Genomic DNA, 55,191 nt, shown 5'->3' with positions numbered 1-55,191 from the left:
TTACGAATTGGAAATCGCGCTGGCCCAGATCCCCTCGCCCGACAAGGGTCAGCCGCCGTTCCCGTGGCTGACCGACCGGCTGCTGCGCAACATCCTGACCGACGTGACGGGCAATACGCATCGCGCGGAAATCTGCATCGACAAGCTGTATTCACCTGACGGCCCGACAGGTCGCCTTGGACTGGTCGAGTTTCGCGGGTTCGAGATGCCCCCGGATGCGCGGATGAGCCTGGCCCAGCAATTGCTGCTTCGGGCCTTGATCGCGCGGTTCTGGAAGACGCCACTTACGGGGGGGCTGACCCGTTGGGGCACGGCGCTGCATGACCGCTTCATGCTGCCGCATTTCGTGTGGCAAGATTTCTGCGACGTGCTGGACGACCTTACCGCCCATGGCTTTCCGATGCAGCAGGAATGGTTCAAGGCGCAGGCCGAGTTCCGTTTCCCCTTTTGTGGCGAGGCGGAATTCAACGGCGTCAATCTGGAACTGCGCCAGGCATTGGAGCCTTGGCACGTTCTGGGCGAAACCGGTGCGCTTGGTGGCACGGTGCGTTATACAGACAGCTCGACCGAGCGGCTGCAGATCAAACTCTCCGCCGCCGATCCGGGCCGCTATCAGGTTCTGTGCAACGGTCGCGCAGTCCCCCTGACCGATATCGGCGCGGGTGAGGCCGTGGCGGGGGTGCGCTTCAAAGCCTGGCAAGCCGCGTCGGCGATGCACCCTGTGACGCCGGTTGATGCGCCGCTGACCTTTGACATCTTTGATACGTGGTCGGGCCGCGCCCTTGGGGGATGTGTCTATCACGTCGCCCATCCCGGCGGGCGCAACTATGACACCTTCCCGATCAACGGCAACGAGGCAGAGGCCCGCAGACTGGCGCGCTTTACCCCGCACGGACATCGCCCCGGTCAGGATCGCGTTATCGCCGCCGAACGCGCACATCGCGAATTTCCCCTGACACTGGACTTGCGGCGACCTGCAGGTATGTGATGTGGGATGAGTGATGAAATAGCTGCAGCTAAGCTGGACGACATCATGCAGGGTTATCGCCCCCTGCCCGGCGTGCGTGACGAAATGGTCGATGCCGAGGGCAACATCCGTCCGCTTTGGGCCGGGCTGGCGCAGCATTTGACTTCGCTTTCTCAGGAAAAGCTGTCGGAAAATCTGGCCCGCGCCGACCGCTATCTTCTGGATAGCGGGGTCTTCTATCGTCAATACGGCACCGGTGAATCGAGGGAACGGGCATGGCCGCTCAGCCATATTCCCATGCTTCTGTCCGAAGCGGACTGGATCGATATCGGCAAGGCCTTGATGCAGCGTGCCGATCTGCTAGAGGCGCTGATGGCCGATCTTTACGGCGCGAACACGCTGGTCGCTTCTGGTCGTCTGCCACCCGAAATCGTGGCGGGCAACCCGGACTGGCAGCGGCCGTTGGTGGGCATCAAACCGCGCTCTGGTCACTTTCTGCACTTTCTTGCATTTGAACTGGGCCGTGGACCGGACGGCAAATGGTGGGTGCTGGCAGATCGCACACAGGCCCCATCGGGCGCGGGCTATGCGCTGGAAAATCGCGTTGCCACCACACGCGCATTTTCCGATTTCTATGCCAAGGCCAACGTCTACCGCCTTGCCGAATTCTTCCGCGACTTCCGCGACACGCTGATGAATATGCGCACGGACAAGGACAGCCGGGTGGCGATCCTGACGCCGGGCACCTTGAACGAAACCTATTTTGAACACGCCTATATCGCCCGCTATCTGGGCTTTACCCTGCTGGAGGGTGGCGATCTGGTTGTCTCGAACGGGCGGCTGATGATGCGCACGGTGCAGGGATTGTTACCGGCCGAGGTGATCTGGCGGCGACTGGATTCCAACTATGCCGATCCGCTGGAACTGAACCCGGTTTCACGCATCGGAACACCTGGGCTGGTGTCGGCCTTGCGCTCGGGCAATGTCAGCATGGTCAACGCCTTGGGCACGGGCATTCTGGAAACGCGCGCGCTGATGGCCTTTTTGCCGCAATTGTCGCTGGAACTGACAGGTCAACCGCTGGCAATGCCGAATATCGCAACATGGTGGTGCGGCGATGTTGCGACACAGGCTGCGGTGCTTGCCAACCCCAACAAACTGATTCTTGGCGATGCCTTGTCGACCGGCCTGTCATTTGGTCCGGAAGTGGACCCGACGCTGACCACCGATATGCCGCATGAAGAACTGGCCCACCTGATCGCGCGAAAGGGCAGCACATTGGTGGCGCAGGAAACCGTCACGCTTTCCACCGCACCTGCGCTGGAGAATGGAAGACTGATCCCGCGCCCCATGGCCCTGCGGGTGTTTCTAGCCCGGACGGCGACGGGTTGGCAGATCATGCCGGGCGGCTTTGCGCGGATCGGCGCAACAGACGATCCGTCCGCCATTGCCATGCAAAAAGGCGGCACGGCGGCGGATGTCTGGGTCGTGGGCGACCACGAGGTTACAGATTTCAGCATCATCCGCGCCCCCCATATCACCGATCAACGCAGCCTGACCGGAGGACTGCCCGCCCGCGCCGCCGATAACCTGTTCTGGCTGGGCCGCTATATCGAGCGAAGCGAAAGCATCATCCGGTTGATCCGGGCCTATCATAGCCGCCTTGCGGAAACCGGCAATGAAGGCGGGCAGTTGCTGGCGAGTCTGAAGCCCCTGATGCAGCAATTCGGCATCAAACTGGATCAGCCGATACCACAACAATTGCTGAACTGCCTTGGCTCGGCCCTGAACTCGGCCGGGGCGGTGCGCGATCGCTTTTCACCCGACGCCTGGTCGGCGCTGCAAGATATCGACCGCAGCGCCCGCAGAATGGCACAGCGTGTTTCGCCCGGCGATGACGCCGCCAGTGCGCTTAGCGCATTGCTGCGCAAACTGGCGGGAATTTCGGGTCTGGTGCATGAAAACATGTATCGCTTTACCGGCTGGCGCTTTCTGTCGATCGGCCGTCTTCATGAGCGTGCGATGAACATCTCCGGGGTGCTGGCGGTGCTGGCAGATCCCGACGCGCCCGAAGGCGGCTTGGACATTTCCATCGAGATCGGCGACAGCGTGCTGACGCATCGGCGCCGGTTCAACGTCTCGACCACGCGTGATACGGTTGTCGAATTGCTGGCGCTGGACCCGCTGAACCCGCGTGCGCTGCGCCACCAGATTGACCGTCTGCGCGAACAGATCGACAATCTGCCCGGAGCGAACAAGAACGGCGCGCTGTCGCCGCTGGCCCGGTCCGTGCTACGCCTGCATGCCGAGATTGCCACAGCCGATGCCGCCTCTCTGACGTCCGAGCTATTGTGGAATCTGCGGGGGCGGATCGCGATATTGTCTGATGAAATCACGACCACATATTTCCACTGATGCTGTATTCGCTGCGCCTGTCGGTCCATTACGAATTTGATCGTCCCATCGGGGCCGGGCGACAGCTTTTGCGGATTTGTCCCGCCGATCTTCCGGGGGTGCAGGAAGTGCAGCAATGCAATGTCAGCGTGACCCCCGCCGCAACCGAACGCAGCACATTCACGGATTTCTTTGGGACAGAGGTGATCCAGCTTGCCCTGCCCGCCGGACTGACGGAGTTGCGTTTTGATATGCAGGGTCAGGTCTTGCGGCACAGGATGGAATCCGTGCTGGACCTGTCCGCTCCGCTGGATCAAATACACCGTGAATTGCAGACTGTGACCGATCTTGGCCTGTCGTCGCCGCAACATTTCATCCACGCATCGCCCCGGATTCCGAACGATCCCCGGATCGCGGATTTCGCGCGTCATGTCTGCGCGGGTTCGGACACAGCGTGCGCGGCGGTAGAGGCACTTGGGCGGGCATTGAACACGCATATGAGTTTTGATGCCCAAGCGACCGAGGTCGACACCCCGATTGCCGAGGCGTTCATCGGCAGGCGCGGCGTCTGTCAGGATTTCTCGCAGATCATGATCTCTGGCTTGCGAAGCCTTGGTATTCCTGCCGCCTATGTCTCGGGCTTTTTACGCACGCTTCCTCCGCGCGGTCGTCCCCGCCTGGAAGGTGCAGATGCCATGCACGCCTGGGTTCGGGCGTGGACCGGGAACGAGGCAGGCTGGTGCGAATATGATCCGACGAATGCCTGCTTCGTATCGTCCGATCACGTGACCATCGGTTATGGCCGCGACTATTCCGATGCAGCACCGCTGACTGGCGCCTTGCGTATGTATGGCAAGCAGACCGGCGATCACAGCGTCGACATCATCGCATTGGAGTGATCCGACCGCTACGTCTTGCCCGATCATGTCAATCAGATTGTTGAACGATATTGTTGAACGATATCGAACAGTCTTGTGAAAAAATCGTGTCTACCCGGTTTCAGTGACCAAACTTATTTCCCTGTCATCACCAAGGAAGCCTGATCCAAGGCAACCACGACAGAAGGAAGAAAGTTATGAAACGCATTGCTATCGCCATGACCGCTTTGGCCCTGACCGCCGGTTCCGTTGCTGTTGCGCAAGCCAGTGACACTGCTGACCGCATGCCGCATCAGGTGACCGCCGAGCAGACTGTCACCGTCGACGCTGCCCGCGTAATGAGCGCCCGTGAACTGAGCCGCGCCGGTGTCGATGCTGCTGCCCAAGTCACCGTCACCGACTTCTCGAACGGCAAACCTGTTGACACCTATACCCGCTAAGTCGGGGACAAGACTACTTAATTTCAAACCAATCAAGGTTTTGAACGAAGTCAGGAGAATATAAGATGAAACGCTTTGCTATTGTTCTTACCGCTTTGACCTTGGCCGCCGGTTCGGTCGCTGCAGCCCCTTCGGGTCAGCAAAACGAAAACCCTGACGCAACCCAGGTCACTGTGTCTGCTGCCAAACCTGTCACCGTCGACGCGAACCGGGTTCTCAGCGCCCGTGAACTGAGCCGCGCTGGCATTGATGCCTCGACGCAAGTGACGGTCAGCGATTTTTCAAACGGTAAGCCGGTCGACACCTATACCCGCTGAACCGTCGGCGGTGTCTTACCTGTATCGAATGCTTGCTGGTATCTCACACGATGCCCCACAAACCGCCCGATCAGGGCGGTTTCTATATATCCAACTCTGGCGAAACGAGGTTTGATTTGCCAAGTTGGCTTTCAGAGTCAGCAGATCGGCCCCGGCATGGATATTATCGTCCTTCGTACATTCGTCAGCATTCTGGACGAAGGCAGCTTTGCCGCCGCCGCCCGCCGCATGGGCGTGTCGCGCAGTCTTGCCAGCAAATACATCTCGGATCTTGAACGGTCCCTTGGTGCCAGGTTGCTGACACGGACCACCCGCGCGGTCCGCCCTACCCCGATAGGCGAGGCTTATGGTGCCGAGATCCGTAACATTCTGAACCGCCTCGATGCCGCGAACGAGGCTGTCCGCAAAGCAGTCGGAAACGCCGCCGGCGTGCTGAAGATCGGGTCGCCGGTCGCCTATACGCTGCGGATATTGCAACCACATCTGCGACGCTTCATGGAAACCTATCCTGAAATTCAACTAGAGATGTTGCTGGATGACGGGACCAGCGACGTGATTGGCGATGGCTTCGACGCCGTCATCCGCGTGGGATATCTGAACGATTCTTCGCTTCACGCCAAGCGACTGCATCAGGGCAAGATCATTCTGGTCGCGGCGCCGGAATATCTTGAAAAGCACGGCACCCCGACCCAACCCGCCGATCTGCTGAAACATGACTGCCTGCATTATACGAACCTGCGGACAGGGGATTCATGGCCGTTTCAGCGTGATGGTGAAACGATTCAGCAAAAAGTCCACGCGATATTCGCGTCAAATAATACCGACCTGCTGTATATGATGGCGCGCGACGGCGTCGGGGTGGCACTGGTCCCTGAAATCATTGCGGCAAAAGATGTCGCAGAGGGCAGGCTGATTTCGCTTTTGACCGATTACACGGTGCCAAGGGTGCCGATAAATATCGTCTATCCGACGGGCAGGCTGATGACCGCCGCGATGCGTGCTTTTCTGGACTTCATGGGGAATTTGCGGCTGGGCTGATCCGCCCAGCCGCTTTTGGCTTTATCCGGCCAGCAGCGCCGCGTTGCCGCCCGCTGCGGTCGTATCAACGCATAGATGCCGTTCATGCGCGATATAGGCCAGATCGGGCACAGCACTGACCAGCGGCACGATCTCTCCCTGCCGCTGGGCAAGGGCCTGGGCATAGGCGCGGCCCGTTTCCGCATCCCCCCACCACAGCACGACCGACAGCCCGGCGATGCCAGCCAACGCCTCTGCGGTCAGTGAACCTTGCGCGGCAACGGCCTGTCCGCCCAACGCCTCGACCGCGGCCACTTGCGCCGCCACGGCCGCTGGCCCCGGACCAAGGCACAGAACAGGTGCGCGGGTCAGCATTGTCAGGCGGTTCAATTCGCCGGTCGGGCCGGGCATGATGGTTTCCGTGATGTCGCGGGGCTGCGCATCGCGAAGGGCTTTCGCGATCCTTGCGGGATCATCGGCTTGCGCCCAATCCGTCGCATCGGCATCTGCAGCTTTTGGCGCAAAGAAGCGGGTCAGATACAGCGGGCCACCCGCTTTTGGACCAGTTCCCGACAACCCTTCGCCGCCGAAGGGCTGGCTGCCCACGATGGCCCCGATCTGGTTGCGGTTCACATAGATGTTGCCCGCATGGATAGCGTCAGTGACCTCTTGCACGCGGGAATCGATCCGGGTGTGCAGGCCAAAGGTCAGCCCGAAGCCACGCGAATTGATCGCCGCGACGACCTTGTCCAGATCGCGGGCGCGATAGGTGGCGACGTGGAGGACCGGGCCAAAAATCTCACGCTCAAGATCCTCGATCCCGTTTACCCGCAACATGGTCGGTGCGATGAAATGCCCCTGTGACGGCACATTCAGGCGGTGCAACACGCGGTTGGTGTTGTCGCGCAGGTAATCGACAATGCCCTCCTGCGCCTCCGCATCAATGACCGGGCCGACATCGGTCGACAGCAGCCACGGATCCCCGACCGACAATTCATCCATCGCGCCTTTCAGCATCTGGGTCAGATGCGGGGCCACGTCTTCCTGCACATACAAACAGCGCAGGGCCGAACAACGCTGACCAGCCGACCGGAAGGATGACATCACGATATCACGCACCGCCTGTTCGGGCAGTGCGGTGGAATCCACGATCATCGCATTCAGGCCACCGGTTTCCGCAATCAGCGGTGTGCCGGGGGCCATGTGCTGGGCCATGCTGCGCGCAATGATCTTGGCCGTATCGGTTCCGCCGGTAAAGACCACGCCATTGATCCGCGCATCACCGGTCAGCGCCGCGCCAACCGTCGCACCGTCACCCGGCAATAGTTGCAGCGCATGGGCCGGAACCCCGGCCTGATGCAGCAACCGCACCGCGATGGCCGCGATCACCGGCGTCTGTTCGGCAGGTTTTGCCAGCACGGCATTGCCGGCCATCAGTGCAGCGGCAATCTGACCGCTAAAAATCGCCAAAGGGAAGTTCCAGGGGCTGATCGCAGTAAAGATGCCACGCGGCGCTTCGGCACTGTTTTCCCCCTGCTGAGCGTAGTAGCGCAGGAAGTCCACGGCTTCGCGCAATTCGCCAACTGCGTCGCCCAGCGATTTGCCAGCCTCGCGACCCAAGGCGGCAAAGATAAGCCCGTAGTTTTCTTCGTAAAGATCGGCAGCACGGCGCATAACAGCCGCGCGTTCTGCGGCCGGAGCATCCCAAACCCGTGCATCAGCGATGGCTTGTGTCACGGTTTCGGCAGATGCCTCGGTTACCTGAGCAATCTTTTCACCCGTCGCCGGGTTGATGACAGGGCGCACGGTGCCAACCGGCGCTGAAACCGTCAGCGGGCCAGCGTCAGGCAGATCAACGGAACGCGCAGCCTCGATCCGGGCCAGCGTTTCTTCATCCGCCAGATCGAAACCAAGCGAATTGTCACGCTCCGCCCCGAACAGGGCATGGGGCTGAACCAGCGTTGCAGGTGGACGTGCCGTTACCAGCGCCTCAAAGGGGTCGCGGGCCACAGCTTCCGGGCTGACGCTTTCATCAACGATCTGGTGGACGAAGGACGAATTTGCACCGTTTTCCAGCAGGCGACGAACCAGATAGGCCAGCAGATCGCGATGCGCGCCGACCGGCGCATAAATCCGGCAGCGGCCATTGGTTTCGCGGATCACGATGTCATGCAGGCGTTCGCCCATGCCATGGAGACGCTGAAATTCAAAGTTGATATCGCCAACCATTTCCAGAATCGCAGCAACGCTTTGGGCGTTATGCGTGGCGAATTGTGGATAGATGCGATCAGCATAGCGGATCAATTTCCGCGCATTGGCGATATAGCTGACATCGGTTGCGGTCTTGCTGGTAAACAGCGGGAAGCCCTGGAAACCTTCGACCTGCGCGCGTTTGATCTCGGTATCCCAATACGCGCCCTTGACCAGACGCACCATGATCTTGCGATCCAGCCGCTGTGCGGTCTGATACAGCCAGTCAATCGTCTGGCCAGCGCGTTTGCCATAGGCCTGCACGACCACGCCGAACCCGTCCCAGCCAGCCAGCGACGGATCAGCCAGCACCGCTTCGATCACCTTCAGCGAAATGACCAGCCGGTCCTGTTCTTCGGCATCGATGTTCATGCCCATGCCGCCTGCCTTGGCCTTGCGGGCAAGGTCCAGCACGACGGGCACCAGCTCGGCCAGAACGCGTTCTTCGTTGGCCACTTCATAGCGCGGATGCAGCGCAGACAGCTTGATCGAGATGCCGGGATTAGCCTCGACCGAGCCTTTGGTGCAGGCCTTGGCGATGGCGGTGATGGCGTTGGCATAGTCGCGGGCATAGCGCGCCGCATCCTCGGCGGTCATCGCGGCTTCGCCCAGCATGTCATAGCTGTAGGTATAGCCCTGATCTTCGCGGGTGCGGGCGCGATCCAGCGCGGCGTCGATGGTCTGGCCCAACACGAATTGCCGACCCATTTCGCGCATCGCACGCCCGACGGCCGTGCGGATCACCGGCTCGCCCAGACGGCGGATGGCGCCGCGCAGCGTGCCGGCAATGCCCGGTTGATCGTCGTCCAGAACCTTGCCCGTCAGCATCAGCGCCCAGGTCGAGGCATTGACCAGCGACGACGATGCCTCACCCAGATGCTTGCCCCAATCGGATGGCGCAATCTTGTCCTCGATCAGCGCATCGATGGTCATCTTGTCGGGAACGCGCAGCATCGCCTCGGCCAGACACATCAGGGCAACGCCTTCACGTGTCGAAAGACCGTATTCCGACAGGAAATGCTCCATCAGCGTGGGCTTGGCCTCTTTGCGGATACGGCGGACCAATTCGGCCGCGCGGGCAGTGATGGCGATGCGATCAGCCTCGGACAGATCGGTCTGCGCAACCAGTTCTTGCAACAGGTCGGCTTCGGGGCGGAACTTGGCATCAAGGGTAAAGGCAGAAAGCGATGTCGAGGACATGGCGGACTCCAGTAAAAGAATAGCCGTATACTATCGCATTCAACCTAGACCATGCGCCTAAAGAGTGGCATTTTGATAGACGATCAGGACAATATTGATTGGATTTTCAGCCGTGAATACTGATCTGGATACCATAAACCGCAAAATCCTGAACGAATTGGTCGCGAATGCCCGTATTCCGGTCAGCGAGCTTGCCCGCAAGGTGGGCCTGTCCAAAACCCCCGTCGCGCTGCGAATCAAGCAGATGGAGGATATGGGCCTGATCACAGGCTACCGTGCCAACCTGTCACCGCTGAAGCTGGGCCTGACCCATATCACCTATATGCAGATCCGGCTGGACGACACGCGACAGAAGGCATTGGAAAAATTCAATGCCGAAATCCGCAAGATCCCCGAGGTCGAAGAGTGTTACATGATCGCGGGCGGTTTCGACTATCTGGTCAAGATCCGTTCCCGCGATATGAGCGAATTTCGCCGCATCATGGCCGAAAAAATTTCCGCCCTGCCCCATATCGGCTCCACCTCCAGCTTTGTTGCGATGGAGGCGGTGATCGAACAGGATTTCAGCCCCTCGTGATCCGAACCGGGATTGCCTTTCCCGCCGCGCTGCGGTCAGCATGCCCGCAGGTCAACGCAGTTGGGAGGCAGCATGACACAGCGGAATGGCGGACAGCTTTTGGTGGAAAGTCTGATCGCATTGGGGGCGACGAAAAGCTTCGGCATCCCCGGTGAAAGCTATCTGGCCGTGCTGGACGCGCTGCACGATACGGAAGGAAAGCTGGATTTCATCCTGTGCCGCAACGAAGGCGGTGCGGCATTCATGGCCGCCGCATGGGGCAAGCTGACCGGATCGCCGGGCATCTGTCTGGTGACGCGCGGGCCGGGCGTCACCAACGCCTCGATCGGGATTCACACCGCGTTTCAGGACAGCGCGCCGATGCTGATCTTTGTCGGTCAGGTCGGCACCGACATGAAGGGCCGCGAGGCGTTTCAGGAAATCGACTATCGCGCGGTGTTCGGCACCATGGCGAAATGGGCGGTCGAGATCGACGATATCGACCGCATTCCCGAAATCACCGCGCGCGCGTGGAAAACCGCAACCACGGGCCGCCCCGGTCCGGTTGTCGTCGCCCTGCCCGAAGACATGCTGACCGACCTGACCGAGGTTGCACCCCTGACAGGTCCCGCCGAATATGCCGAACCCGCACCATCACCAACCGCCATGGCCAAGGCGCTGGACATGGTGGCCAGGGCCAAACGCCCCCTGATCCTGTTGGGCGGCTGCAACTGGTCCGACGCCGGTCGCGCCGCATTACAGGCATTTGCCGAAGCGTCTGATATCCCGACAGTCGCCGTCTTCCGCTTTCAGGACCAATTCGACAATGACTCGTCCGTGTTTTGCGGCGAGGCGGGCGTCGGCATGCCGCCCCATGTCCGCAAACTGGTGACAGATGCCGACCTGATCCTTGCCATCAACATCCGCTTTGGCGAAATGACGACTGACGCCTATACCCTGCTGTCGGTGCCGGTGCCCAAGCAAAAGCTGATCCATGTGCATGGCTCTGATCTGGAAATCGGAAAGATTTACCAACCCGATCTGGGCATCCAATCCGGCCCGAACGAATTTGCCGCTGCCCTGCGCCCGGTGAAAGGCGATTGGGCCGCATGGCGCAAAACGGGCCGCGAGGCCTATGAGCAATCGTTTACTGCGCCCGAACAGCCCTCGCCGGTCGATATGGTCAGGGTGATGGATTACCTGCGCGACCGGCTGCCCGACGATGTCGTGCTGACCAATGGGGCGGGCAATTTCACCGTCTGGCCGAACAAGTTCTTCAAATTCGGACCGGCGGCGCGGCTTTTGGCACCGCAATCGGGCGCGATGGGCTATGGCCTGCCCGCTGCCATCGCGGCCAAGGTCGAAAACCCCAACCGGGTCGTCATCTGCTTTGCGGGCGATGGCGATTTCCAGATGAACTGCACTGAACTTGCCACCGCGATGCAGCATGGCGCACAGCCCATCGTTCTGGTTCTGAATAACGGCATCTACGGAACGATCCGCGCACATCAGGAACGCAACTATCCTGCCCGCGTCTCGGGCACGACGATGATCAACCCGGATTTCTGCGCCCTTGCCCGTGCCTACGGCTTTCACGCCGAACGGGTTGACCGGACAGAAGATTTCGAAGCCGCCTTTGAACGCGCCATGGCCTCTGGCACCGGGGCGCTGCTGGACCTGACCATCTCGCCCGAGGCGCTGACACCGCGACAGACGCTTAGCCAGATGCGCGATGCCGCGCTGTCAAAACGAGGCTGACAGATGCAGCGGTTATCCAATCCCAGACAGGACGGCCGCGACATCGACAACAGCTATGATGTCGTGATTGTCGGTGGCGCCGTTATCGGCGCGGCTGTGGCCTATTACCTGACGGCCAACCCGGATTTTACCGGCAAGGTGCTGATTGTCGAACGTGATCCGACCTTTACCCACGCCTCGACATCATTGTCCGCATCGGGCATCCGCACGCAATTTTCCAATGCGATCAACGTGAAGATCAGCCAATACGGGTCAGAGGTGATCCGCAATTTCGCGGATCTGATGCAGGTGGGCGATGACAGGCCCGATCTGAATTTCCATCCAGGCGGCTATCTATTTCTGGCCCGCACGGCCGAGCAGGAACAAACGCTGCGCGAAAACCATGAGGTGCAGCGCGATTGCGGGGCCGATGTGGAACTGCTGTCGCCCGATGATCTGATCCGTGCCTTTCCGCATTTACGGGCCGATGATCTGGTGCTGGCCTCTTATGGGCGTTCCTGCGAGGGCTGGTTCAACAATTCCGGGCTGATGAACGGATTTCGCAACAAGGCCCGTGCCCAAGGTGCCCATTACATCACCGATGAGGTTGTGGCGATTCAGCGCAACGGCAGCCGTGTCACGGGCGTGACGCTGAAATCCGGGCAGCAGATCGCGACCGGCCATGTGGTCAATGCATCCGGGGCACGCGCATCGCTGACGGCAGGAATGGCCGGGCTGCATATCCCGGTTGAACCCCGCAAACGCAGCGTCTTCGTCTTTTCCTGTGCGCAAAGCCCCGAGGGCAGCGCCACCATCAATCAGGGTCGCCTGCCTCTGATGATCGACCCAACCGGCGTTTATTGCCGCCCCGAAGGCACCTGCTTTCTGGCTGGCTGCCCGCCCGCCGATGATCCGGCCGTCGATTGGGACGATTTCGAGCCGCGCTATGCCGAGTTCGAGGAGATCATCTGGCCCGCCCTGGCCGAACGGTCCCCCGCGTTCGAGGCGATCCGCCCGATCAATTTCTGGGCCGGTCATTACGCCTATAACACGCTGGATCACAATCTGATCGTCGGCGCCCACCCCGATCTGCCGAACTTCATCTTTGCGAACGGCTTTTCCGGCCACGGTCTTCAGCAAGGACCGGCAACGGGACGGGCCGTTTCCGAACTGATCATCTATGGCGGCTACAGGACGCTGGATTTCACCGAAGTCGGCGTTCAGAGAATCGTCGAAAACCGCCCCTTTGTGGAAAAGGCGGTCATCTGAAACGACTTGGCCGCCCCTCAGGCGGCCATGTCGTCACTTACCCTTGCGTGGCAGCTTGCCCGCTTTCGGGCCGCCAGAGGGCTTGCCGGCGCCAAATCTGGGTTTGCCACTTTTGTCGACGGACTTCCGGAACGGCTTATCATCGGCAGAAGCGGCCGGGCCGCGCGGCTTGCGCTTGGCGGCCTTGTCTTCGGTCGACCAGCGTGGCTTTTTGCGTGGCTTTTGACCGTCGGGATCGAACGAGGATTCCGAATGGGAGATTTCGACAAGCTGCGCGGTCTTTACAGGCTTGCCCGACTTGGCGGGTTTATCCCAGCTTTTTGCGGGCTTGTCCCACGATTTTGCGGACCTGTCATCGGCTTTGTCAGAACGCTCGGCCCGTTCGCGGCGTGGTGCCGCAGGGCGATCGCCTTTGCCACGATGGCCGGCACGCTCGGGTTTTCCAGCGGGCCGACCGCGTGCCGGGGCATCCAGATCGGGCACACCGGCAAGGCGCGTCATTTCCAAGCCCGGCTCAAGCTCGGTCATGGCACCAAAGCGATCCGCGACTTTCGCGTCGATCTGGACATAGCTTTCGTCAGTCTTGACCCGAATGGCGCCAATCGCATCGCGGTTGATGCCGCCTGCATCACAGATTTTGGGCAACAGCCAGCGCGGCTCGGCCCGGCCACTGTAACCGACCGACAGCTGGAACCAGACCGAGGCCCCAAATTCAGGGCGTTGGCGTGGTTCTGACGGGGTGGTGCGGTCTTGCAGAACGGTCAGTTCTTCCGGGGCAGGACGCCCTTCGCGCCAAAGCTGGATCAACGCTCCTGCCAGACGTTCGGGGCCAAAACGCTGCAGCAGATCAGCCGCCAGTTCCGCGTCATCGGTGACATCAGCCTCGAAAACCGGGTTTTCCATCATCCGCTGGTTGTCGCGCTCGCGCACTTCATCGGCCGACGGGGGCGGACCCCATTCTGCCTCCAGCTTGGCGCGGTACAACAGCGAATGGGCTTTTTTCCGTTCGGACGGCATGACGATCATCGCCGAAACGCCCTTGGATCCGGCACGACCGGTCCGGCCCGAACGATGCAACAGCGTTTCAGAGTTCGTCGGCAGATCGGCATGGATCACCAGATCCAGACCCGGCAGATCGATCCCGCGTGCGGCGACGTCCGTCGCGACGCAAATCTGCGACCGACCGTCACGCAACGATTGCAGCGCGTGGCTGCGCTCTTGCTGGCTCAGCTCTCCCGACAGGGCGACGGCGCGGAACCCACGGTTCGACATGCGCGCCAGCAGATGGGTCACATTGGCACGCGTCTTGCAGAAGATGATTGCGGTGCGGGCTTCATAGAAACGCAGGATATTGAAGATCGCCGGTTCGCGATCACGCGCGGCAACCGTCATGGCGCGATATTCGATATCACCATGCTGCTTCGATTCGCCCTGTGCGACGATCCGCTGGGCATCGCGCTGAAAATCCTTGGCCAGCGATTCAATCGCCGGCGGAACCGTGGCTGAAAACATCAGGGTCCGACGGTCTTTCGGCGCGGATTCCAGGATGAATTCCAGATCTTCGCGGAAACCCAGATCCAGCATTTCATCGGCTTCATCCAGCACGGCGACCTTCAGCCATGACAGATCCAGCGAACCGCGTTCGATATGGTCGCGCAGACGTCCGGGCGTGCCCACGACGATATGCGCCCCGCGGTCCAATGCGCGTTTTTCGGCGCGGAAATCCATCCCGCCAACACAGGTCACGACCTGCGCACCCGCCTTGCCGTAAAGCCACTCAAGCTCTCGGGCCACTTGCAGGGCCAGCTCGCGCGTTGGCGCAATGGCCAGCCCGACGGGTTCCTGTGCCAGAGAAAGGACGTCACCCTCGCCCAGCAGATCGGGCGCAATCGCCAGACCAAAGGCCACGGTCTTGCCCGAGCCGGTTTGCGCGGAAACCAGCAGGTCACGACCGGCGAGGTCGTCGGCCAGAACGGCTTCCTGCACGGCGGTCAGGCTTTCATAGCCTTTGTCCGCCAGCGCCGCAGCCAAAGGCGCGGCAATTTTTTCATGATTCATGTCTTCGCCAGAATAAGGGGTGCCAAACACCGGATGAGCGGCACCATCATTCCTGACAGCGGGTCTCCACCTACCCACATACGGAATATACAAGCGCCAAAGGCCGCGACCTATAGGGCCCAGCCATGAAAGTCAAAGAAAACACATCGCCCGAGGGCGAATTTTATTCGATGTGTCAGCTGTCAGAGATACGTGACACACGGTGCGAGGCATTGCCGTGCCCGCCGGGCAGCGCCGTCAGGCACTCCCCCCAACCGTCAAGCAAAGCTGACCCACTGTGCCGGAGCACGGCGTCTGCTTTGCGGGACGGAGCGGACGTTCACGGCAGGCTGTCGTGGCCTATTCCCTCTTCAAGCCTGACCCAATCATGCTTCGATCTCTCAAATACTGAAATGGTGGGAGCTGGGAAGGTCGGATCCGCAAATGATCCCACTCCAACTCCAAGCCAATTCGGCGAGGCTTCCGCTTTCCAGAAAACGGTCGATCCGCAGGTGGGGCAAAAATGCATGCTAACCTTGCGGCCACCATCCGCCGTACGGACGAACACCTTCGTTTCACCTTCAATGCTAACTGCGGCATTGTCGTAGAAGGCATTGGCGCTAAACGGTGAACCGGTCCTTCTTTGACAAGCAAAGCAGTGGCACAGGGCCGTCAGTTGCGGAGGCTCGCTGAAGTTTAACTTAATAGCGCCGCAGGCACATTGGGCACGGGACATAGAAACTCCTTCCGCTTGCGCGGCCACGTCAGGTTTGATGGGGAAAATCAGGTGCATAGCCATAACGTATTCGCGAACATGCCGTTGCGGTAGTATGCTCTGAACACTTGCCGGGCCTACTGGCACTGAGGATAGCTGCTGCTATGGGCGAATTCCAGCAAACGCGCTATCCGTCCGGTAATGGGTTCAAGGCGTCAATGACGTGACCCCGGCTGAAACACCGATCGGGTCAGGAATCTGACGGAAGGCCAGAAATATCTGACAGACGACAATTAGGAAAAATGGCGGACCCGGAGCGATTCGAACGCCCGACCCCTAGATTCGTAGTCTAGTGCTCTATCCAGCTGAGCTACGGGTCCGCTGTAGGGCGGTGATCTACCGACCTGTTCCAGGGGTTGCAAGAGGCAAATCGAAAAAATCGTCGAAGGTGGAACGAAAACTTATCGCGCGGCGGTCGTCTGGCGCTGTGCCACCGTGCTGACATCGCGCGGAATATGGATCATAAACTCGCTGCCGTCAGCATCGCTGCGGATCAGTTCGACCAGCCCGCCATGCCCGCGGACCAAATCAGCGGCGATGGTCAGGCCAAGCCCGGTCCCCCCTTTGCGCGCGCTGCCCGAAAACGGCTTGAACAGATGCTCTTTGGCCTTTTCCGGCAGACCCGGCCCAGTGTCACCGACGCGAATCCACCATTCGCTGTCGCTTTCACCCGCACCGATTTCGACGGTTCCGGTGTCGCCCGTGCCTTCAATTGCCTGCCGCGCATTGCGGATCAAATTCGTCAGCACCCGGTAAAGCTGATCGCGGTCGGCGCGAATCATCATGCTTGGCGGAATGTCGGTCAGGAAATCGACCTTGCCGATCGCCTCGCCAGCCAGCGTTTCAGCTTCGACCACATCGCTGCCAAGCTCGGCAAGGTTGAACCGTGACATGGTGGGCGGCGGCTCTTCGGCCTTACCGAAGGCCAGCGTCGTTTCACACAATGTCACCGCCCGGCTGATCGAATTGACCAGCTTGGGTGCCGCGCGGCGCACTTTCGGATCGGCACTGTCCTCCAGACGATCTGCGAAGATCTGCGCCGTCGTCAGAATATTGCGCAGATCGTGACTGATCTTGGCGACCGCCTGCCCCAAAAGCGCCATCCGTTCTTTCTGTTTCAACGAGGATGTCACGGTTTTCTGCATCGATTCCAGCGCCGTTTCCGCTTCTCGCACCTCGTCGATCCGCGCATTGGGCGTAATAATATGCCGTGGATCCTCGGGTTCATTCGCATAGGCGACCATATGACTGATCACGCGACGGATCGGCACAAGGACCAATCGTTGCACCGCGATATTCAACAGCAGCGCCGTCATGATCGAAAAGGCCGCCGATAACAGCAACAACCGCATACCGAATTCAATCATCCCGTCGCGCAGCGGGGCGGTATTCATCGTAATTTCAATCAGCTGCCCGGCCTGATTCACCGGCGAACCGATGACCCGGATCACCTGATTGCGGTTATCCAGCAACGCCCGCACTGCGTCGTCCATGGTCTGAAGGACGCCTTCTTCCCGCAAATCATAGGTCGCGGCAACCGGACCGGGAATGGGCGAGGACAGGACAAGCTGCCGGATGTCATTGCGGCGCAGAACCACGTTAAAGACGCCAGCATTCTGCAACAGCTCTGATTCCAAGTCGCTTGCCAGTGATTCGTCCGTCGCCAGCAATGCAAGGCTGGCGATCTGCGCACGCTCCAGCCGCGATTCCAGATAATCCAGTCGAAAGCTGGCCAGTGAGGGAAGCAGAATGCATATCTCGGCCAACACGACGAAAATGATCGTCAGTGCAGCGAATCGGCCAGAGATCGTGTTCAGTCGCATACGTATAGGGTCAGTCTTTCTGTCGCGCCTGCGCCTTTTCGACTGTAAGATAGTCGTTTTGCACATCAAACGAATGTGATTACTGCTTGGTTCCGTTCAATAGCCGCATGAAAATCTTTATGAGTGTTGACGTAGCCGACAGCCTGCACTATCCACCGGGCTTCGAACAACCGGCGCATCTGTGCGGGGCGTGCGGCGTTTTGCCGTTCCCGTCGCTGAAACGCCACCCGCAAGCTACGATCCGGAGATCTGAACCATGAAGCGCACTTTCCAACCATCGAACCTTGTTCGTGCGCGCCGTCACGGCTTTCGTGCTCGCATGGCGACCAAAGGTGGTCGTCGCGTGCTGAACGCCCGTCGCGCCAAAGGCCGTAAAAGCCTGTCGGCTTGATACGTTGCCGGTGGGTCTGCCCCACCAGATAAGGCTTTGAAAATGCCGCCCCTGCCCCATCCCACGGCTGACCCTCAGCGATCGGATGAAGGCGAGGCGGCATTTCGCATGTCTGCAGATCAGGCCAACAAACCCATCATTCTGGCCAAACGCGCCGATTTTCTGGCCGCAGCCAAGGCAAGACGACAGGGCACTGCAGGCTTTCTGCTACAAGCCCGCAATCGTGGCGATGATGGGGCGGTCCGTGTGGGCTTTACCTGCTCCAAGAAAATCGGAAACGCGGTGATGCGCAACCGCGCCAAGCGGCGTTTGCGTGAAATCGCACGGCTTGGATTGATGGCTGGCGCCAAGCCCGGTTGGGACTATGTTCTGGTCGGGCGACCAAGTGAAACCATCAACCGTGACTTTGCAGAACTGCAAAAGGATCTGGCCGCCGCCTTGCGCAAGGTGCACACGTGACACCGCTGGCCCGGATCGTCGCCCTGCCCGTCCGCGCCTACCGTCTGGTCGCGTCACCCTGGGTCGGGCATGGATGCCGCTTTCAGCCCACATGTTCGGCCTATGCACTGGAGGCCCTGGAAAAACACGGCGCAATCAAGGGCGGCTGGCTGGCCGCGCGGCGGATCGGGCGTTGTCATCCCTGGGGCGGCAGCGGTATCGACAACGTTCCTGACTAAGCGCGTCAGGCATAAAGCGCCTGCCCACCGGTATTTGTAGCCACCCGCGTCGGCATCTGGTCGGCGGCCGTTCCTGCCAGCGTCAGCGCAAGATCGCGGTAAAATCCGACATCCTCGAAATACCAGTTATGCGACCGGATCATCGTCGGCGCAGCCACCCGGGTCTTGTATTGCTCTGTGCAGTAGACATCGCGGTAGCTTTTCGGGATTTGGCCGGGCAGACCATCCAATCCGGCCCGCGCGGCACCGCGATTGAACATGTTCTTGGACAGGATAAGCACTTCATCCCGTGTGTTATGGAAATTGGTGAATTGTTTGCAGCGATGCTGCATCACCAACGATCCCCAAGCCCCGGATTTCATCCAATCGGAATCGACATCCGCCGCAGTAAAAATCACCTGTTCCACCGCCCAACGCCCACCGGCCGAAAGCGCCCGCAGCGTCAGATATGTTCCCATTGAATGGGCCAGAATGTGAACGCGGTGTTTCGGTGCCTGCGCCAGAAACATCAGAATACCATCTGTCAGCAGCGCATTCGCCACGGCTTTCGCCTCATTCCTGTCTGCCAGATAGCTTAGATTGCTGCCATCGCTTGGCCAGTCAAAGGACACGATTGTCCCTTTGAACCCATTCTGGGCCAGTTTTTGTTGCAGCATGGCATGCCGCAGCAACAGCGAGCTTTGCGACGTGTTATATCCGTGAACAAAAATCAGGATGTCCGGCGTTCGGGCACTGGCCAGCGCTTCTGACAGCCAGTTGTCGCGGTTAATGGCATGGCCACTATGGATACCGTCGCCAGATGCGGACAGCCGAAGATATCGTGTCAGGCCGGCCGGGCGATTGGTGAAATTACTTTTTGCGGCAAAATATGCCCGTCGTGTAAAAAGATAAAACATGGAATCATCCAAACTATTTGGTTCAGATTACCATCACTAGCCGGTTTCACCAAAACAAAGTTCGTTCCTCTTGCCGCAACAGGGCCGTTAGCCTAATGCGAATGACATGCTAGATGATTCCGACGATACCGAGATTCACTCACTATTCGCGGGCGCGCCGTCCTCGACCGAGTATCGCAAACTGCGCAAGCGGCTGGTGCGCGAAACGCGCGCGGCCCTCGACGACTATGGCATGGTCCGTCCGGGCGACCGATGGCTGGTCTGTCTGTCTGGCGGCAAGGACAGCTATACCCTGCTTGCGGTGCTGTATGAGCTGAAATGGCGCGGCTTGCTGCCCGTCGATCTGCTGGCCTGCAATCTGGATCAGGGTCAACCGGGCTTTCCCGCAACCGTTTTGCCAGAGTTTCTGTCGCAGCGGGGCGTAGAGCATCGTATCGAATATCAGGACACCTATTCCATCGTGAAGGAAAAGGTGCCGCAGGGCCGGACCTATTGCGCCCTGTGTTCGCGTTTGCGTCGTGGCAACCTGTATCGCATTGCACGCGAAGAAGGCTGTTCGGCGGTCGTTCTGGGCCATCATCGCGACGACATTCTGGAAACATTTTTCATGAACCTGTTCCACGGCGGGCGCCTGGCAACAATGCCGCCCAAGCTGTTGAATGAAGAGGGTGATTTGACCGTTTTGCGCCCACTGGCCTATGTGGCCGAGGGGGATTGCGAACGCTTTGCCCGTTCCATGAACTATCCGATCATTCCCTGCGATCTGTGCGGCAGTCAGGAAGGATTGCAGCGGGTTCAGGTCAAACGGATGCTGGACGAATGGGAATCACGCACACCGGGTCGCCGTCAGGTGATGTTCCGCGCGCTGATGAATGTGCGTCCATCGCACCTTCTGGACCCAAAACTATTCGATTTCGCGGCGCTGTTTCCGGGTGAAACGGGTGTTTCGGATATTCCCAACCTGCAGCGGGCCGAAGATTGACCGGGCAGCGCATGCCCAAGTCGGCCAAATCGCGCCCGCATCACCGCAAGACCACGTGAACGCCCTGTAGAATCCCGGCGAAACGCCAATTCCGCTTGACCTTTGACGCCCCCTTCTGTTGAACCGGCGCGACTGACGCGAAGACATTGGTGACGGAATGGAAGATAACAATCGCAATCTCATCCTGGCGACAGTCCTGTCGTTTGTGGTGATCCTGATCTGGTACACCCTCTTCGCACCAGAGCCTCCGGCCGAACAGCCGCAGGAACAACCCGTCGCGGAACAGACCGCCACGCCAGGTCTTGCGACTCCGGCCGCGCCAAATGCGACCGCGGGTTCGGCCGATCTTGCTGCCGATACCGCCACACCTGCAACGACGCAGGCTGGCCGCGTTCAGATCGACTCCCCCTCGGTCAAGGGTTCGATCTCTTTGGCGGGTGGGCGCGTCGATGACCTGCTGTTGGTGAAATACAAAGAAACGCTGGACGACAACTCGCCCGACGTGCGCCTGTTGTCGCCGTCTTCGGCCACCGCAGATGCGAATATTCAGACCGGCGCGTCGAAGCCCTATTACACCGTCTATGGCTGGACCCCCGGTCCCGGCGTTGATCCGTCGCTGGTGCCAAACCCCACGACGGTATGGTCCGTTGAATCGGGCGATGTTCTTGCCCCCGGTCAGCCCGTCACGCTGGTATGGGACAACGGCGCAGGCCAGATCTTCCGCCGCACCTATACGCTGGACGACAACTATCTGTTCACCGTCGATCAAAGCGTCCAGAACAACGGCGACACGGCATTTTCAGCCGCGCCTTATGGCATCATTGCGCGCCACGGCAAACCCGATACGCAAAACTACTTCGTGCTGCACGAGGGCGCGGTCGGCATGCATGACGGCGAACTGGTCGAGATGGACTATGACGATATCGCCGAATTGGAGCCTGTCGAACGCGAGGGTCGCGCCAATGTCGTCAACGTCAATGAAAACGGCTGGATCGGCTTTACCGACAAATACTGGATGACCACGCTGGCCCCCGCACCGGGTCAGGCGTTCGAAGCCGTTGTCAAATATGCCGACGGCGCCGACATCTATCAGGCCGAAGCCCGCTATCCGATGCAAACGGTTGAACCCGGCCAGCAGCTTTCGGCGCAATCCTATTTGTTTGCTGGCGCCAAGGTCTGGGAAGTCATCAAGGGTTATGAAGAAACCCCCGGCATTCAGCGCTTCGTCGACTCGATCGACTGGGGCTGGTTCTACTTCCTGACGAAGCCGATCTTCCAACTGCTGCACTGGCTGAACGGCCATATCGGCAACATGGGCTGGTCGATCATCGCGCTGACCTTCATCCTGAAACTGCTGGTCTTCCCGCTGGCGCGCAAATCCTATGTCTCGATGGCGAAAATGAAGGAATTGCAGCCCGAGATGGAGGCCATCCGGGCACGCACCGGCGACGACCGCATGAAGATGCAGAAAGAGGTGATGGAGCTTTACAAGCGGGAAAAGGTCAACCCTGCCGCTGGCTGCCTGCCCGTTCTGCTTCAGATCCCGATCTTCTTCTCGCTCTATAAGGTGATCTTCGTCACCATCGAACTGCGGCACGCCCCGTGGATCGGGTGGCTGCGCGACCTGTCTGCGCCGGACCCGTCCAGCCTGCTGAACCTGTTCGGGCTGCTGCCCTATGCCCCGCCCGCGCAAGGCACCCTGCTGCATTCGCTGTCACTTCCGGTGCTGGCCATCGTTCTGGGCATCAGCATGTGGGTGCAGCAGCGTCTGAACCCGGCTCCGGCTGATCCGGCGCAAAAGATGATCTTTGCATGGATGCCCTGGACTTCATGTTCATGCTGGGCGGCTTTGCCTCGGGTCTGGTGCTGTACTGGATCACCAACAACCTGATCACGGTCATTCAGCAATACACGATCATGACGATGCACGGGCATCGCCCGGACCTGTTTGGCAATATCAAATCCTCGGTCCCAGTCGGCCGGAAGAAGCCGGACAATAAATGACACCGCGCCTGGCCCATATCCGTCGCCATCCGATCAAGTCGATCGGGGGGGAAGGTCTGGGCCAGGTGACCCTTTCGGCGGCCAAACGGCTGCCCGGCGATCGCGAATGGGCGGTTCTGACCCAAGCAGGAGAGCGGAACGCCCAAGCCAGCCAGACTGCTGGCGAACCCGACCGCTGGTTACCCAAATCCCAATTTCTGCGCGGTGTGACCGGACACAGGCTGCAGGCTGTCAAAGGTGGTTGGGACGGTGACAGAATTACCCTGACCCATCCCGACCAACCAACGATTAGCTTTGAGCCGGAAGCCGATGGCGACCAGCTGATTCACTGGCTGCGCCCGCTATGGCCAGCAGACGCTTCGCCCATCTCCCGTCTGGTTCGCGGGGCTGCGATCTGGACCGACAGCAAATGGCCGTGGATTTCGATCCTGTCCCTGACCAGCCTTGCCGATCTGGAGGCACGTCTGGGCCAGCCCATCGGAATCGACCGTTGGCGTGGCAATCTGTGGGTCGATGGGCTGGCACCGGGTGCCGAACGCGATCTGATTGGTCAGGTCATCCGTATCGGCAGTATCGAACTGCGCGTAACCGATCATATAGGGCGCTGTGAGGCCACCAGCGCAAATACCGAAACCGGGCGGCGCGATGTCGATATGCTGGCCCGGTTGGCCCAACTTTATGGCCATACCGACTTTGGCATCTTTGCCGAGGTCGTGACTGGCGGCGCAATCGCGATTGGCGATGAGGTGACAGTGTGAAAGTAGCATTCCCCGTAGCCGACGAACCGGAAGCCGCCCAGGCCGAGGCAGCACGCCAGCTATTCGCGGGCCCCGTCGATTTCGTGAAGGGCGTCGTTGCGATGGACGGCCTCCCGCCGGCTGACCGGGCGGAAGTTTGCTTTGCCGGACGCAGTAATGTCGGCAAATCCAGCCTGATTAACGCGCTGACCGGGCGCAAAGGTATTGCCCGCGCATCAAACACGCCGGGCCGCACGCAAGAGATCAACTATTTCTCGCTGGGCGATCACAGCTATCTGGTGGATCTTCCCGGATACGGTTTTGCCAAGGCCCCCGTCGCCATCGTGGCGAAATGGCAGGCGCTGTTGAAAAACTATCTGGCAGGTCGCCCAACGCTGCGCCGGGCTTTCTGCCTGATCGATTCTCGTCACGGGGTCAAACCCGTCGACCATGAAATCATGACGCTGCTGGATAAATCAGCGGTCCCGTTTCAGGTGGTGCTGACCAAAGTCGACAAGTTGGGTCCGAATGCGATCAAGCCGGTGATCGAACAGGTCGAGGCCGAGCTGCAAAAGCATCCTGCCGCATTCCCTCAGCTTGTGCTGACCTCATCCGAAAAAGGTCAGGGCATCGCCACATTGCGCACCATCATCGCCGGTCTGGACTGATCCGCGCAAGCGTCCTAGGGTCCAGTCGTTGCACAGGGGCCACTGAATGAGAACGCAGAACATGAACCGTGACTGGATCGCCACCGCTCGCACCTTGTCGGAAGCGCTGCCCTATCTGCAGCGCTATTCGGGGTCGGTTGTTGTTGTCAAATTTGGTGGCAATGCCATGGGCGACGATGAAGCCATGGCAGAATTTGCCAGCGACATCGTTCTGATGAAGCAGGTTGGCGTCAACCCGGTCGTCGTGCATGGCGGCGGGCCGATGATTAACGAACTGTTGGCGAAGCTGGGCATCGAAAGTCGGTTCGTGCGCGGCAAGCGTGTGACCACCAAGGAAACCGTGCAGGTCGTTGAAATGGTCCTGTCCGGTTTGGTCAACAAGCGCATCGTTCAGGCCATCAACGACGCCGGCGGCCGCGCCGTCGGCATCAGTGGCAAGGATGACGATATGATGGTCTGCGAGGCGGACGACCCGGAACTTGGCTTCGTGGGCCGCCCCGTCGAAATGAACGTCCAGATTATCCGCGATCTTTATACAGCCGGGATGATCCCCGTCATCGCCCCCGTGGCGACCGGGATGGCGGATAACGAAACCTTCAACGTCAATGGCGACACCGCCGCCGGTGCCATCGCCGGCGCATTGCGGGCCGACCGGCTTTTGCTGCTGACAGACGTGGCTGGCGTCAAGAATGCAGAGGGTGAGGTTGTGACCCAGCTGCACCCCGACGACGTGCGTGCAATGATCGCTGACGGCCAGATCGCGGGCGGGATGATCCCCAAAACCGAAACCGCGCTGAAGGCTCTGCAAGACGGCGTTCGCGCTGTCGTTATTCTGGACGGCCGGGTTCCAAACGCATCGCTGTTAGAGCTGTTTACCGAACATGGTGCGGGCTCGATCATCCGCTCAACCAAGTCCAGCACCAGACCTCATGGGCTGCGTCAAGGCGGAACGGAACAATAGGATAATGGTTTGTTGATACGCCCCTTGCCGAAGCCCGAAATGCTGTGGCAGGCTGTGATTTGACTGATACAGGATAAGGCATTCCCATGACTCCGTTTGGATATCGCCGGCTGATTTTGACGCGTCACGCCAAATCGGCTTGGGATGACCCTGCCCTTGCAGATCATGACCGACCGCTGAATGATCGTGGCCACCGATCCGCCCGCGAATTGGGCGACTTCATGGCATCGCGCGGCTTCGAACCCGAGGAGGTTTTGTGTTCCTCTGCAAAGCGGACGCAGGAAACTTGGGAAACCATCCAGAACACTCCGCTAGAGGTGCGCCCGCTGGTTCGAATCGAACCCGGTCTGTATCACGCTGGCCCGGACAAAATGCTGACGATCCTGAAAACAGCGTCGCAGCCGACTGTCATGCTGATCGGTCATAATCCGGGCATTTCCGAACTGGCCGCCCTGCTGCCCGCCCGCCCGCCACTGGACCCGGAATTCCGCCGCTACCCGACCTGTGCGACTTTGGTCATCGACTTTCAGATCGAAGACTGGTCCGAGGTCGGACCGGGCATGGGCAGTGTGATGGATTTCGTGCGCTTCGACGGACGCGCCTGAAACACGATCCCGCCGATTTTAACAGGGCCGCTGCCAGATCTGGCAGCGGCCCTTTCGGTTCTAAGATTGGCTCAATGGCCCAAAATCTGGCTAAGGAACAGTTTCGTCCGTTCAGATTTGGGATTGTTGAAGAAATCATGCGGATTGTTCTGTTCGACAATCTGGCCCTGATCCATAAAGATCACCCGGTTCGCCACAGCCTGCGCAAAGCCCATTTCGTGGGTGACGCACAGCATGGTCATGCCTTCCTCGGCCAGTTCGATCATCGTATCCAGCACTTCCTTGATCATTTCCGGGTCAAGGGCCGATGTCGGTTCATCAAACAGCATGATCCGCGGCTGCATGCACAGCGAACGTGCAATCGCCACACGCTGCTGCTGCCCCCCCGACAACTGGCCGGGATATTTATTCGCCTGTTCAGGGATCTTCACCTTTTCCAGAAAATGCATAGCCGTGGCTTCGGCCTGCTTCTTGGGCACTTTCCGCACCCAGATCGGCGCCAACGTGCAGTTTTCCAGCACCGTCAGATGCGGAAACAAGTTGAAGTGCTGAAACACCATGCCGACTTCTGACCGGACCTTGTCGATATTCTTGATGTCGCTGGTCAGTTCGACCCCGTCAACGATGATCTGCCCGGCCTGATGTTCCTCCAGTCGGTTGATGCAGCGGATCAGGGTCGACTTCCCCGAACCAGACGGGCCGGCGATGACAATACGTTCCCCCTGATGCACCGTCAGGTTGATGTCACGCAGAACATGAAATGTCCCATACCATTTGTTCATATTGGTGATGGAAATAGCGACCTCGTCGCTGACCTGCATCTGGCTGCGGTCGATCTTGCGGGTGATGGCTTCGCTCATGGCTGCCTCCTTACCTGTGTTCGCGCTGCAGTCGGCGTTCAAGATACATCGAATAGCGCGACATGCCGAAGCAAATGATGAAGAAAATGAGGCCGACAAAGATATACGGCTCCCAGTAGATGCCCTTCCAGTCGGTCGAGGCGCGAACAGCATCGGACATGGATTTCAATGGGTCGTAGAGGCCCACGAAAGTCACCAGCGTCGTATCTTTGAACATGCCGATAAAGGTCGACACGATCCCCGGAATACTGATCTTCAACGCTTGCGGCAGAATGATCAGTCGCTGTGCCTTCCAGTAGTCCAGCCCAAGTGCGTCAGCCGCCTCGTATTGCCCTTTCGGCAAGGCTGCCAGGCCGCCCCGGATCACCTCGGCCATGTAGGCCGCGGCAAAGACCGTGACCATGATGATCACGCGCAGGATGATGTCGAAATTCGTTCCGGGCGGCATAAAGTAGTTCAATAGCAGCGATGCCACGAACAGCAGTGCAATCAGCGGAACGCCCCGAATGAATTCGATGAACATGACCGCCAGCGTCTTGACCAGAAACATATCCGAACGTCGGGCAAGGGCCAGAACGATACCCAAGGGCAGCGACAGGGCGATGCCTGACAGGCCAATGGTGATCGACAGCAGGAAGCCACCGAAACGGTCCGATGCGACTGCAGGAATGGCCAGTGAGGCCAGGTTTTCCGCATCACGCGCGGCATCACCGGCAAGGAATATCCACCACAGCAGCGGGACAAGGATCATACCAATCCCTGCCAGAATCGGTGAGAAACGGCCCAGAAGCCGATAAGCGACCCACCCCAGAACTGGCCCCACCAAGGCCATGATCGGCCCCCACAACGATCCGCCCCATAACCACCAGACGCCAAGAAACGGGAAGAGCAGTGAAAAAATCAGCAAGCGCCCCGGATTTTGTTCAGCGATGACCGTTGCACCGATAAAGATGACGGCGGCAAAGATGAACCAATGGGTCGGTGCGCCCAGCACGGCCATGGCCGACAGCGTCAGAACCGCAGCCGTCAGCAGGACAATCCGGCGAATCTTGCGCGATTCCGAAAACAGGACCGGCGCAAGCGCGACGAACAACAGCCCGAACGCCATGGTCGGACGCCAGTAAAGCCCGGACGGGTAGAAACCGAACGTGAACTGCATCCACCGTTCACGGACAACCGCCCAACATGCCCCTGTGGAACCTTCGCCCCACCGGTCGATGATGATCTGGCGGCATTCGGACAGGCTTCCTGCGTTCCAGACGGAATGTGCGAACCAGTTCCAGAAATGGTTGACCAGGAACCAGACGATCAGCAGGCCCAGAATGGTCAGGGCCGAATTGACCGGCCCCGAAAACAGGTTCGTGCGCAACCATCTGACGGCGCCAGCTTCCTGCGTGGGCGGCGGTGCGGGTGGCAGCATGGTTTCGCGAACGAAGGGGACGGTTTCCGCGTGAAGTTCGCTCATCTTACCGCTCCTTCAGTTTGACGCGTGAATTGAAATAGTTCATGCCCGCCGAAATGATCAGGCTGAGGATCAGATAAATCCCCATCATCAGCAGGATCGATTCCAACTCTCGGCCCGTCTGGTTCAGCGTGGTGCCCCCCAGTGTGCCTTTCAGGTCCATGAACCCGACCGCAATCGCCAGTGAACTGTTCTTCATCAGATTCAGATATTGCGAGATCAGCGGCGGAATGATGACCCGAAGCGCCTGCGGCAGAACCACAAGGCTCATGGTGCGACGGGGGCTGATGCCCAGGGCGAAGGAGGCCTCGGACTGGCCCTTGCTGATGGCAAGGATCCCGGCGCGGACGATCTCGGCGATGAAGGCGGCAGTATACAGTGTCAGCGCCAGCCAAAGGGCGACCAGACCGTTGCTGATGTTCAGGCCACCCACAAAGTTGAAGCCCTTCATTTCCGGCGGTATCAGGTGCAGGCCGAAATACCAGATCAGCAGCAGCGACGGGACCGTCATGACCGCAAGGCTCATCCACCATGTCGTCGGGCGGCTGCCGGTCTGGTCCTGCGTCTTTTGCGCCCAGTTCGCGATGGCCCGGTGAACCAGCCAGCCGCCGATCAGTGCGACAGCAAATGCGATCGTCGCCCAGCTGATGGTGATGCGCCAACCCAGATCGAGGCTGCCCGGATCATTGGTCATGCCCAATGTCGGGATCGCGGTATAGCGGTTGGTCAGTGCGACATTGTCGAAAAAGATCATCGACGCAGTGGCGTTTTCACCCCGAAAGGCGTTCGGGGGCGGCAAAACCTCTCGGAAGACCGAGAAAACCACCAATATCCACAGAAGCAGCGGGACGTTCCGAAACGCCTCGACATAGATGGTCATCAGCCGTGCGAACAGCCAGTTGTTTGACAGGCGCGCAACACCCACGATCACGCCAAGCACGGTCGCGGCGATACAGCCCAGCACCGTAACGATCAGCGTGTTCAGCACGCCGACCACCGCCGCACGCAGATGCGTGTCGTCGGATGTATAGGGGATCGGCGGTTGCGGAATATCGTATCCTGCGCGTTGGAACAGGAAACCGAAATTGAAATCCTTGCCCAATACGCGCAGGTTTTCGATGGTATTGCTGATCAGCCACCATCCGAAAGCCATGACAAGGATGAAAACGATGACCTGAAAGGTCAGCGAGCGATAGCGCCGATCATAGATCAGCATACTCAACCGGAACGGCGTCTGGGCCGGTATCGCGGTATCTGACATTTATGTTCCCCTGTTACCGGTCTGCGACTTTTTCGCCGCTTATGTGAGTGGCCGGTTTTGGTCGTTTGAAAGACAAAAGGGGGGCATTGCGCCCCCCTTTGCCGATAGTTTTGATTAACGGAACGGCATCGCGTACATCAGACCGCCCTGCGTCCATTGGGCGTTCAGTCCGCGGGCCAGACCGATTGGCGTCTGCTCGCCGATATTGGCCGCGAAGATTTCGCCATAGTTACCGCTGGCAGCAATCGCGCGACGCGCCCATTCCTTGTCCAGACCGATCATCGCGCCCAGATCATCCGTCGTGCCCAGAAGGCGCTGAACCTCGGGGTTTTGCGACGACTTGGCCAGTTCCTCGATGTTTTTCGAGGTGATGCCGTATTCTTCGGCCGCGATCAGTGCATACAGCGTCCAGCGGACGATATCGCCCCAGTTGCTGTCGCCATGACGAACTGCCGGTCCGAGCGGTTCTTTCGAGATGATCTCGGGCAGAATGATGTGGTTTTCCGGGTCCGCGAACGCAGCGCGGGTCGCAGCCAGACCCGAAGCATCGGTCGTATAGGCGTCACAGGCGCCCGCCATATACTGCTGCTCGCCCTCGGCATTGCTGTCAATATTGACCGGGGTATAGGTCATGTTGTTGGCTTTAAAGTAGTCAGCCAAGTTCAGCTCGGTCGTGGTGCCGGTCTGGATACAGACGGTCGCGCCGTCCAATTCCTTGGCCGAGGTCACGCCCAGGTCCTTGCTGACCATGAAGCCCTGACCATCGTAATAGTTGACGCCCGCGAAATCCAGTTTCAGGTCTGTGTCGCGCGAGAAGGTCCAGGTCGAGTTCCGTGCCAGAACGTCAACCTCACCCGATGCCAGTGCGGTAAAGCGGGTTTGGCCAGTGGTCGGGACATATTTCACCTTGGCCGGATCGCCCAGAACGGCTGCCGCGACGGCTTTACAAACGTCCACGTCGAAGCCAGTCCAGTTTCCGTTGGCATCCGGGGCAGCAAAACCGACGAGGCCGGTATTAACGCCGCAGTTCAACTCACCGCGCGCCTTCACATCGGCCAGCGTGTCGGCCATGCCCATGCCGGCCGTCAGGGTCGCGGCGGCGACAGTGCCAAGAAAGATTGATTTTTTCATTTCTACCTCGTTGTTGGTTGCCACCGGTCAATTGTTGCTGACCGGCAGCGCCTGACCATTCCTTGGGCCAGACGTTATACGGAGTCGGCCAATCAGCCTCACCCGGTGAGCGGTATTGTGCTTATAGTCTGTTATAGGTCAAGCCTGACGCGATTGGCACTGTCTTTTAGACAGGCCGGCACAAGTCCCAGAACCGCGCCGCCTGCGCCATTGCCACACGCCGGTTTTCGGCTGCCATGCGGGCTTCGTCGTCTTCGCCCCACAGTTTTGCCTGATGCTCTTCATCGATTCTGGACAGCGCGAAAGCTTCGTCAGCGGTCAGCTTGCCACGGATCACCGCCAGCCCCAGAATCAGGGAACCGGGCAATGTTACAAGGTCATGCAGGGCCGTCAGCCCGAAATTATCCAGCGCGCGAACATGATCATGCAGACGGTTCAGCGAAGCCTGATCCTGTTTGACCGGCACCACCCCATGCGTGATCCGCAACGGTGCCTGCAGATCGGTTGCCGTCCAGTCGATCAACGGATCCCACCCTTCGGCTTGCGCTTGCACAAGGTCGTCGGGCTGTTCGGCGCGATATGACAGCAGATCGGTGCCACCATATTCGGCAAGCATGCCCGCGACATCATCAAATTGCGGAGCCACTTTTTCGATGGCCGAGTTCGCCGCGCGCGTCAGCGGCATGGTATTGGGGTCAATCACATCGCTTTGCGAATCCCATTCCTCGGCAATGGCGCGGGCCAAAGCCTCGGTCGGCAGGATCAGGGGATGCTTTCCCGGCGTGCGAACCGGCTTGTCATCCAGAACGACTTCCCAGCCGCCATCGGCAGGTCGGATATCGGCTTTTTCCCAGAAACGCCGGGCTTTCCATTCGGTCATGTCGTGGCCCATTCCTCGATTTCTTTTGTCAGTGCCGGAAAATCGGGCGCTATCAGTGTTGCACCCGCCTGTTCCAGAAGTTCCGGCGCATGATAGCCCCAGCTTACACCAAATCCGGCAACGCGGGCAGACTGCGCCATCTGCATGTCAAAACTGGTATCGCCAACCATAACGGCATCGCGGGCGTCCACGCCAGCATCGGAAAGCGCCGCCTCAAGCATCGCGGGATGCGGTTTCGAGGGATTGTTGTCCGCCGTTTGCAGACTGACAAACCGCCCTTGCAGGCCGTGGATCTCGATCATGGCGTCCAGCCCACGACGCGCCTTTCCGGTCGCCACGGCAAGCAGCAGATCATCGTGGCTCGCCAGACGGTCCAGACATTCTCGCGCACCGGGATAAAGGGGCGCGGCATCCGCCATGCGCGCCGCGAGATACGCCTGACGGTATCCGTCCAGAATGCGCCTGTGCGTTTCCGGCATCTGATCAGGTGCAAGCACTTCGACAGCCACCGGCAGCGACAGGCCGACGATCTGCAAGACCTGCTGTTTCGGCAACGGCTGAAGACCGGCACCGGAAAAGGCGGCGGTCATCGCATCGAAGATGTGGTGCTGGCTATCGACCAGCGTGCCATCGACATCAAAGACGACCAGTTTCATTCAGCCTCGGCAAAGGGATCGTCGGGAACATCGTTTTCGTGCCAGCCCAGCGTTTTCCAGGTCCGCTGCATGTGGTCAGGCAACGGGGCCGTCAACGTGATACGCTTTTTGGTGATCGGGTGGTCAAAGGTCAGGCTGCGGGCATGCAGGTGCAGTTTTCGGCTGATCTCTCCGCCCAATTGCGACCCCCAGCCATCACCAAGGTTTTCCTGACCCGAGCCGCCATATTTTCCGTCACCCACAATTGGATGCCCCAATTCGGCCATATGCGCGCGCAACTGATGCGTGCGCCCTGTGATCGGGACCAGTGCGCACCAGCTTGCCCGCGTGCCAAGGGCCTCCAGCACGGCATAATCGGTGGTGGCGCGTTTGGCCCCTTCGACATTCGGAATATCGCGCGGGTGGACGGCCATCATCTTTTCACCCTCGCCCCCACGGCCATGCCCCGGAGCCTTGACCAGACCAATGCGCACGGTGCCCATGCGTGGCTGCGGAACACCGGCAACGGCGGCCCAGTATATCTTGCGCGTGGTGCGCGACCGGAAAGCTTCGGACAGGGCGCGGGCCACACGGTCGGTGCGTGCCAGCAGAAGCACGCCGGACGTATCCTTATCCAGACGGTGCACCAATTTCGGCTTGTCCTTGTAGCCGAACATCAATGCGCTGCTAAGGCCGTCCACATGACGATCGCCCTGCCCGCTGCCGCCTTGGCTGGGCAGGCCCGGAGGCTTGTTCAGCGCGATGATGTGTTCGTCCTTCCACAACACTGCCTGCTGGATCATCTTCTGATCGCTGTCAGGAATGCGCGGGCCGTCAGATTTGGCGCGGGCCGGAACGGTTGTCGCATCGGGTATGGGCGGAAGGCGCACTTCCTGCCCTTCTTCGATCCGGGTATTCGCCTTGACCCGTCCGCCATTGACGCGCAACTCGCCCTTGCGGCACATCTTTTCCACTGCGCCCTGCGTCAGTTGTGGAAACTTTTTCTTCAACCAGCGATCAAGACGCTGATCGCCCTCATCCTTGCTGATGCGAATTGTTTGAACGCCGCTCATGCCCATAACCCTTTGCCGATGGCCATGCCGGCCCAAACGGCGATCAGCGAAGCGATCACCGAGAAAACAACGTAACCCACTGCGGCCCCGCCCTGCCCGCGCGCCCACAGATTCAGCGCGTCCAGAGAGAATGCCGAAAACGTGGTGAACCCGCCCAGAACGCCAGCCAGCAACAGCGGCGCATATGCAGGGCCAATCCGCAGCACCATTAGCGCGGTCAGCAACCCCATGACAAAGCTGCCTACGATATTGACGAAGATCGTCGCGACAGGAAAACCCGGCACCAACGCCATGCCGACGCGGCCGATGGCAAACCGCGCGGTGGCACCAATTGCGCCGCCAATCGCAACCTGAAGATAGGAATTCATCATGGCGCGTAACTGTGTCCGAGAGCACGCAAAGTCAACTGCCGCGCTTCAAACGCTGTGATACGAACCAGTCATTGCGCTTTTTCAGTTCGCGTTCAAAGCCGCGTTCGACAGGCGTATATAAAACCGGGCGCTTCATCCCATCAGGGAAATAGTTCTGACCGCTGAAACCGTCCTCGGCATCGTGGTCATAGGCGTATCCCGCACCATAGCCCTGATCCTTCATCATCTGCGTGGGCGCGTTCAGGATATGGGCGGGGGGCATCAGGCTGCCTGTCCGCTTCGCTTCCGCCCGCGCAGCCTTGTAGGCGGCGTAACCTGCGTTGGATTTGGGCGCCAGCGCCAGATAGATCACCGCCTGAGCCAGCGCCAGTTCACCCTCGGGACTGCCCAGACGTTCATACAGCGCCCAGGCATCCAGACAGTGCCGCTGCGCCGCGGGATCCGCCAGACCGATATCTTCAACCGCCATGCGGGTGATGCGGCGCGCCAGATAGCGCGGATCCTCGCCCCCTTCCAGCATCCGGCCCAGCCAATACAGTGCCGCATCCGGGTCGCTGCCCCGCACCGATTTATGCAATGCCGAAATCAGGTTGTAATGTTCGTCACCCGATTTGTCGTATTTCATCGCCCGGCGCATCAACCGCTGCGACATCGCTTGCGCATCCAGCGGTTTGTCGACCTTCCATGCCGCCACCTGTTCGATCAGGTTCAGCGCGGCGCGGCCATCGCCATCGGCCATTTCCAGCAGGGCATCGCGTGCCTCGGCTGTCAGGGACAGCTTGCGTCCCAGCTCTTTCTCGGCGCGTTGGGCCAGCAGTTCCAGATCCTTCAGGTTCAGCCGTTCCAACACGATCACCTGCGCGCGCGACATCACGGCGGCGTTCAGCTCGAACGACGGGTTTTCCGTGGTCGCCCCGACCAGAAGGATCGTACCATCCTCCATATGCGGCAGGAAACTGTCCTGTTGGGCTTTGTTGAAGCGGTGGATTTCGTCGACGAACAGCAATGTGCCGCGCCCCTGCTGGCGGCGCAACTTGGCCGCCTCGAACACCTTGCGCAGTTCGGGCACGCCGGAAAAAATCGCGCTGATCTGAATGAAGGCCAGGTCGGTTTCATCAGCCAGCAGCCGGGCGATGGTGGTCTTGCCCACGCCGGGTGGCCCCCACAGGATCAGGGAAGACAGACTACCCGAGGCCAGCATCGAGCCCAGCGGCCCGTCAGATCCCAGAACTTTGCTTTGGCCGATGACCTCCGACATTTTCGTCGGGCGGATACGATCGGCCAAAGGACGCACCGCCGGGTTCGGCGGTGAAGCGGGCGAAGGTGCGCTATCAAACAAATCGGCCATGATGGCGCCATTCTAGGCGGCGTCTGTGACGGGGAACAGCCCCCATCAGCGGATCTGGTCGCTTAGTGCATTTTCGCCGTCAGGTCGATCGAGACGCATTGGAAATCACCGTCATCAATCCGCATGACCGGACCAATTGCCTGCGCCTCAAGACCGCAACGCCCATACCACCTCTGCCAGTTCGCCCCGGTCAGTGCGATCAGACGGCTGGCACCCAGTTCACGGCTGCTGCTGGTCATCGCCTCGACCATCTTGAAGTGCACCTTGCGGCGATACATCTGCGGGATGTCGTGGCTGACAAACACGCGCGAACATTCCCACGCCTGCTCATCAACGGGCGCGTCCTCATCCAGCAGGTTCTGCGGGATTGTGCCGCCCAGAATACCACGCTGCGCGTCGCGGATCATGTAGCTGTAGACACCGCAGCGGGCAGTTGTCGGCGTCAAGCGAATCCCGGCCAGCACCAACCCGTTGTCATGGATGGCAATCCAGCGGCTTTGCGGAGTGTCGTATTGATCGAACTCCATATCTTCTGCCTCGGGCAGTTCCCACTTCTTCTGAACGATGAAGCTTTGTTTGCGTGCCCGGAACAGGTTGGCGAACAATTCCCCGTGGTTGTGAAGGTTGGAGAATGAGAGGGTGGTCGTCTGCATATCAAGTACTCCTGGGGTGTGAGGTACCCCCCACTGCCTCACGGTCCCCTTGGGCGAACGCCGCTACAACAAACGGTACTCCTTGGCCCTCTGCAACGCTTCGGCAGTCGTGCGGGCTTTCAGTCTTTCCCGGACTGAAATCAGTCGTGCCTTGAACGCGCTTTCGGTAATGCCAAGTTTGGCTGCCGCTGCCGCATGGCGATCGCCCTCCGCGATGCAACGAAGGGCTTCTTTCTGTGCCTTTGTCAGGCTTGCAGGCGGTTCCATGATATCATGGAGCCGCCGTACCGTTGCCGAGATATCCACGATCTCGTCATCCATGAATTCCCGATCATCGCGCGCGAAACTGGCGATGGTGCGGGAATTGATTGGTCCACATGAAACGGTCAGACCAAAGGTCAAGCCATGGTCCGCGGCGTCCTTCAAGATGCTGAATGGGTCAGGAATTGGTAGATTGGACCAGCGACAGGCGCCGGTCGTTGAAAACCCCCAGGCGATCGTAGGATCCCGCAAGGCGTAACCATTCTGTGAATAAAATTCCGCCCATTCTTCCGGATAGGTCTGAAACTGCATAAGTGGCGCGGCAAAGCGGATATGCAGCCCCACGAAGTATCCCGAGGGGGACACCTTTCCAAGGCTTCGCAGAGCCGCGTTGATGTCAGCGCGTGAGGACATGGCTTTTTAGACAAATTGTGTTCATTGGCTTCACCGGTCAAAGTAATCGTGAGCGATTTTCATTGCTATAGCGTTAATGAAGAATTTTCTGACGCCACAACCTGCGGTTGCGCGACGTTGCTGATTTCCCCGTATTTCAAGCAATTTTACCCTACTTATCCTAGCGTCATGTTTTACCAGAACAATTCACAAGCCTTCTGTTACCAGAGGTCTATTAAGAAATTACAGCCAAATTAGCGGGACAATATATGATAATACCCCGCCACTTTCTCAGCGGCGGGGTAACTGATTCGTTTTCTGCGGTTGCAGAATTGACGAATTATTCGGCGCCGTTGGCCTCTGCCTCGGTGCGGGCGTGATCAGCGGCACCTTTTGCAGCCGGGTCACGATCGACCAGTTCGATGATCGCCATCGGAGCCATGTCGCCATAGCGGAAACCGGCTTTCAGGATACGGACATAGCCACCCTGACGATCCTTGTAGCGTGCGCCCAGAACCTCGAACAGTTTGGCAACGTGCATGTCCTGCTTCAGCTGCGCATCGGCCTGACGGCGGGCGTGCAGATCGCCACGCTTTGCCAGGGTAATCAGTTTTTCAACGATCGGGCGCAGTTCCTTGGCTTTCGGCAGAGTCGTCTTGATCTGCTCGTGCTCGATCAGCGAGCCGGCCATGTTGGCGAACAGCGCCTTGCGATGTTCGTGGGTACGGTTAAGGCGGCGATAGCCACGTGCGTGACGCATGATGTTTCTCCTTTAACGTCTTTTGCTTTGTCTGGCGGTCCATGCGTGCGGACCACTCTCCTTGGGGCGGAAGCCCGGGGTCGGAAGGTGCGTATAAACACGCACCTTACCAATTCTTAAAACTGATCGTCGAAGCGCTTGGCCAGATCTTCGATGTTTTCCGGCGGCCAATCGACCACATCCATCCCCAGATGCAGACCCATGCCCGAAAGCACTTCCTTGATCTCGTTCAGCGACTTGCGGCCAAAGTTCGGCGTGCGCAGCATTTCTGCTTCGGTTTTCTGGATCAGATCACCGATATAGACGATATTGTCGTTCTTCAGGCAGTTGGCCGAACGAACCGACAATTCCAGCTCATCGACCTTCTTCAGCAGGCGCGGATCGAATTCCAGACCGTCATCGCTATCCTGACGGTTGGCCGATTCCGGCTCTTCGAAGTTCACGAAGACCGACAACTGATCCTGAACGATACGCGCAGCATAGGCCACGGCATCTTCAGGCGTCAGCGAACCATCGGTCTCGATCTTCATCGTCAGCTTGTCATAGTCCAGAACCTGACCTTCACGGGTCGGGGTGACTTCATAGCTGACGCGCTTGACGGGCGAAAAGATCGCGTCAATCGGGATCAGGCCAATGGGCGCATCTTCCGGACGGTTCTTGTCGGCTGCGACATAGCCTTTGCCGGTCGCGACGGTCAGCTCCATGTTCAGGTCAGCGCCATCATCCAAGTGGCAGATGACATGATCGCGGTTCAGAACCGTGATGCCAGCGGTTTCCTGAATGTCGCTGGCCTTCACCTCGCCCGGGCCTTTGGCCGACAGGGTCAGGCGCTTGGGGCCTTCGACGTCCATCTTCAGCGTGACGCCCTTCAGGTTCAGAACGATATCGGTGACGTCTTCACGCACACCGGCAACGCTGCTGAACTCATGCAGGACATTGTCGATCTGAACCGAAGTGATCGCGCCACCTTGCAGCGATGACAGCAGCACGCGGCGCAGCGCGTTGCCCAGCGTCAGACCAAAGCCGCGCTCCAGCGGTTCGGCGACCAGGGTCGCGGTGCGGGTCGCATCGGCGCCCGGCTTCACATCAAGCTGCGTTGGCTTGATCAGTTCGGCCCAATTCTTGTGGATCATGCGTTTGCCTCCATACTTGTCTCCGCCCCATGTCCAAGGCCGGAAACGCCCGAGGTTGAAAACGTAATAGCCAAACCGCGCAACACGGCGCGGTCTGGTTGTTCTTTATCCGAGATCAGACGCGGCGACGCTTTGGAGGGCGGCAGCCGTTGTGCGCAATCGGGGTCACGTCACGGATCGCGGTGATGTTGAAGCCAACAGCGGCCAGCGCGCGCAGCGCCGATTCGCGGCCCGAACCCGGGCCTTGAACTTCAACTTCCAGCGTTTTCACGCCGTGTTCCTGTGCTTTCTTGCCAGCATCTTCCGCGGCCATCTGAGCGGCGTAAGGGGTCGATTTGCGCGAACCCTTGAAGCCCATGGTGCCAGCCGACGACCACGAGATCGCATTGCCCTGCACGTCAGAGATCAGGATTTTGGTGTTGTTGAAGCTGGAGTTCACGTGAGCAACGCCGGTGGCGATGTTCTTGCGCTCTTTACGCTTCATACGGGTTTTATCGCGTGCCATTGTCCGTTACCCCTTACTTCTTCTTGCCGGCGATCGGCTTCGCCGGGCCCTTGCGGGTGCGGGCATTGGTGTGGGTGCGCTGACCGCGGACCGGCAGGCCACGACGGTGACGCAGGCCGCGATACGAACCCAGGTCCATCATACGCTTGATGTTCATCTGCGTTTCACGGCGCAAATCGCCTTCAACGGTCAGATTGGCATCAATATATTCACGGATCTGCAGAACTTCGGCATCCGACAGATCGTTGACACGGCGGGCTGGATCAATGCCAACAGCTTCAACGATCTGTTGCGCATACATCGGGCCAATGCCGTGGATATAGGTCAGTGCGATCGGGACGCGTTTCCCGGTCGGAATGTTTACGCCAGCAATACGAGCCACGCGTTTTCCTTTTCGGTTGCGGTTCCGTAGCACCGGAACCTTTTTTCACAACATAAGGCCCGAAAGGCGTCCCTTCGGGCCGGTCTAATCTTCACTTGTCCATGCAAGTGATTCTCTTGCGAGATGCCGTGATTTAAGGGCAGCTCGCCCAATCGTCAAGGTCTGGGAGCAGGAAGTTCTTGACAAACCGAAAATTCCCGCCCCGATCCGACAATCAGCTTTTCAGCACGCTGTTGATTTCGGCGGCGACAGTATCGACCTCTGCCAGGCCATCAACCGATTTCAACTTGTTCTTGGCATAGTAATAGCCAATCAGCGGCGAAGTTTTCTTGTAATATTCCAGCAGGCGGGTCTTGAGGCTTTCCTCGTTGTCATCGGCCCGGCGTCTCAGATCAGTAGACCCGCAAACATCGCAAACGCCCGGTTCCTTGGTCGGCCTGGTTTCATCGTGATAGACTTCGCCGCAATTGCCGCAGGTAAAGCGGCCGGTGATGCGACGGACCAGCGCCTCATCCTCGACCCGCATTTCGACGACGGCATCCAGCGTCATCCCGGTTTCTTCCAGCAGATGCCCAAGCGCATCGGATTGGGCCAGCGTGCGGGGAAAGCCGTCGAAGATAAAGCCGTTGCCACCCTCGGACAATTTTTCACGGATCAGACCGATCACAATCTCATCCGTGACCAACTGACCACGATCCATCACTTCGGCGACACGATTGCCCATCTCGGTGCCCGACGTCCGGGCCGCGCGAAGCATGTCGCCAGTCGAAAGCTGGACCAGCCCCCGTTCTTCTACCAGAATGCGCGCCTGCGTTCCCTTACCGGCACCCGGCGGCCCAAGCAGAATAATATTGATGGTCATGGCCCTGTCCCCTCAGCTAGCCTTTAAATCCGGTCTGCTCAGCGACGCGACGGTGCCCGGCGCGGCTTCGCACTCCCAGGTTTGCGTTTACCACGCAGTTGGGATTTCTCAATAAGACCTTCATATTGATGGGCCAGCATATGGCTTTGGATCTGATTGATTGTATCCATCGTCACCGACACCACGATCAGGACCGAGGTTCCCCCGAAATAGAACGGGATCGACCATTGATGGCGCAGGATCTCGGGTAACAGACAGACCGCCGTCAGATAGGCCGAACCAATGACCAGAACACGGTTCACGACGTAGTCCAGATACTCTTCGGTCCGTTTGCCCGGACGAATGCCTGGAATGAAGCCACCCTGATTTTTCAGGTTATCGGCCACATCGTCGGATTTGAAGGCGACGTTATGGGTATAGAAATAGGCAAAGAACACGATCATTGCCGCGAAGAATACCAAATACAGCGGCTGCCCCGGCCCGAAGTAAGCCAGCAGCACCGACATCACCGGCCCTGCATCGCCGCCCGAGAACGTCGCGATCGTCGTCGGCAACAACAACAGCGAGCTGGCGAAGATCGCCGGAATGACGCCCGCCGGGTTCACCTTGATCGGCAGATGCGACGACTGGCCGTCATAGACCTTCATGCCGACCTGACGGCGCGGGTATTGAATGCGGATCTTGCGCAGCGCACGCTCCATGAACACGACAAAGGTGATCACGACGACGACCATCAGGATCACGCCCAGCGTCAGCAAGGTCGAGCCACGGTTGGCGCCCTGTGCCAGAAACTGCGCGATATGCGTAGGAATTTCAGCGACGATACCGACAAAGATGATCAGCGAAATGCCGTTGCCAATGCCGCGCGCCGTGATCTGTTCACCCAGCCACATCAGGAACATGGTGCCGCCGACCAGCGTGATCACCACGGACGCCTGGAAGAACACGCCCGGATCATGGGCCAAACCCCCGGCTTCAAGGCTGCGTGCCAGACCGTAAGCCTGAAACAACGCCAGCGCGACCGTGCCGTAACGCGTGTATTGGTTGATCTTCTTGCGCCCTGCCTCTCCCTCTTTCTTGAGCTGCTCAAGCGAGGGAACCATGGAAGCCAGAAGCTGCACGATGATCGAGGCCGAGATATACGGCATGATGCCAAGCGCAAAGACACCCATCCGGCCAAGCGCACCACCGGTAAACATCGACAGGATGCCCCCGATGCCCGACTGGGCCTGATCCATGAAGTTGCGCAGTGCTGCACCGTCGATGCCGGGAACCGGGATATAGGTCCCCAGACGATAGATGATCAGCAGCCCGATCGTGAACAAGATACGCTGTTTAAGCTCGGTGGCCTTGCTGAATCCCTGCCAAGAGAAATTCGCGGCCATCTGTTCTGCGGCTGACGCCATATGTTTTCGTCCTGTGTCATGACAGCGCCGCCGGCCCGTTTCCGGGAACGGCGGCGCCAGGAAAACCTGTTCGCTATCTATGGGGCGCCATCGCCCCGTTCAACAGCTTATTCCGCCGCCGCTGCTTCCGCAGGCAGGGAAACCTTGCCGCCCAGCTTTTCGACAGCTTCGATGGCCGATTTCGACGCGCCGGTCACAGCAAAGCTTGCTTTCGCTTTCAGCTCGCCTTTGCCCAGCAGACGGATACCGTCCAGCTTGCGGCGGACCAGACCCGAAGCGACCAATGCGTCCTCGGTGATCTCGACCTTGCCATCCAGCTTGCCCGCATCGATGAAGCCCTGAACCTGGCCCAGGTTAACGACAGCAAAGGTTTTTGCGTTGGGCGCAGTAAAGCCGCGCTTGGGCAGGCGGCGATACAGCGGCATTTGGCCGCCTTCGTAACCGTTCAGCGCGACGCCCGAACGGGATTTTTGACCTTTGATACCACGGCCGGCAGTCTTGCCTTTGCCCGAGCCGGGACCACGTGCAACGCGCTTTTTCTTGCGATTCGCGCCTTCGTTGTCGCGGATTTCATGCAGTTTCATATCGCTTCTCCTTAGCCGGACGCGCCCTCGAAGCGATACAGGGCGGACACGGCACTTCTTGCTTGTTGAGTCGTGCTTTCGTGAAGCACCCGCGGCGTATAAACGGAAGTGTGTTGCGGTTCAAGTGTTGCAAGCGTCACCTTTTGGTCGCAGTCGAAATCCGGATGGTCTTCACAAGCGGATGTGAATTGTCTGCCGGCTGGCCGCAGGTATCACAGCCGCAATGCAATCCCGGATCCTTACCATGCGCACTTTCATTCTGTCCCTGCTTGCGACCCTTGGCATCGCGACCGCTGCAAATTCCGCAGAGCCAACCTTTTGCACCACGCGCATCAGCGGTCAGGATGTGCCAATGGCCTATGACAAAGATGAGGCGAGCCTGCAGGACAACTACAGCATGCGGGAGATCCTGTTCACCCGATGGGGACGTGACACCTGCCCCAGCTATGTCGTCCTACGCAGTCTGACGCCGGGTCTGACAGATGAGGAACGTGCCCCATTCTGCCTGCGCTATGACAAGGAAAGCGACTCGACGATCGGACATGATCTTGGGAAACGTGATTCTTATGGCCGTTGCGAACAGCCGTCGAAATCGGTGTGTCAGCGCGTGAACCAAACCAAGAATGCGGCAGTTGCGATGACCGGTGCGGCCGCGCGTGGAACAGTGCGCGGCCTGCGCGCCCTGCCCGATGGCTCTGGCGCGGTCATCATCAGCGGGTCCAGCAGCTATATTTCCAGTGCGCTGACCGCCATTGGCGGCGGTGCGAGCGCAGTCGCAGCCTCTCCGGTCTTGTTGACAGGTGCGGCGGTCAGCGTGGTGGCTGTTGGTGGCACGGTATATGCCTGCCGCGAAGGTTAGTCAGAATTCGACCCAGGTTCCGGCCTTCAACGCCGTCTCACCGGGACCAGAAACGGGTGTGATGACGCCAAGCTCCAGCTTGGTCAGCCCCTGCCAGTCATAGACCAGCGATGTTGCCAGTTTCGCCGAAAACGCGGCATCGCGCCTGTCTTCCAGTCGCAGTTGGTTGATGAACATCATCGAATCGGTGGGACGCAAGCCCAAGGTCGCCTCAATCTTGGTGGTAACCTCGGGCGTCAAGAAAACCGCTTCCGTCCGGGTCAGGTTCTCAACGTAAACTACAGTTTGCTGTTTACCCGCGACCTTGATCTTGGCTTCGACAGTCACCCAGCCACCGCCCGGAAATTTTTCAAACCCGCGCCCCCAAGCGATGCCCGCCTGCCCTGTCGGAAAAGCTTCCCCATTCCTCAGAAAGGCACCGAAACCGGTCGAATAGGTCAGACGGTTTGCCCCCTCACCACTATCCAGACGACGTTGCAACCAGATCATCACACTGGTTTCGCCGACATTGGTGTAGCCAAGTTCGAAGCCAAGCGTGTTCCGGGCAGTCAGTCCATATTCGCTATAAAGCCCGGTATAACTATTTCCCTCGCGGTCACTTTCCAGCGACAGAGACATAAAGACCTTTCCCTTGTCGCGCGGCCACGGCCCGGCACTGGCGGTCCCTGCAAACATGGCCGACAGCAGCACGAAGACCCAAAAGCATGATATTCTTTTCGAGTGCACCCCATTTCCTTTTCGCGGGCGGCCACGCCTCACCTTAATTGGAACCTGGTTAGCGAAAGGTTAACTTAGCAAAGGACGCGCTGAACGGGATGCGCGCCGCCAACCGGCATGGCAGCCTTCAGGCTGGACCATGGCAGCGGAGATTTCCATTTGACGGGGATCAGCGCCTGTTCCGATCATGCCCGCGCAGCTGGGAAAAGCCCGACAGCCGACATGTCAAAGAACGACACAGCTTGGTGAGGGTGAAACGCAAACGAAAAAGGCCGGGTTTCCCCGGCCCTCCTCTTATTTCTTTTCTTCGATGATCTGCACAAGATGCGGGATCTTGTTGACCATGCCGCGAACAGCCGGCGTATCTTCCAGCTCTCGCGTCCGGTTCATCTTGTTCAGGCCCAGACCTTTCAGCGTCTCACGCTGGATGGCGGGGCGGCGGATCGGGCTGCCGATCTGCTTTACAACGATAGTTGCCATATCCGTGTCTCCTTACGCTTCGACAGCGGCCTGAGCCGGCTTGTCTTGCTGAGGCAGGATGTCCGCAACCTTTTTGCCACGACGCTGAGCGACCGAGCGCGGGCTCGATTCCTTCTTCAGACCGTCCAGCGTTGCGCGGATCATGTTGTATGGGTTCTGCGAACCCAACGACTTCGACACAACGTCCTGCACGCCCAGCATTTCAAACACGGCGCGCATCGGACCACCGGCGATGATCCCGGTCCCGGGAACGGCGGTGCGCATGACGACGCGGCCGGCGCCATGACGGCCTTCCATGTCATGATGCAGGGTGCGACCATCGCGCAATGCAACGCGGATCATGTTGCGCTTGGCTTGCTCGGTCGCCTTGCGGATCGCCTCGGGCACTTCTTTCGCTTTGCCTTTGCCGAAGCCGACACGGCCACGCTGGTCACCGACAACCACCAAAGCGGCAAAGCCAAAGCGCTTACCACCTTTAACGGTTTTCGACACACGGTTGATCGCGACCAAACGATCGGCGAATTCCGGGGTTTCTTCGCGCTCTTCGCGACGGCCCCGACGGTTTTCACGTTCTGCCATAAGGCATTCCTTTATTCGATGGCGCACCAGGCACGCCGGTTAATCCAATCCAAGTGGGCCGCCGATAAATCGAGCGGCCCCCGGATCATCGGGATGGCGCGCCTGATCGCTCAGGACGCGCCACCCGCATTCATCAGAACTTCAGACCGCCTTCGCGGGCTGCGTCGGCCAATGCTTTGACCTTGCCGTGGAACAAGAAGCCACCGCGGTCGAAGACGACTTCTTCCACACCAGCTTTTTTTGCCCTCTCGGCAATCGCCGTGCCGATTTTGGCAGCGGCTTCGACATTGTTCTTGCCCACGACGCCAAAATCCTTCTCCAGCGTGCTGGCCGAAGCCAACGTCACGCCGTTCAGATCGTCGATGACCTGAACCGAGATGTTCTTGGACGAACGGTGGACCGACAGACGCGGACGACCATTGGCCATCGCACGCAGTTTGTTCCGAACGCGCAGACGGCGCTTCTGGAACAGCTTTTGCTTTTTCAGTGCCATTTCTCGCGCCCCTTACTTCTTCTTGCCTTCCTTGCGGAAAACATACTCGCCCTTGTAGCGAATCCCTTTGCCCTTGTAGGGCTCGGGACGACGCCACTCGCGGATGTTTGCAGCAACCTGACCAACAAGCTGTTGGTCGATGCCTTCCACAACGATTTCAGTCTGCTTCGGTGCGGTGATCGTCACGCCGTCCGGCGTTTCGAAGTTCACCTCGTGGCTGTAGCCCAGCGACAGTTTCAGGGTTTTGCCCTGCATCGCGGCGCGGTAACCCACGCCCTGGATTTCCAGCTCTTTCTTGAAGCCTTCCGAGACGCCCGTCGTCAGGTTCTCGACCATCGAGCGGGTCATACCCCACTGCTGACGAGCACGCTTCGACTGACCGCGCGGTTTGACGCTGACAGTGCCTTCTTCCAGCACCAGATCAACATCATCGGTCGCGGTGAAGCTGCGGGTGCCTTTCGGCCCCTTCACTTCAATCGTCTGGCCTTTGATTTCGGCCGTCACGCCCTTGGGCAGAGCGACCGGTTTTTTACCAATCCGAGACATCTGCTGCCCTCCTTAGAATACGGTGCAGAGGACTTCGCCGCCGACATTGGCACTGCGAGCCGCTGCATCCGACATGACGCCCTTGGGGGTCGACACGATCGAGACACCCAGACCCTGACGGACCTGCGGGATTTCCGTGGCACCGGCGTAAACGCGGCGACCCGGCTTCGAAACGCGCGACAGTTCCCGGATAACCGGGGCGCCATCGTGATACTTCAGGCCGATTTCCAGCTCATTATGGCCGGCATCGGTGGTCACTTCCTCGTAGCCGCGGATGTAACCTTCGTCTTTCAGCACGTCCAGAACCCAAGCGCGCAGCTTGGAGGCCGGGGTGCGAACGGTCGATTTGCCACGCATCTGCGCATTGCGGATACGGGTCAGCATATCGCCGAGAGGATCGTTCATGTTCATTTTCGCCCCCTTACCAGCTGGATTTGACCATGCCGGGGATCTGACCGTTCGAGCCGAGCTCGCGCAGCATGATCCGCGACAGTTTCAGTTTGCGGTAATACGCATGCGGACGACCGGTCAGTTGGCACCGGTTGTGCAAACGCGTTGCCGAAGAGTTGCGCGGCAGTTCAGCCAGCTTCAGCGAAGCCTTGAAGCGCTCTTCCATCGGACGGGACTGATCGTTGACAACTTCTTTCAAAGCCGCACGCTTTTCAGCATATTGTGCCACAAGACGTTCGCGCTTTTTCTCGCGCTCGATCATGGATTTTTTAGCCATATCTTCTTCCCTCCGCGATCAGCTGTTGAACGGCATGTTGAATGCCTTCAACAGTGCTTTCGCTTCCGCGTCGGTCTTCGCGTTGGTGCAGATGATGATGTCCATCCCCAGAACTTCGTCGACCTTGTCGAAGTTGATTTCCGGGAACACGATTTGCTCTTTCAAGCCCATGGCATAGTTGCCGCGACCGTCGAAAGAGCTGCCTTTGACGCCGCGGAAGTCGCGGACGCGGGGCAGCGCGATGTTGATCAGACGATCCAGGAATTCATACATCCGGTCGCCACGCAGGGTCACTTTCGCGCCCAGCGGCATTTCTTCGCGAACACGGAAGCCTGCGATCGAGTTTTTCGCCTTGGTGATGACAGCCTTTTGGCCGGCGATCAGCGACAGCTCTTCAGCGCCCTGTTTCACCTTCTTGGTGTCTTTCACGGCTTCGCCGATCCCCATGTTCAGAACGATCTTTTCCAGTTTCGGAATTTGCATGTCGTTCTTATAGCCGAACTCTTCTTTCAGAGCAGCGCGGATCGTTTCGCGATACTGCGCTTTCAGGCGCGGCGCATATTTCGTTTCGTCCAGCATCAGATCACATCTCCTGTGGTCTTGGCGAAACGAACCTTCTGGTCGCCTTCCGTGCGGAAGCCAACGCGGGTCGCTTTGCCGTTCTTGTCCATCAGAGCAAGGTTCGACAGGTCGATCGGCATTGCCTTTGGCATGCGGCCACCCTGCGAGGTTTGCGTCTGACGCTGGTGACGGATCGCGATATTTACACCATCAACGATCGCCTTGTTCTCTTTCGGGAACACAGCGGTGATTTCGCCCTGCTTGCCCTTGTCCTTGCCGGCAAGGACGACGACCTTGTCGCCTTTTTTCAGCTTGGCAGCCATTACAGCACCTCCGGAGCAAGCGAGATGATCTTCATGAAGTTCTTGGCGCGCAGCTCGCGAACGACCGGCCCGAAAATACGGGTACCGACCGGCTCGCCCTGGTTGTTCAGGATGACGGCGGCGTTGCGGTCGAAACGGATCGAGGTTCCGTCTTCGCGCTTAACTTCTTTGGCGGTGCGAACGACGACGGCCTTGCGGACGTCACCTTTCTTCACCCGGCCACGTGGGATGGCTTCCTTGACGGAAACGACAATGATGTCGCCCACCGACGCATAGCGACGGTGCGAACCACCCAGGACCTTGATGCACTGAACCCGGCGAGCGCCAGAGTTATCAGCAACATCCAGATTGGTCTGCATCTGGATCATTTGGTTTCTCCCGACCTTTGGGGACCGACCTTATTTCGGCCCCAGGGTTTCGATCATTTCTGATCTGTGATGATGGACTTATGCCGAAGCGGCTTCGTCCGTCAGGACAGTCCAGCGTTTCGTTTTCGAGATCGGAGCACATTCGACGATGCGAACAACGTCACCGATCTTGAACTGGTTATTCGCGTCATGTGCGCGATATTTCTTCGACGAGCGAACGGTCTTGTGCAGCAGCGGGTGCTTGAAGCGGCGTTCGACCAGAACAGTAACGGTTTGTTCGTTCTTATCGCTGGTCACGCGGCCTTGCAGGATGCGTTTAGGCATGGGCCGGTCTCCTTACTTCGACGCTGCGGCTTCCGCCGCTTTCTGATTCAGAATGGTCTGCACACGGGCAACGTCACGGCGAACCGAACGCATGCGTGCAGTGTTTTCCAACTGGCCGGTGGCCTGCTGGAAACGCAGGTTGAAAGCTTCTTTTTTCAGCGAGACAAGCTGATCTTTCAGCTGGTCAGGCGTCTTCGAACGCAGATCTTGCGCATCCATGGCGCTTCTTCCTTTCAACATCACCGGAGAGCCCCGGATAGTCCGGGCCACCCTGATTCCGGTGGAGTTTCGTGATGAAGGCTTGCCCATACAGCGGTCCGCGCGGTTTGGCAAGCGTTTCACGCAGCATCCGGCCCAAAAAACCGATGCATGTTTAGCCCCGCCCCCGATCGGGCAGTCGTGCGCGGCCTTGTCCTAGCTGTAAAGCGGTCGGGCGGCCTTGACGTGGCGCGATGCCATCTGGCGCGCCTGTTTTCCCCCGGGCACCATGCGCGCCGGCACGGGCAGATAGTCCTCCTCGGCCAGTTCGGGAAAGATTTCCAGAATTTCTTCCAGCGCCGCGCTGCCGACGGCCTTCAGCGCCTGCGGCCCCGGCAACATGCTTTCGGCCTCGACACCATTGGCGGTGACGATCTCGTGCTGAACGAACAGCAGGTGAAAATACTCGACCTCCTCGATATCATCCGCGACGGCGACACCGTCGATGCCGCATAGCTGTCTCGCGGCGACCAGCACCTCCTGCGCGTCGAACATCCGCTGCGCGATCTTTGAGCGCACCAGGATGCGGTGCTGCGGGCTGACGACCAGATCGGTCGCCGGCGCCCCCGCGCCGATCGCCCCGGCCACAATACGGATCGGGCGGAGCTTCGGATGTGCCGCCAGAACATCGGGCGCCAGCTTGCGTCGGCCGATCCAGCGGACCGGTTGATAGCCGTGATCGCGGGTCAGCACGAGATCGCCGGGGGTAATATCCTCGATGGCGCGCGGACCGTCCGCGGTCTCGATCATGGTGCCGCGCGCAAAGCAGACGACGCCGGTAATGTTCAGGTCGTCGATGTAACCGGTGCCGTTATTGACCCCGGTCCGACCGGCCCCGACGAAATCCCAGCCGGTCCTGTTGGCGGTGTTCCACTGGTTCGACGGAATGGTGGCATTCACCGTCCGTCCCATGAACGTCGCGGTCACGCCCCCGCTTGCGTTGACAGCCAGCGTCAGTTGCGAGGCCGCGCCCGATTCCAGCGTGGTCACGCCGGTCACGCTTCCGATGACGACGTTGTTCCAGCGGATTTCGATGGTGTCATTGATCGGACGAACCGACACCGTCAGCCCGGTCTGGACGCCATATTCCAACTGGGCATACCCAAGACCCCGGCTGTCGCTGCGCAGCGAGGTGGGATTGCCGAAACTGAAGGAAAACCCATCGACCTTGCCGTTGCCGACATCGCCAGAGCCCGCAGTGGAACTGCCGGCCGTGAAATCAAGCGTCATGGATGCCTGAAAACTGCTCAGCCCCTTCGCTTCCTCGTCGTTCAGCGCATTCGCGGTGATCCGGCCGCCAGAATATTCATTCGCCCCGGTCATGAAGACGAATTCGCGGTCCGCGTTCCCATCGGTGCCGGAATTGGCGATCCCCGGAGCGTTCTGCGTCTGAACAGTGGCCGTGCCGCCTTGTTGATTACCGTCAAAATTGTTCGAATATGTAAAGTTTCTAGCCATCGGTCCCGATCCCAAAAATGCTGTCGAGGCGGTCGTGATTTACCCATACCATGATTTCTATATCGGCTAAATTACGCCGAAGTAACGATTTGGTCATCTATTTTCTTTTACGTTTGGCTTCTGTTCGCAGGCAATCCCCAACCGTGGCAAATCTCTCGGCAAGGGGTCGCCAGGCTCAAACGCAAAAAGGCCCCGCCATATCGGGCGGGGCCTTTTCAGATGCAGTCTGCCTTGCGGCGCGGAATTACCAGTCTTCGCGCGCAACGATGCGGGTCAGAACTGGCAGTTTCTGTGCGCCAAGGCGCAGGGCCTCACGCGCGATCTCATCCGAGACGCCGTCGATTTCGAACATGATGCGGCCAGGGTGAACACGGGCTGCCCAGAAGTCGATCGAACCCTTACCTTTACCCATACGAACTTCGGTAGGTTTCGACGAAACTGGAACATCCGGGAAAATCCGGATCCAGACCCGGCCCTGACGTTTCATGTGACGGGTGATCGCACGACGCGCCGCTTCGATCTGACGGGCGGTCACACGCTCGGGCTCGATCGACTTCAGCGCGTAGGAACCAAAATTCAGATCGAAGCCGCCTTTGGCTTCACCGTGAATGCGGCCCTTGAACTGTTTGCGGAACTTCGTCCGTTTCGGTTGCAGCATAATTCCTTACTCCTTACCGAGCGTCGCGGCGCGGGCCACGAGGAGCCGGACCTTCTTGGGCTTCGGCAGCGCGGCGATCGCGGGCCTGAGGATCATGTTCCATGATCTCGCCTTTGAAAATCCACACCTTCACGCCGATGATCCCATAGGGGGTCGTGGCTTCGGCCAGCGCATAATCGATGTCGGCACGCAGGGTGTGCAGCGGCACACGGCCTTCGCGATACCATTCGGTGCGGGCGATTTCAGCGCCGCCAAGACGACCCGAAACGTTCACACGAATGCCCAGGGCGCCCATACGCATTGCGTTCTGAACCGAGCGCTTCATGGCGCGACGGAACGAAACACGACGCTCAAGCTGCTGCGCAATCGATTCAGCGACCAGAGCAGCATCGACTTCCGGCTTGCGGACTTCGACGATGTTCAGATTCACGTCGCTGCTGGTGAAGTTCGACAACTTCTTGCGCAGCACCTCGATATCGGCGCCTTTTTTGCCGATGATGACACCCGGACGTGCAGCGTGAATGGTCACACGGCACTTTTTGTGCGGACGCTCGATGATGACGCGGCTGATACCGGCCTGTTTGGCTTCTTTCTTAATGAAGTCCCGAATTTTCAGGTCTTCAAGCAGCAGATTGCCATAGTCCTTGTCGTCAGCATACCAGCGGCTGTCCCAGGTGCGGTTTACCTGCAGGCGCATGCCAATCGGATTGACCTTCTGACCCATTACGCTTGCTCCTCGACTTGACGAACCTTGATGGTGATTTCCGAGAACGGCTTCATGATTTTGCCGTAACGACCACGTGCCCGCGGACGGCCACGTTTCATCACCAGATTCTTACCGACCCAGGCTTCGGCGACGATCAGGTTATCGACGTCCAAACCGTGGTTGTTTTCAGCGTTGGCGATTGCCGACTGCAGACATTTTTTCACGTCGCCTGCGATCCGCTTGTGCGAGAAAGTCAGATCGGCCAAAGCCTTGTCCACTTTCTTGCCACGGATCAGCTGAGCCACCAGGTTCAGCTTTTGCGGCGAGGTGCGCAGCATTTTCGTCTTTGCGAACGCTTCGTTTTCCGCCACGCGGCGCGGATTCTGTTCCTTACCCATGACGATTACTTCCTCTTGGCTTTCTTGTCCGCCGCGTGACCGTAATAGGTCCGGGTGGGCGAATATTCACCGAATTTCTGGCCAATCATTTCCTCGGTCACATTGACCGGGATGTGCTTCTGGCCGTTGTAAACGCCAAAAGTCAGACCAACGAATTGCGGCAGAATGGTCGAACGGCGCGACCAGATCTTGATGACATCGGACTTACCCGAGTCACGGGCCTTTTCCGCTTTCTTGAGCACATAAGCGTCAACAAAGGGGCCCTTCCAAATAGAACGTGCCATGGGTTAGCGTCCCTTCTTCTTCGCATGACGCGAACGCAAGATATACTTGTCGGTCGCCTTGTTGCTGCGGGTCTTCTTACCCTTGGTGTCCTTACCCCAAGGCGTAACCGGCGTCCGGCCACCCGAAGTACGACCTTCACCACCACCATGCGGGTGGTCGATCGGGTTCATTGCGACACCGCGGACGCTTGGGCGGATGCCCTTGTGGCGGTTACGGCCAGCTTTACCCAGGTTCTGGTTCGAGTGGTCGGCGTTCGACACCGCACCGATCGTCGCCATGCACTCCTGACGCACCAGACGCAGTTCGCCCGAGGACAGGCGGATCTGCGCGTAGCCACCGTCACGACCGACGAACTGGGCATAGGTGCCTGCCGAACGAGCGATCTGGCCGCCCTTGCCGGGCTTCAGTTCGACGTTGTGAACGATGGTACCGATCGGCATGCCGCTGAAGGGCATGGCGTTACCGGGCTTCACGTCAACCTTGGCGCCGGCGACGACTGCATCACCAACGGCCAGGCGCTGCGGAGCCAGGATATAAGCCTGCTCGCCGTCTTCGTATTTGATCAGTGCGATGAACGCGGTCCGGTTGGGATCGTATTCGATCCGCTCGACCGTCGCGGCCACATCGAATTTGTTGCGCTTGAAATCGACGATGCGATACAGGCGCTTTGCCCCGCCGCCCTGGCGGCGCATGGTGATCCGTCCGGTGTTGTTCCGACCGCCCTTTTTGGTCAAACCCTCGGTGAGGGATTTGACCGGACGCCCTTTCCAAAGCTCCGAACGGTCGATCAGAACCAGCCCGCGCTGGCCAGGCGTCGTCGGTTTATACGACTTTAATGCCATCTTTCTGTCTTCCGTTGCTTTGGACCTGCCCCACGATATCGAAGCAAGGGTCCGTTTCCGTCAAAAGAGCTGCGGCCCCGGAGGTCCGGGGCCGCAGATTCGTGCCCTACTATCAAAGTCCGGTAGCGACGTCGATAGTGTTACCCTCAGCAAGGGTAACATAGGCTTTTTTCACATCGCTGCGGCGGCCAAGCTGGCCACGGAAGCGTTTGACCTTGCCTTTGGTGATGGTCGTATTGACGGCCATTACCTTTACACCGAACAAAGCCTCGACCGCTTCTTTGATCTGCGGCTTGGTTGCGTCCTTGGTCACCTGGAAAACAACGCCGTTGTTCTCCGAAGTCATGGTCGCTTTTTCGGTGATGATCGGCTTGACGATCACGTCGTAATGTTCAGCTTTCGCGCTCATTTCAGGCGAGCCTCCAGAGCTTCGACACCCGAACGCGTGATGACAAGCGTATCGCGCTTCAGAATGTCATAAACGTTGGCACCCATCGACGGCAGGATATCCACGCCTTCGAGGTTGCGCGCTGCGCGGGCAAAGCCCTCGTTGACTGCGGCGCCATCGATGACCAGAACGCGCTTCCAACCATTTTCCTTGACTGCTTTTGCAACAGCCGAGGTTTTGGCGTCGGACAGGTTCAGATCCTCGATCACCACCAACTCACCAGCGGTAGCTTTGGCCGACAGGGCATGCTTCAGGCCCAGTGCGCGCACTTTCTTCGGCAGATCGAAGGCGTGCGAACGCGGGGTCGGGCCTTTGTAGACACCACCATGACGGAAGATCGGCGCTTTCTTGGAACCGTGACGAGCGCCGCCGGTGCCTTTCTGGCGATAGATCTTTTTCGTCGAGTAGCTGACGTCCGACTTGCCCAGAACCGAGTGGGTCCCTTGCTGAGCCTTGGCGCGCTGCCAGCGAACAACGCGCTGCAGGATGTCGCCGCGCGGCTCCAGCCCGAAGATCTCGTCGTTCAGCTCGATCGAACCGGCTTTACCGGAGTCCAGCTTGATCACATCGAGTTTCATTCTTTATCTCCTTCGGGCGCAGCGTTGTCGCCTTCAGCAGCATCACCGTCAGCCGACTTGTCGGCAGCGATCGAAGCTTCGGCTTCGGCCAGCGCAGCAGCTTCCTGCTCGGCGGCCAGACGCGCGGCTTCCTCGCGTGCTGCTTCTTCTTCGGCAGCAGCGGCGGCAGCAGCTTCCTCGGCCAGACGCTTGGCTTCGGCAGCGGCCGAACGCAATGCGGCGGGATAGATCACGTTTTCAGGCGTCGCTTTTTTCACGGCATCCTTGACGGTGACCCAGCCACCTTTCGAACCCGGAACCGAGCCTTTGACCATGATCAGGCCACGATCGGCATCGGTGCGAACGACTTGCAGGTTCTGGGTGGTGACGCGAACGGCACCAAGATGGCCAGCCATCTTCTTGCCCTTGAACACCTTGCCCGGATCCTGACACTGACCAGTCGAACCATGCGAACGGTGGCTGATCGACACACCGTGCGAGGCGCGCAGACCACCAAAGTTGTGGCGCTTCATCGCACCAGCGAAACCTTTACCGATCGAGGTTCCGGCGATGTCGACGAACTGACCAGCGAAGTAGTGGTCGGCCGTGATTTCTTCACCAACCTTGATCAGGTTTTCCTCGGCAACGCGGAATTCCGCGATCTTGCGCTTGGGCGCGACCGAGGCTTTGGCAAAGTGACCACGCATCGCGGCGGTCGTGCGCTTTGCCTTGGCTTCACCAGCACCCAGCTGAACTGCGGTGTAGCCATCGCGGTCATTGGTGCGCTGATCGACAACCTGCAGGTTGTCCAGTTGCAGGACGGTCACCGGAACCTGACGACCATCCTCAAGGAACAGCCGGGTCATGCCCAGTTTCTTGGCGATAATACCAGTACGCAGCATCTTCGCCTCCTTACACTTTGATCTCGACATCCACGCCAGCGGCGAGGTCGAGCTTCATCAGCGCGTCAACGGTCTGGGGGGTCGGATCAACAATGTCCAGCAAACGCTTGTGCGTGCGGATTTCCCACTGATCGCGCGACTTCTTGTCGATGTGCGGACCACGGAGAACGGTGAATTTTTCGATCTTGTTCGGCAGCGGAATCGGGCCACGAACGGTCGCACCGGTGCGCTTGGCAGTGTTCAGGATTTCCTGGGTGCTGGCATCCAGCACGCGGTAATCGAACGCCTTGAGCCGGATACGAATGGTCTGACTTTGCATAGTCAATCCCTCTCACGGGGAGTTTCAGTTGAGAGGCTGACCACGCACCACGCGCTGCCAGCGTCGAACCGCAATAAAAACTGCGAAGCCGCCCGATACTGGGCGGCCCCGGCATAGGCAAGCGAATCCTTGTTCACAAATGCGGATTCGGCTGCGATGCGCGCGTATAACGTCAGTAAGTGCTTACTGTCAACGCCTATCCTGCGGTTCCTTCGCCGCAAAGGTCTAGCTGGCGTTGTATTCGTTGCCCTCGCTTTCGCGGCCTGCCGCGCGTCCACAGGGCAAGCAAACGACAATTTTGGGGACGGCAATCCAATCAGAGATTTTGGGCAATCTCTGCGCGGCCCTGCCCCGTGCAGTTTTGCTGGGTTCATGCGGACAAAGCCAGCCTCTGTTGCAACGCAAAAGCCCGCCCCTTTCGGGACGGGCTTTCCATCATGATCTCCTGGCCCGGGGGCCGTCAGATCACTTGATGATTTTCGACACCACGCCGGCGCCGACGGTGCGGCCGCCTTCGCGGATCGCGAAGCGCAGCTTTTCTTCCATCGCGATCGGGGCGATCAGCTCGACCTCGAACTTCAGGTTGTCGCCCGGCATCACCATTTCCGTGCCTTCCGGCAGCTTCACCGTCCCGGTCACGTCCGTCGTGCGGAAGTAGAACTGCGGGCGGTAATTCGCGAAGAACGGGGTGTGGCGGCCGCCTTCTTCCTTGGTCAGGATGTAGGCTTCGGCTTCGAAGGTGGTGTGCGGGGTCACCGATTTCGGCTTCACCAGAACCTGGCCACGCTCGACGCCGTCACGGTCGATGCCGCGCAGCAGGACGCCCACGTTGTCGCCAGCCT

Annotated in this window: 64 protein-coding genes, 1 tRNA gene and 1 pseudogene (1 of these 66 only partly in view); 19 read left to right on the top strand and 47 right to left on the bottom strand. The window is 59.2% G+C overall.

Going from position 1 to position 55,191, the window contains the following annotated elements:
- From H4P12_RS15710 to H4P12_RS15685, 6 genes are all read left to right on the top strand, one after another.
- Positions 1 to 988, top strand: the end of a protein-coding gene (locus tag H4P12_RS15710) for a transglutaminase family protein (protein WP_187794625.1). 2,342 nt of this gene lie to the left of the window's left edge; only the last 988 of its 3,330 coding nucleotides appear in the window; its start codon lies off the left edge, out of view; it ends in the stop codon at positions 986 to 988.
- Positions 989 to 994: 6 nt separating this feature from the next.
- The gene (locus tag H4P12_RS15705) at positions 995 to 3,382 is read left to right on the top strand and encodes a circularly permuted type 2 ATP-grasp protein (RefSeq protein WP_187794624.1); all 2,388 of its coding nucleotides are present in this window, start codon (positions 995 to 997) and stop codon (positions 3,380 to 3,382) included.
- Positions 3,382 to 4,260, top strand: a complete 879-nt coding sequence (locus H4P12_RS15700) for a transglutaminase family protein (RefSeq protein WP_187794623.1) — start codon at positions 3,382 to 3,384, stop codon at positions 4,258 to 4,260. The genes H4P12_RS15705 and H4P12_RS15700 overlap by 1 nt, the downstream gene beginning before the upstream one ends.
- A gap of 176 nt (positions 4,261 to 4,436) precedes the next feature.
- Positions 4,437 to 4,679 (top strand): hypothetical protein, encoded by a 243-nt coding sequence (locus tag H4P12_RS15695; RefSeq protein WP_187794622.1) that lies wholly within the window; start codon positions 4,437 to 4,439, stop codon positions 4,677 to 4,679.
- Between the two features lie 65 nt (positions 4,680 to 4,744).
- A complete protein-coding gene (locus H4P12_RS15690; RefSeq protein WP_187794621.1) occupies positions 4,745 to 4,996 on the top strand; it encodes a hypothetical protein in 252 nt (83 codons plus the stop codon).
- 156 nt (positions 4,997 to 5,152) lie between these two features.
- Positions 5,153 to 6,034 (top strand): LysR family transcriptional regulator, encoded by an 882-nt coding sequence (locus H4P12_RS15685; RefSeq protein WP_187794620.1) that lies wholly within the window; start codon positions 5,153 to 5,155, stop codon positions 6,032 to 6,034.
- Between the two features lie 21 nt (positions 6,035 to 6,055).
- Here the strand turns inward: H4P12_RS15685 and putA are convergent, their stop codons facing one another.
- Positions 6,056 to 9,463: a bifunctional proline dehydrogenase/L-glutamate gamma-semialdehyde dehydrogenase PutA gene (gene putA, locus H4P12_RS15680; RefSeq protein ID WP_187794619.1), complete on the bottom strand. Its 3,408-nt coding sequence runs from the start codon at positions 9,461 to 9,463 to the stop codon at positions 6,056 to 6,058.
- A gap of 112 nt (positions 9,464 to 9,575) precedes the next feature.
- On the opposite strand from putA, the gene H4P12_RS15675 reads away from it, so the two are divergent.
- The 3 genes from H4P12_RS15675 (at position 9,576) to H4P12_RS15665 (ending at position 13,025) form a co-directional block, all read left to right on the top strand.
- Positions 9,576 to 10,040 (top strand): Lrp/AsnC ligand binding domain-containing protein, encoded by a 465-nt coding sequence (locus H4P12_RS15675; protein ID WP_187794618.1) that lies wholly within the window; start codon positions 9,576 to 9,578, stop codon positions 10,038 to 10,040.
- Positions 10,041 to 10,112: 72 nt separating this feature from the next.
- The gene (locus H4P12_RS15670; RefSeq protein WP_187794617.1) at positions 10,113 to 11,777 is read left to right on the top strand and encodes a thiamine pyrophosphate-binding protein; all 1,665 of its coding nucleotides are present in this window, start codon (positions 10,113 to 10,115) and stop codon (positions 11,775 to 11,777) included.
- Positions 11,778 to 11,780: 3 nt separating this feature from the next.
- On the top strand, positions 11,781 to 13,025 hold the full coding sequence (locus tag H4P12_RS15665) for an NAD(P)/FAD-dependent oxidoreductase (RefSeq protein WP_187794616.1): 1,245 nt from the start codon (positions 11,781 to 11,783) through the stop codon (positions 13,023 to 13,025).
- 33 nt (positions 13,026 to 13,058) lie between these two features.
- Here H4P12_RS15665 and H4P12_RS15660 read toward each other — a convergent pair whose 3' ends face one another.
- The 4 genes from H4P12_RS15660 to H4P12_RS15645 form a co-directional block, all read right to left on the bottom strand.
- A complete protein-coding gene (locus tag H4P12_RS15660) occupies positions 13,059 to 15,083 on the bottom strand; it encodes a DEAD/DEAH box helicase (RefSeq protein ID WP_187794615.1) in 2,025 nt (674 codons plus the stop codon).
- A 319-nt stretch (positions 15,084 to 15,402) separates the two neighbouring features.
- The gene (locus H4P12_RS15655; protein ID WP_223115840.1) at positions 15,403 to 15,861 is read right to left on the bottom strand and encodes a GFA family protein; all 459 of its coding nucleotides are present in this window, start codon (positions 15,859 to 15,861) and stop codon (positions 15,403 to 15,405) included.
- A 219-nt stretch (positions 15,862 to 16,080) separates the two neighbouring features.
- A tRNA-Arg gene (locus H4P12_RS15650) sits at positions 16,081 to 16,157 on the bottom strand.
- A gap of 81 nt (positions 16,158 to 16,238) precedes the next feature.
- Positions 16,239 to 17,660 carry a sensor histidine kinase gene (locus tag H4P12_RS15645; RefSeq protein WP_187794614.1) on the bottom strand — a complete coding sequence of 474 codons (1,422 nt, stop codon included), beginning with the start codon at positions 17,658 to 17,660 and terminating at the stop codon, positions 16,239 to 16,241.
- A 256-nt stretch (positions 17,661 to 17,916) separates the two neighbouring features.
- On the opposite strand from H4P12_RS15645, the gene rpmH reads away from it, so the two are divergent.
- Genes rpmH through yidD form a run of 3 tightly spaced genes read left to right on the top strand, consistent with a single transcriptional unit; the run spans position 17,917 to position 18,728 of the window.
- Complete coding sequence (gene rpmH / locus H4P12_RS15640; RefSeq protein ID WP_066013101.1) at positions 17,917 to 18,051, top strand: 50S ribosomal protein L34; 135 nt, start codon at positions 17,917 to 17,919, stop codon at positions 18,049 to 18,051.
- A gap of 51 nt (positions 18,052 to 18,102) precedes the next feature.
- Entirely contained in the window at positions 18,103 to 18,510 is a 408-nt protein-coding gene (rnpA, locus tag H4P12_RS15635) for a ribonuclease P protein component (RefSeq protein WP_425498233.1), read from the top strand.
- The gene (gene yidD, locus H4P12_RS15630) at positions 18,507 to 18,728 is read left to right on the top strand and encodes a membrane protein insertion efficiency factor YidD (RefSeq protein WP_187794612.1); all 222 of its coding nucleotides are present in this window, start codon (positions 18,507 to 18,509) and stop codon (positions 18,726 to 18,728) included. The genes rnpA and yidD overlap by 4 nt, the downstream gene beginning before the upstream one ends.
- Before the next feature lie 5 nt (positions 18,729 to 18,733).
- Here the strand turns inward: yidD and H4P12_RS15625 are convergent, their stop codons facing one another.
- The gene (locus tag H4P12_RS15625) at positions 18,734 to 19,624 is read right to left on the bottom strand and encodes an alpha/beta fold hydrolase (RefSeq protein WP_187794611.1); all 891 of its coding nucleotides are present in this window, start codon (positions 19,622 to 19,624) and stop codon (positions 18,734 to 18,736) included.
- 106 nt (positions 19,625 to 19,730) lie between these two features.
- Between H4P12_RS15625 and ttcA the strand changes: the two genes are divergently transcribed.
- The 6 genes and pseudogenes from ttcA (at position 19,731) to H4P12_RS15595 (ending at position 25,581) form a co-directional block, all read left to right on the top strand.
- A complete protein-coding gene (ttcA, locus tag H4P12_RS15620; RefSeq protein WP_187794610.1) occupies positions 19,731 to 20,606 on the top strand; it encodes a tRNA 2-thiocytidine(32) synthetase TtcA in 876 nt (291 codons plus the stop codon).
- A gap of 157 nt (positions 20,607 to 20,763) precedes the next feature.
- Positions 20,764 to 22,610, top strand: a pseudogene (gene yidC, locus H4P12_RS15615) (membrane protein insertase YidC).
- Positions 22,607 to 23,368, top strand: coding sequence for an MOSC domain-containing protein (locus tag H4P12_RS15610; RefSeq protein ID WP_187794609.1), 762 nt, complete (start codon positions 22,607 to 22,609; stop codon positions 23,366 to 23,368). Before yidC ends, H4P12_RS15610 begins: the two are co-directional and overlap by 4 nt.
- The gene (gene yihA / locus H4P12_RS15605; RefSeq protein ID WP_187794608.1) at positions 23,365 to 24,015 is read left to right on the top strand and encodes a ribosome biogenesis GTP-binding protein YihA/YsxC; all 651 of its coding nucleotides are present in this window, start codon (positions 23,365 to 23,367) and stop codon (positions 24,013 to 24,015) included. Before H4P12_RS15610 ends, yihA begins: the two co-directional genes overlap by 4 nt.
- 61 nt (positions 24,016 to 24,076) lie before the next feature.
- Positions 24,077 to 24,976: an acetylglutamate kinase gene (gene argB / locus H4P12_RS15600; protein ID WP_187794855.1), complete on the top strand. Its 900-nt coding sequence runs from the start codon at positions 24,077 to 24,079 to the stop codon at positions 24,974 to 24,976.
- An 86-nt stretch (positions 24,977 to 25,062) separates the two neighbouring features.
- Positions 25,063 to 25,581, top strand: a complete 519-nt coding sequence (locus H4P12_RS15595; protein ID WP_187794607.1) for a SixA phosphatase family protein — start codon at positions 25,063 to 25,065, stop codon at positions 25,579 to 25,581.
- Between the two features lie 71 nt (positions 25,582 to 25,652).
- On the opposite strand, the gene H4P12_RS15590 is transcribed toward H4P12_RS15595, so the two are convergent.
- The 18 genes from H4P12_RS15590 to rplO form a co-directional block, all read right to left on the bottom strand.
- Complete coding sequence (locus H4P12_RS15590; RefSeq protein ID WP_187794606.1) at positions 25,653 to 26,441, bottom strand: amino acid ABC transporter ATP-binding protein; 789 nt, start codon at positions 26,439 to 26,441, stop codon at positions 25,653 to 25,655.
- Between the two features lie 10 nt (positions 26,442 to 26,451).
- Complete coding sequence (locus H4P12_RS15585) at positions 26,452 to 27,906, bottom strand: amino acid ABC transporter permease (protein ID WP_187794605.1); 1,455 nt, start codon at positions 27,904 to 27,906, stop codon at positions 26,452 to 26,454.
- A gap of 1 nt (position 27,907) precedes the next feature.
- Positions 27,908 to 29,164, bottom strand: a complete 1,257-nt coding sequence (locus H4P12_RS15580) for an amino acid ABC transporter permease (RefSeq protein WP_187794604.1) — start codon at positions 29,162 to 29,164, stop codon at positions 27,908 to 27,910.
- Positions 29,165 to 29,278: 114 nt separating this feature from the next.
- Positions 29,279 to 30,295, bottom strand: coding sequence for an amino acid ABC transporter substrate-binding protein (locus H4P12_RS15575; protein ID WP_187794603.1), 1,017 nt, complete (start codon positions 30,293 to 30,295; stop codon positions 29,279 to 29,281).
- A 166-nt stretch (positions 30,296 to 30,461) separates the two neighbouring features.
- Positions 30,462 to 31,175, bottom strand: coding sequence for an ATP12 family chaperone protein (locus H4P12_RS15570; protein ID WP_187794602.1), 714 nt, complete (start codon positions 31,173 to 31,175; stop codon positions 30,462 to 30,464).
- Positions 31,172 to 31,831 carry an HAD-IA family hydrolase gene (locus H4P12_RS15565; protein ID WP_187794601.1) on the bottom strand — a complete coding sequence of 220 codons (660 nt, stop codon included), beginning with the start codon at positions 31,829 to 31,831 and terminating at the stop codon, positions 31,172 to 31,174. Before H4P12_RS15565 ends, H4P12_RS15570 begins: the two co-directional genes overlap by 4 nt.
- Positions 31,828 to 32,883: an RluA family pseudouridine synthase gene (locus H4P12_RS15560; RefSeq protein WP_187794600.1), complete on the bottom strand. Its 1,056-nt coding sequence runs from the start codon at positions 32,881 to 32,883 to the stop codon at positions 31,828 to 31,830. Before H4P12_RS15560 ends, H4P12_RS15565 begins: the two co-directional genes overlap by 4 nt.
- Positions 32,880 to 33,254, bottom strand: a complete 375-nt coding sequence (gene crcB / locus H4P12_RS15555; protein ID WP_187794599.1) for a fluoride efflux transporter CrcB — start codon at positions 33,252 to 33,254, stop codon at positions 32,880 to 32,882. The genes H4P12_RS15560 and crcB overlap by 4 nt, the downstream gene beginning before the upstream one ends.
- A gap of 31 nt (positions 33,255 to 33,285) precedes the next feature.
- Complete coding sequence (locus tag H4P12_RS15550; protein ID WP_187794598.1) at positions 33,286 to 34,602, bottom strand: replication-associated recombination protein A; 1,317 nt, start codon at positions 34,600 to 34,602, stop codon at positions 33,286 to 33,288.
- 62 nt (positions 34,603 to 34,664) lie between these two features.
- A complete protein-coding gene (locus tag H4P12_RS15545) occupies positions 34,665 to 35,255 on the bottom strand; it encodes an acyl-homoserine-lactone synthase (RefSeq protein WP_187794597.1) in 591 nt (196 codons plus the stop codon).
- A gap of 63 nt (positions 35,256 to 35,318) precedes the next feature.
- Positions 35,319 to 35,930, bottom strand: coding sequence for a helix-turn-helix transcriptional regulator (locus H4P12_RS15540; protein WP_187794596.1), 612 nt, complete (start codon positions 35,928 to 35,930; stop codon positions 35,319 to 35,321).
- A 319-nt stretch (positions 35,931 to 36,249) separates the two neighbouring features.
- The gene (gene rplQ, locus H4P12_RS15535; RefSeq protein ID WP_187794595.1) at positions 36,250 to 36,669 is read right to left on the bottom strand and encodes a 50S ribosomal protein L17; all 420 of its coding nucleotides are present in this window, start codon (positions 36,667 to 36,669) and stop codon (positions 36,250 to 36,252) included.
- Positions 36,670 to 36,785: 116 nt separating this feature from the next.
- Positions 36,786 to 37,802: a DNA-directed RNA polymerase subunit alpha gene (locus H4P12_RS15530; RefSeq protein ID WP_187794594.1), complete on the bottom strand. Its 1,017-nt coding sequence runs from the start codon at positions 37,800 to 37,802 to the stop codon at positions 36,786 to 36,788.
- Between the two features lie 115 nt (positions 37,803 to 37,917).
- Positions 37,918 to 38,307 (bottom strand): 30S ribosomal protein S11, encoded by a 390-nt coding sequence (gene rpsK / locus H4P12_RS15525; protein WP_187794593.1) that lies wholly within the window; start codon positions 38,305 to 38,307, stop codon positions 37,918 to 37,920.
- Positions 38,308 to 38,320: 13 nt separating this feature from the next.
- Positions 38,321 to 38,689 carry a 30S ribosomal protein S13 gene (gene rpsM / locus H4P12_RS15520; RefSeq protein WP_187794592.1) on the bottom strand — a complete coding sequence of 123 codons (369 nt, stop codon included), beginning with the start codon at positions 38,687 to 38,689 and terminating at the stop codon, positions 38,321 to 38,323.
- A 214-nt stretch (positions 38,690 to 38,903) separates the two neighbouring features.
- Positions 38,904 to 39,551 carry an adenylate kinase gene (locus H4P12_RS15515; RefSeq protein WP_187794591.1) on the bottom strand — a complete coding sequence of 216 codons (648 nt, stop codon included), beginning with the start codon at positions 39,549 to 39,551 and terminating at the stop codon, positions 38,904 to 38,906.
- A 38-nt stretch (positions 39,552 to 39,589) separates the two neighbouring features.
- Positions 39,590 to 40,957 carry a preprotein translocase subunit SecY gene (gene secY / locus H4P12_RS15510; RefSeq protein ID WP_187794590.1) on the bottom strand — a complete coding sequence of 456 codons (1,368 nt, stop codon included), beginning with the start codon at positions 40,955 to 40,957 and terminating at the stop codon, positions 39,590 to 39,592.
- Between the two features lie 107 nt (positions 40,958 to 41,064).
- Complete coding sequence (gene rplO, locus H4P12_RS15505; protein ID WP_187794589.1) at positions 41,065 to 41,541, bottom strand: 50S ribosomal protein L15; 477 nt, start codon at positions 41,539 to 41,541, stop codon at positions 41,065 to 41,067.
- A 244-nt stretch (positions 41,542 to 41,785) separates the two neighbouring features.
- On the opposite strand from rplO, the gene H4P12_RS15500 reads away from it, so the two are divergent.
- The gene (locus H4P12_RS15500) at positions 41,786 to 42,400 is read left to right on the top strand and encodes a hypothetical protein (RefSeq protein WP_187794588.1); all 615 of its coding nucleotides are present in this window, start codon (positions 41,786 to 41,788) and stop codon (positions 42,398 to 42,400) included.
- Here H4P12_RS15500 and H4P12_RS15495 read toward each other — a convergent pair whose 3' ends face one another.
- From H4P12_RS15495 to H4P12_RS15385, 23 genes are all read right to left on the bottom strand, one after another.
- Positions 42,401 to 43,018 carry a hypothetical protein gene (locus tag H4P12_RS15495; RefSeq protein WP_246449327.1) on the bottom strand — a complete coding sequence of 206 codons (618 nt, stop codon included), beginning with the start codon at positions 43,016 to 43,018 and terminating at the stop codon, positions 42,401 to 42,403.
- Between the two features lie 393 nt (positions 43,019 to 43,411).
- On the bottom strand, positions 43,412 to 43,597 hold the full coding sequence (rpmD, locus tag H4P12_RS15490) for a 50S ribosomal protein L30 (RefSeq protein ID WP_187794587.1): 186 nt from the start codon (positions 43,595 to 43,597) through the stop codon (positions 43,412 to 43,414).
- A 12-nt stretch (positions 43,598 to 43,609) separates the two neighbouring features.
- Entirely contained in the window at positions 43,610 to 44,176 is a 567-nt protein-coding gene (gene rpsE, locus H4P12_RS15485; RefSeq protein WP_187794586.1) for a 30S ribosomal protein S5, read from the bottom strand.
- Between the two features lie 133 nt (positions 44,177 to 44,309).
- On the bottom strand, positions 44,310 to 44,669 hold the full coding sequence (rplR, locus tag H4P12_RS15480) for a 50S ribosomal protein L18 (protein WP_187794585.1): 360 nt from the start codon (positions 44,667 to 44,669) through the stop codon (positions 44,310 to 44,312).
- Between the two features lie 12 nt (positions 44,670 to 44,681).
- Positions 44,682 to 45,215, bottom strand: a complete 534-nt coding sequence (rplF, locus tag H4P12_RS15475) for a 50S ribosomal protein L6 (protein WP_187794584.1) — start codon at positions 45,213 to 45,215, stop codon at positions 44,682 to 44,684.
- 12 nt (positions 45,216 to 45,227) lie between these two features.
- Positions 45,228 to 45,626, bottom strand: coding sequence for a 30S ribosomal protein S8 (rpsH, locus tag H4P12_RS15470; RefSeq protein ID WP_187794583.1), 399 nt, complete (start codon positions 45,624 to 45,626; stop codon positions 45,228 to 45,230).
- Positions 45,627 to 45,636: 10 nt separating this feature from the next.
- Entirely contained in the window at positions 45,637 to 45,942 is a 306-nt protein-coding gene (gene rpsN, locus H4P12_RS15465; protein WP_187794582.1) for a 30S ribosomal protein S14, read from the bottom strand.
- 18 nt (positions 45,943 to 45,960) lie between these two features.
- A complete protein-coding gene (rplE, locus tag H4P12_RS15460) occupies positions 45,961 to 46,521 on the bottom strand; it encodes a 50S ribosomal protein L5 (RefSeq protein WP_187794581.1) in 561 nt (186 codons plus the stop codon).
- Positions 46,521 to 46,826: a 50S ribosomal protein L24 gene (rplX, locus tag H4P12_RS15455; RefSeq protein ID WP_187794580.1), complete on the bottom strand. Its 306-nt coding sequence runs from the start codon at positions 46,824 to 46,826 to the stop codon at positions 46,521 to 46,523. The genes rplE and rplX overlap by 1 nt, the downstream gene beginning before the upstream one ends.
- Positions 46,826 to 47,194, bottom strand: coding sequence for a 50S ribosomal protein L14 (gene rplN, locus H4P12_RS15450; protein WP_010400243.1), 369 nt, complete (start codon positions 47,192 to 47,194; stop codon positions 46,826 to 46,828). Before rplN ends, rplX begins: the two co-directional genes overlap by 1 nt.
- Positions 47,195 to 47,272: 78 nt before the next feature.
- Positions 47,273 to 47,518: a 30S ribosomal protein S17 gene (gene rpsQ / locus H4P12_RS15445; RefSeq protein WP_187794579.1), complete on the bottom strand. Its 246-nt coding sequence runs from the start codon at positions 47,516 to 47,518 to the stop codon at positions 47,273 to 47,275.
- Positions 47,519 to 47,530: 12 nt separating this feature from the next.
- Positions 47,531 to 47,737 carry a 50S ribosomal protein L29 gene (rpmC, locus tag H4P12_RS15440; protein WP_187794578.1) on the bottom strand — a complete coding sequence of 69 codons (207 nt, stop codon included), beginning with the start codon at positions 47,735 to 47,737 and terminating at the stop codon, positions 47,531 to 47,533.
- 195 nt (positions 47,738 to 47,932) lie between these two features.
- Positions 47,933 to 49,234, bottom strand: a complete 1,302-nt coding sequence (locus H4P12_RS15435; RefSeq protein ID WP_187794577.1) for a Hint domain-containing protein — start codon at positions 49,232 to 49,234, stop codon at positions 47,933 to 47,935.
- Positions 49,235 to 49,478: 244 nt separating this feature from the next.
- The gene (gene rplP, locus H4P12_RS15430; protein WP_187794576.1) at positions 49,479 to 49,892 is read right to left on the bottom strand and encodes a 50S ribosomal protein L16; all 414 of its coding nucleotides are present in this window, start codon (positions 49,890 to 49,892) and stop codon (positions 49,479 to 49,481) included.
- Between the two features lie 13 nt (positions 49,893 to 49,905).
- Entirely contained in the window at positions 49,906 to 50,616 is a 711-nt protein-coding gene (rpsC, locus tag H4P12_RS15425; RefSeq protein ID WP_187794575.1) for a 30S ribosomal protein S3, read from the bottom strand.
- A complete protein-coding gene (gene rplV / locus H4P12_RS15420; protein WP_187794574.1) occupies positions 50,616 to 50,996 on the bottom strand; it encodes a 50S ribosomal protein L22 in 381 nt (126 codons plus the stop codon). Before rplV ends, rpsC begins: the two co-directional genes overlap by 1 nt.
- A 5-nt stretch (positions 50,997 to 51,001) precedes the next feature.
- Positions 51,002 to 51,280 (bottom strand): 30S ribosomal protein S19, encoded by a 279-nt coding sequence (rpsS, locus tag H4P12_RS15415; protein WP_187794573.1) that lies wholly within the window; start codon positions 51,278 to 51,280, stop codon positions 51,002 to 51,004.
- A gap of 3 nt (positions 51,281 to 51,283) precedes the next feature.
- Positions 51,284 to 52,123, bottom strand: a complete 840-nt coding sequence (rplB, locus tag H4P12_RS15410) for a 50S ribosomal protein L2 (protein ID WP_187794572.1) — start codon at positions 52,121 to 52,123, stop codon at positions 51,284 to 51,286.
- A 112-nt stretch (positions 52,124 to 52,235) separates the two neighbouring features.
- On the bottom strand, positions 52,236 to 52,532 hold the full coding sequence (locus H4P12_RS15405; protein WP_187794571.1) for a 50S ribosomal protein L23: 297 nt from the start codon (positions 52,530 to 52,532) through the stop codon (positions 52,236 to 52,238).
- A complete protein-coding gene (gene rplD, locus H4P12_RS15400) occupies positions 52,529 to 53,149 on the bottom strand; it encodes a 50S ribosomal protein L4 (RefSeq protein WP_187794570.1) in 621 nt (206 codons plus the stop codon). Before rplD ends, H4P12_RS15405 begins: the two co-directional genes overlap by 4 nt.
- On the bottom strand, positions 53,146 to 54,030 hold the full coding sequence (rplC, locus tag H4P12_RS15395) for a 50S ribosomal protein L3 (RefSeq protein WP_187794569.1): 885 nt from the start codon (positions 54,028 to 54,030) through the stop codon (positions 53,146 to 53,148). Before rplC ends, rplD begins: the two co-directional genes overlap by 4 nt.
- Before the next feature lie 10 nt (positions 54,031 to 54,040).
- Entirely contained in the window at positions 54,041 to 54,349 is a 309-nt protein-coding gene (rpsJ, locus tag H4P12_RS15390; RefSeq protein WP_101459506.1) for a 30S ribosomal protein S10, read from the bottom strand.
- A gap of 465 nt (positions 54,350 to 54,814) precedes the next feature.
- On the bottom strand, positions 54,815 to 55,191 hold a 377-nt coding region (locus tag H4P12_RS15385), incomplete at its 5' end, for an EF-Tu C-terminal domain-related protein (protein ID WP_484555959.1).

The organism is Paracoccus amoyensis (assembly GCF_014490725.1).
GTDB classification, from domain to species: Bacteria; Pseudomonadota; Alphaproteobacteria; order Rhodobacterales; family Rhodobacteraceae; genus Paracoccus; species Paracoccus amoyensis.
The sequence above is the reverse complement of the archived record's forward strand: the minus strand, read 5'-3'. Positions and strand labels throughout refer to the sequence as shown.

Coding starts and splice junctions, on each gene's coding strand:
- H4P12_RS15705 (WP_187794624.1), top strand. CDS start 995: ATGAGTGATGAAATAGCTGCAGCTAAGCTGGACGACATCATGCAGGGT.
- H4P12_RS15700 (WP_187794623.1), top strand. CDS start 3,382: ATGCTGTATTCGCTGCGCCTGTCGGTCCATTACGAATTTGATCGTCCC.
- H4P12_RS15695 (WP_187794622.1), top strand. CDS start 4,437: ATGAAACGCATTGCTATCGCCATGACCGCTTTGGCCCTGACCGCCGGT.
- H4P12_RS15690 (WP_187794621.1), top strand. CDS start 4,745: ATGAAACGCTTTGCTATTGTTCTTACCGCTTTGACCTTGGCCGCCGGT.
- H4P12_RS15685 (WP_187794620.1), top strand. CDS start 5,153: ATGGATATTATCGTCCTTCGTACATTCGTCAGCATTCTGGACGAAGGC.
- putA (WP_187794619.1), bottom strand. CDS start 9,463: ATGTCCTCGACATCGCTTTCTGCCTTTACCCTTGATGCCAAGTTCCGC.
- H4P12_RS15670 (WP_187794617.1), top strand. CDS start 10,113: ATGACACAGCGGAATGGCGGACAGCTTTTGGTGGAAAGTCTGATCGCA.
- H4P12_RS15665 (WP_187794616.1), top strand. CDS start 11,781: ATGCAGCGGTTATCCAATCCCAGACAGGACGGCCGCGACATCGACAAC.
- H4P12_RS15660 (WP_187794615.1), bottom strand. CDS start 15,083: ATGAATCATGAAAAAATTGCCGCGCCTTTGGCTGCGGCGCTGGCGGAC.
- H4P12_RS15655 (WP_223115840.1), bottom strand. CDS start 15,861: ATGGCTATGCACCTGATTTTCCCCATCAAACCTGACGTGGCCGCGCAA.
- H4P12_RS15645 (WP_187794614.1), bottom strand. CDS start 17,660: ATGCGACTGAACACGATCTCTGGCCGATTCGCTGCACTGACGATCATT.
- rpmH (WP_066013101.1), top strand. CDS start 17,917: ATGAAGCGCACTTTCCAACCATCGAACCTTGTTCGTGCGCGCCGTCAC.
- H4P12_RS15625 (WP_187794611.1), bottom strand. CDS start 19,624: ATGTTTTATCTTTTTACACGACGGGCATATTTTGCCGCAAAAAGTAAT.
- ttcA (WP_187794610.1), top strand. CDS start 19,731: ATGCTAGATGATTCCGACGATACCGAGATTCACTCACTATTCGCGGGC.
- H4P12_RS15610 (WP_187794609.1), top strand. CDS start 22,607: ATGACACCGCGCCTGGCCCATATCCGTCGCCATCCGATCAAGTCGATC.
- argB (WP_187794855.1), top strand. CDS start 24,077: ATGAACCGTGACTGGATCGCCACCGCTCGCACCTTGTCGGAAGCGCTG.
- H4P12_RS15595 (WP_187794607.1), top strand. CDS start 25,063: ATGACTCCGTTTGGATATCGCCGGCTGATTTTGACGCGTCACGCCAAA.
- H4P12_RS15590 (WP_187794606.1), bottom strand. CDS start 26,441: ATGAGCGAAGCCATCACCCGCAAGATCGACCGCAGCCAGATGCAGGTC.
- H4P12_RS15585 (WP_187794605.1), bottom strand. CDS start 27,906: ATGAGCGAACTTCACGCGGAAACCGTCCCCTTCGTTCGCGAAACCATG.
- H4P12_RS15580 (WP_187794604.1), bottom strand. CDS start 29,164: ATGTCAGATACCGCGATACCGGCCCAGACGCCGTTCCGGTTGAGTATG.
- H4P12_RS15575 (WP_187794603.1), bottom strand. CDS start 30,295: ATGAAAAAATCAATCTTTCTTGGCACTGTCGCCGCCGCGACCCTGACG.
- H4P12_RS15570 (WP_187794602.1), bottom strand. CDS start 31,175: ATGACCGAATGGAAAGCCCGGCGTTTCTGGGAAAAAGCCGATATCCGA.
- H4P12_RS15565 (WP_187794601.1), bottom strand. CDS start 31,831: ATGAAACTGGTCGTCTTTGATGTCGATGGCACGCTGGTCGATAGCCAG.
- H4P12_RS15560 (WP_187794600.1), bottom strand. CDS start 32,883: ATGAGCGGCGTTCAAACAATTCGCATCAGCAAGGATGAGGGCGATCAG.
- crcB (WP_187794599.1), bottom strand. CDS start 33,254: ATGATGAATTCCTATCTTCAGGTTGCGATTGGCGGCGCAATTGGTGCC.
- H4P12_RS15550 (WP_187794598.1), bottom strand. CDS start 34,602: ATGGCCGATTTGTTTGATAGCGCACCTTCGCCCGCTTCACCGCCGAAC.
- H4P12_RS15545 (WP_187794597.1), bottom strand. CDS start 35,255: ATGCAGACGACCACCCTCTCATTCTCCAACCTTCACAACCACGGGGAA.
- H4P12_RS15540 (WP_187794596.1), bottom strand. CDS start 35,930: ATGTCCTCACGCGCTGACATCAACGCGGCTCTGCGAAGCCTTGGAAAG.
- rplQ (WP_187794595.1), bottom strand. CDS start 36,669: ATGCGTCACGCACGTGGCTATCGCCGCCTTAACCGTACCCACGAACAT.
- H4P12_RS15530 (WP_187794594.1), bottom strand. CDS start 37,802: ATGATCCACAAGAATTGGGCCGAACTGATCAAGCCAACGCAGCTTGAT.
- rpsK (WP_187794593.1), bottom strand. CDS start 38,307: ATGGCACGCGATAAAACCCGTATGAAGCGTAAAGAGCGCAAGAACATC.
- H4P12_RS15515 (WP_187794591.1), bottom strand. CDS start 39,551: ATGACCATCAATATTATTCTGCTTGGGCCGCCGGGTGCCGGTAAGGGA.
- secY (WP_187794590.1), bottom strand. CDS start 40,957: ATGGCGTCAGCCGCAGAACAGATGGCCGCGAATTTCTCTTGGCAGGGA.
- rplO (WP_187794589.1), bottom strand. CDS start 41,541: ATGAAACTGCATGAAATCCGCGACAACGAAGGCGCGAATCGCAAGAAA.
- H4P12_RS15500 (WP_187794588.1), top strand. CDS start 41,786: ATGCGCACTTTCATTCTGTCCCTGCTTGCGACCCTTGGCATCGCGACC.
- H4P12_RS15495 (WP_246449327.1), bottom strand. CDS start 43,018: ATGTCTCTGTCGCTGGAAAGTGACCGCGAGGGAAATAGTTATACCGGG.
- rpmD (WP_187794587.1), bottom strand. CDS start 43,597: ATGGCAACTATCGTTGTAAAGCAGATCGGCAGCCCGATCCGCCGCCCC.
- rpsE (WP_187794586.1), bottom strand. CDS start 44,176: ATGGCAGAACGTGAAAACCGTCGGGGCCGTCGCGAAGAGCGCGAAGAA.
- rplR (WP_187794585.1), bottom strand. CDS start 44,669: ATGGCACTGAAAAAGCAAAAGCTGTTCCAGAAGCGCCGTCTGCGCGTT.
- rplF (WP_187794584.1), bottom strand. CDS start 45,215: ATGTCTCGGATTGGTAAAAAACCGGTCGCTCTGCCCAAGGGCGTGACG.
- rpsH (WP_187794583.1), bottom strand. CDS start 45,626: ATGAACATGAACGATCCTCTCGGCGATATGCTGACCCGTATCCGCAAT.
- rpsN (WP_187794582.1), bottom strand. CDS start 45,942: ATGGCTAAAAAATCCATGATCGAGCGCGAGAAAAAGCGCGAACGTCTT.
- rplE (WP_187794581.1), bottom strand. CDS start 46,521: ATGCTGGACGAAACGAAATATGCGCCGCGCCTGAAAGCGCAGTATCGC.
- rplX (WP_187794580.1), bottom strand. CDS start 46,826: ATGGCTGCCAAGCTGAAAAAAGGCGACAAGGTCGTCGTCCTTGCCGGC.
- rplN (WP_010400243.1), bottom strand. CDS start 47,194: ATGATCCAGATGCAGACCAATCTGGATGTTGCTGATAACTCTGGCGCT.
- rpsQ (WP_187794579.1), bottom strand. CDS start 47,518: ATGCCTAAACGCATCCTGCAAGGCCGCGTGACCAGCGATAAGAACGAA.
- rpmC (WP_187794578.1), bottom strand. CDS start 47,737: ATGGATGCGCAAGATCTGCGTTCGAAGACGCCTGACCAGCTGAAAGAT.
- H4P12_RS15435 (WP_187794577.1), bottom strand. CDS start 49,234: ATGGCTAGAAACTTTACATATTCGAACAATTTTGACGGTAATCAACAA.
- rplP (WP_187794576.1), bottom strand. CDS start 49,892: ATGCTGCAACCGAAACGGACGAAGTTCCGCAAACAGTTCAAGGGCCGC.
- rpsC (WP_187794575.1), bottom strand. CDS start 50,616: ATGGGTCAGAAGGTCAATCCGATTGGCATGCGCCTGCAGGTAAACCGC.
- rplV (WP_187794574.1), bottom strand. CDS start 50,996: ATGGGTAAGGAACAGAATCCGCGCCGCGTGGCGGAAAACGAAGCGTTC.
- rpsS (WP_187794573.1), bottom strand. CDS start 51,280: ATGGCACGTTCTATTTGGAAGGGCCCCTTTGTTGACGCTTATGTGCTC.
- rplB (WP_187794572.1), bottom strand. CDS start 52,123: ATGGCATTAAAGTCGTATAAACCGACGACGCCTGGCCAGCGCGGGCTG.
- H4P12_RS15405 (WP_187794571.1), bottom strand. CDS start 52,532: ATGAGCGCGAAAGCTGAACATTACGACGTGATCGTCAAGCCGATCATC.
- rplD (WP_187794570.1), bottom strand. CDS start 53,149: ATGAAACTCGATGTGATCAAGCTGGACTCCGGTAAAGCCGGTTCGATC.
- rplC (WP_187794569.1), bottom strand. CDS start 54,030: ATGCTGCGTACTGGTATTATCGCCAAGAAACTGGGCATGACCCGGCTG.
- rpsJ (WP_101459506.1), bottom strand. CDS start 54,349: ATGCAAAGTCAGACCATTCGTATCCGGCTCAAGGCGTTCGATTACCGC.